We start from the raw sequence: 55510 nt of genomic DNA on the forward strand, positions 1-55510 counted from the left end.
CATCGGCATGTGTCGCACCTGTTCGCCCTCCACCCCGGACGGCAGCTCTCCCCGCGGCGGGACTCCGCCTTCGTCGACGCGGCCCGGGTCTCTCTGACGGCCCGTGGCGACGGCGGCACGGGCTGGAGCAAGGCATGGAAGATCAACTTCTGGGCGCGGCTGCTCGACGGCGACCACGCCTACGTCATGCTGTCCGAGCAACTGCGGTACAGCACCCTGGCGAACCTGTGGGACACCCACCCGCCGTTCCAGATCGACGGCAACTTCGGTGCCACCGCGGGAGTGGCGGAGATGCTGCTGCAGAGCCACCACGGGGTGATCGACCTCCTCCCGGCGGTACCGGCCTTCTGGGCGCGCGGCTCGGTCACCGGCCTGCGCGCCCGGGGCGATGTCACCGTGGACATCGAGTGGCTGGGCGGAACGCCGACCAGGGTCGCCCTGAAGGCCGGGCGCTCGGGCGAACTGACGGTGCGCGGCGGCATGTTCGCCGGCCTGTTCCGGGTGAGCGACGCGGAGACCGGCCGCCCGGTCGACGTCCGGCGGGACGGCGACGAGATCACCGTGAGCGCGCGCGAAGGCCGCACCTACGTGGCCACCTCGCAGGTGACGATGGCGCTGTCGGTGCCGGAACAGGGCACGGACGGCACGCCGTTCACCTGCGAGGTCGCTGTGACGGCGGCCGGCCGGACGGTTCCGGCCGGCACTCTGTCGCTCGACCTGCCCGGGGGCTGGACCGCCGCCCCCGCCGCCCGCGAGGTGCCGCCCCTCCACGACGGCGGATCCCGCTCGTTCTCCTTCGAGGTCACCCCGCGGGCGGGCGAGGGGCCGGAGCACCGCATCGGGGCGGTACTGGCCGGCGAGGACTGGCGCGGCAGCGCCATCGCCCTGGTGACGGTGGAGCCGGGGCCGCCCTGCCCGGTTCCGGAGGACGGCCTGACCCTGGTCGCGTGGGATCCGCGCTCCGGCGACGCCGTCGCGGACTCCGCGGGCCAGGGGCGGGACGCCACCGTGCAGGGCAATCCCGCGTACGAGGCGGCGGGCCCGACCGGCAGCGCGCTGCGCCTGGACGGGCAGACCTATCTGCGGACGGCGCCGACGACGCTGGGCTTCCTGCGGGTGGCGACGTTCGCGGCCGAGGTCAGGGTGGACAGCGCGAGCGGCCACCGGCGCCTGTTCGACTGGCAGCCGAGCGGCGACGACGGAAGCGACGGCGTCCTGATCGACCTGACGCCGGCGAACGCGGTGCGGTTCATCGGCTCCGGCACGAACGTCACCACCTCCGCCGTCGTGCCCACCGGCCGGTTCGTGGATCTCGTGGTCACGATGAGCGACGGAGGGCGGGTGACGGTCTACCTCGACGGGCAACAGGCCGCGACCGCCCAGGTGCCGAGCACCGGGATCAACGGCTGCGCGACCCGTGAACTGCGGTTCGGCGCGGACCAGAACGGTGGCCAGCGATTCGTCGGCGCCGTCGACCGGATGGCGGTCTTCGCCGGCCTGCTGAGCCCCGAGGAGATCGGCGACTGGCAGAACCGCGCCTTCGGCTGAGCCGCCCGGCGCCGCCGTGACCGTGCGCGGTCACGGCGGCGCCCCCGGCTACTTGTAGAGCGCCGCCTGGATCGTCGGGTCCTCGATGTTGTTCCGGTCGTACCAGTGGAACGCGGTGTCGATGCGTTCCGGCAACTCCTCACCGCTGAGCGCCTTCAGCGCCGCGTCGACGAGCTGCCGGCCCATGTCCACCGGGTCCTGGGTGACGGCTCCGGTCATCTCGCCGCTGGAAATGGCATCGATCTGGGCCTGACCCGAGTCGAATCCGACCACCGCGATATCGTCCCGGCCGCTTTCCCGGACACCGTTGATCACGCCGATCGCCGAGCCCTCGTTCGCGGCGTAGATTCCCGCCAGGTCCGGGTTGCTCTGGATGATGGACCGGGTGATGTTGGCGGACTCCATCTGGTCGCCGCCCCCGTACTGCGGCTCGAGAACGGTGATGCCCGGCGCGTTCTCCGCCATCCACTCCAGGAAGCCGTCCCTGCGGTCCTTGCCGGAGAGGCTGGTCTGGTCGTGCACCACCAGCGCGACCTTGCCCTCCCCGCCGACGGCTTCCGCCAGGTGCTCGGCCGCCTCCGCCGCGGCGGCCCGGTTGTCGGTGGCCACCGTGGTCACCGGGACATCGCTCTCCACGCCGGAGTCGAACGCCACCACCGGGATGTCCTGCGACTGGGCCTGCTCCAGCAACGGCGCGGCGGCCTGCGAGTCCAGCGCGGCGAACCCGATGGCGTCCGGGGACTTGGCGAGTTCATTGGTGAGGAGGTTCATCTGCTCCTCCACGTCGGCCTCGGTGGGCGGGCCCACGAACGTCACGCGGGCGCCCCGGGCTTCCGCCTCCTCCTCGGCGCCCTGCTTCACCGCCTGCCAGAACTGGTGCTGGAACCCCTTGGAAACGATCGAGATCAGCGGCTCGCCCCCTCCCCCGCCGCCGCCGGACGCGTCGTCGCCACAGGAGGTCGTCAGCATCGCCACGGCCGCGCAGACAGCCGCGACGACGGCCCTTCTCATCTTCATCGCCAGATCTCCTTCGTTCTGGTCGGGAACGTATCCATCACGTTTCCTGCTTGCGAGCCCGGTCGGCGTAGACGGCGACGAGGATGACGCAGCCGAGAATGACGTTCTGCCACTCCTGCGGAATCGACATGATCTGCAATCCGTTGTTCAGCACGGAAATGATCAACGCCCCGATGACGGTGCCGACGATGGAGCCCTTGCCCCCGGACAAGGACGTTCCGCCGATGACGACGGCGGCGATCGCCTGAAGCTCGTATCCCATTCCGGTGGCGGGCTGCGCCGAGCCGAGCCGTGCGGAGATCAGCACGCCGGCGAGGCCGATGAAGAGGCCGGCGAAGGTGTAGATCGTGATTTTCCAGCGACGGACGTCGATGCCGGACAGCGCGGTGGCTTCTTCGTTGCTGCCGATCGAGTAGGTGTAGCGCCCGAGCACGCTCTTGGTGAGCAGCACGCCGGCGATGGCGGCGATCGCGACAAGAATGAGCACGGCGTTCGGGATGTCGATCCCCGAAATGAGGCGGCCGGTCGAGATATCGGTGTAGCCGGACACGTCGGTGAAGTAGATGGGGGTGCTGTCCGACACCACCAGCGCGAGCCCTTCGGCCACCAGCATCATCGCGAGCGTCGCGATGAACGGCGGGATCCGGAGCACGGCCACGTTGATGCCGTTGACCAGTCCCATGAACCCGCCGAAGAGGATCGTCAGGGGCACACCGATCAGCACCGGCAGCCCGGCGTTGACCATGAAGACGCCCGACATCACCGCGCACAGCGCCATCCCGGTGCCGATCGACAGGTCGATCCCCGCGGAGATGATGACGAACGTCGTCCCGATCGCCAGGGTCCCGATGACGACCGTCGAGAACAGGATCGAGATGAAGTTGTCGTACGTGAAGAAGTGCGGGCTGGCGATCGCGAAAAAGGTGTAGATCACGATGAGGCTGGCGAAAGCCAGCAGTTGCTGAAGCCGGCTCTTGACCACCGCCAGCGTTCCGCTCTCCTGTCGCTGCCGACCGAGCACGGGAGACTTCACCGTTGTCATGAATGTCCTGCTCTCTCTTCCGGATTCTCGGCGATGAGGCCGAGTTCCGCGGCGTCGGCCGGATTCTCGTCGGGGCGCAGCGTCGCATAGTGCATGATGTTTTCCTGGGTCGCTTCGGCGGCTTCGAGTACGCGGGTGACCCGCCCCTCGCTCATCACGACGACACGGTGGGACAAGCGCAGGATCTCCGGCAGCTCGGACGAGATCATGATGATCGATTTTCCTTGTGCCGCCAGCTCGTTGAGCAGTTGGTAGATCTCCTCCTTGGCGCCCACGTCGATGCCGCGGGTGGGCTCGTCGAAGATGAGGATGTCGCAGTCCTTCACGAGCCATTTGGCGATGACGACCTTCTGCTGGTTGCCACCCGACAGGTGTTTGGCCGTCTGCTGGGCGGACGGGGTCTTGATGCGCAGCGTTCCGATGAGCCGGTCGGCCGCGGCCCGCACGGCCCCGTCGCGCACGAACCCGGCCTTGGTGAACTGACCGCGCAGGGCGCTGAGCACGATGTTCGCCTGAACGTTCTGTTCGAGCAGGAGCCCGAACCGCTTGCGGTCCTCGCTCAAGTAGCCGATGCCCAGCTTGGCGGCATCGGCGGGAGTGTGGATGCGGACGTCCGCGCCGCGCAGGGTGACGCGGCCCGCCCGGATCGGGTCGGCTCCCACCAGGGCCCGGGCGACTTCCGTCCGCCCGGCTCCCATGAGCCCCGCGAAGCCGAGGATCTCGCCGCGCCTGAGGTCGAAGGACACGTCGGTGAGCAGCGCCTTCGTGGTGAGTCCCCGGACATCCAGCACCACCTCGCGGTCGGCGCGGACCCCTTCGGGCCGGGCGTCGGAGGCGATGGCCCGGCCGACCATCAGCCCGATGACGTCCGGTGTCGCGGCCGACGCCACCTGGAGCGTGTCGATGTACTCGCCGTCGCGGATCACGGTGACGCGGTCGGCGATCCGCTTGATCTCCCCCATCCGGTGGGAGATGTAGATGACGCCGGTGCCGGGCCGCACGAAGCGGCGGATCAGCTCGTGCAGGGTGGTGACCTCGGCGTCGTTGAGCGCGGCCGTGGGCTCGTCCATGATCAGTACCCGCGGCTCGTACGACAGCGCCTTCGCGATCTCCACCATCTGCTGGTTGGCGACGGTGAGTTCACGGACGACCGCCTGTGGGTCGAGGGGCAGGCCCAGCCGCTCCAGCAGCCCGGCCGCGTCGGCGTTGAGCCTCCGGTCGTCGAGCAGCAGCCGGCCGCGCCGCGGCTCGCGGCCGATGAAGATGTTCTGCGCGACGGTCAGGTCCGGAACGAGGTTGAACTCCTGGTGGATGATGCTGATGCCCAGCTCCGTCGCGTGGCGCGGGCCGGTCGGCCGGTACGGCTCCCCGCCCAGCCGGAACACCCCGGCGTCGGCGGTGTGGATCCCGGACAACAGCTTCATCAGCGTGGACTTGCCGGCGCCGTTCTCGCCGACCAGCGCGAGCACCTCGCCGGAGCGCAGCTCCAGCCGCATGCCGTGCAGCGCCCGCACGCCGGGGAAGCTCTTGTCGACCCCCTCGACTTCCAGCAGGGCCTTCGTCATCGTCGTCACCTCGTTCACCGCGCTTGTTCCGGCAGACCATGGACGGCGCGGCGCGTTGACGATCGCCTGATGATCATGGGCATGACATCCTCATCGCGGGCTGGGACCCGGCCGGGCCGGCAGCCCGGGTCCGGGTTCATGGCGTCGGAGTCGTCCAGCGTCCGCGGGGTGGGAAGCGCACGTTGCGGGCAGGAATGTCGCTGAAGCGGGCCACGGATACACCCCCTTGCATGATCTGCGTCACATCGAACCTAGACATCGGACGTATCCGCGTCAAGACTCCCGTCAACCTGCCTTACCGCCCGAGCAGTACAGAGGGAGTCGACTCATACACCCGACCAATGGCCCATGATTTCGCGGGCCTTCCGCGCAGCCGGCGCGGGCAGTCTCAGGTCTCGTCGACCAGCGTCGCCCGAAGCCACTGCTCGACGCCGGCGATGTGCACGGTGGCAAGGGCGCCGGCGACACTCGGCTGCCGCCTGATCAACGCCTGAAGAATGGCGCGGTGTTCGCCGAGCGTCCGCTCCACCACCCCCTCCTGCGTCAGGCCGCGCCAGGTCCGCGCACGCTGGGTGCGGCCCGACAGGGTCTCCACGAGCGAGGCCAGCACCGCGTTGCCCGATCCGGCGGCGATGCGCCGGTGGAACTCCAGGTCGCTCGCCACCAGTTCGTCCACGGTGGGATTGTCGCCGAGCGAGTCGAGCAGCTCCCCGAGGTCCTCGATGTCCGCCATCGGCATCTTCACCGCCGCCATCTCCGTGGCGGCCGGCTCGACGATCCGCCGCGCCTCCAGGAACTGGAGCACCGTGTCGTCCCGGTGGAAGTCCACCACGAAGCTCATCGCGTCCATCAGCAGCGACGGCTCCAGGCTCGTGACGTAGGTGCCGTCGCCGCGCCGCACGTCCAGCACGTGGATGAGCGAGAGCGCCCGCACGGCCTCGCGCAGGGAGTTGCGCGACAGACCGAGCCGCTCGGCGAGGTCGGCCTCCCGGGGGAGGCGGTCACCGGGACCCAACTCACCATCCACGATCATCTGCTTGATCGCCTCAATGGCGTCGTCGGTCACCGACATCGCGAACCTCCCTCTGCCCCGGCCCCGGAATCCCACCGGCCCCCGACGACCCACTTCGGCCGTTGAACGCACGATACATCGGATCTTTATGCGGCTTCGCGCGTCCCCGCACCGACACCGGCGCGGGGACCGGTCGCGGCGGGCACACGCGGCGCGCCACCGTTACCGGAACCACCCGATGTCTGTGGGATCGGCTCCACGCAACGGTCCCGGGTGTTCGCGGGCGGGGGCGGGCGGCGGCACCGGGGATGGCGCCACCACCCGCCCGGGGAACGGCCCGGGGTTACAGGGATCCCCGCCGCCAGGGGCCGGTGATGGCGAACGTGATGCCGGGGTTCTGGGCATTGGCGAAGAGCCAGTTGCCGTTCCTCGGCTCGAAGGTCGAACCGCACCACTCGGAGCCCGAGTAGTCGCCGGGGGCGACCGACTTGCCCGGGACGCCGCCCTGCGGGATGACGACCTGGTTGAGCGCGAAGGGGAATATCTCCCCGTCCGTCGTCAGGCCGTGCAGGTACTCGCCCGCGTTGCCGTCCTCACACAGCACGATCCCGCCGCGCGGGCTGACGCAGATGTTGTCGGGGTTGTTGAGCACGGAGGCGTCGGGCGAGGCGAAGAGCACCTCCATGCGCTCCTCGCGCGGGTCGTACTCGAAGACCTGGCCCTGCCCGGTGGGACCTCCGCTGGTGGAGACGATGTAGACGCGCTCGTTGCCCCACCAGGCGCCTTCGAGCCGGGTGAACACCGCGCCGCCGAGCGCGGATCCCTGCAACGCCGGACGCGTCTCCCCCGGCGCGTAGTCGGGGTTGGGGATCGTGACCCACGAGGTCCGGTACTCGACGCCGGTGCCGTCGGTGTAGGTCGAGTACGACCCGCCCCCCGGCGTCTCGATGACCATCATCTGCAACTCGCCGCCGGCGGCGAGGCGTCCGGGCCGGCGCGGCAGGTAGCGGTAGAAACCGGACGGGGTGGCGTCCTCGGTCAGGTACACGATCCCGGTGCGGGGATCCACCGCGACGGCCTCGTGGCTGAAGCGCCCCATCTCCTTGAGCGGCGCCGGGTCGCCATCGCCGTCGAAGGGCACCTCGAAGACATAACCGTGCCGCGTCCCGTCCGGGCCGACCTCGGTCGTCTCCTCGCAGGTCAGCCAGGTGCCCCAAGGGGTCGGGCCGCCCGCGCAGTTGCGGATCGTGCCGGACAGGCTGCCGCGCGACTCCAGGAACGCGCCGCTGTCCGGGTCGAAAACCAGGTTCGTGGTGCCGCCGCCCGCCGCGGGGTTGTAGGCGGGCTCGGTGAACGCGCCGTCGTAGCCGCCGCGTTCATGGTTGCGGACGAGGGCGACCTTGCCGTCGCGGCGGCGGAACGCGGCCATGCCGTCGTGGGCGCTCGGGGTCCGCGTACCGTCGGACATGAGGTCGCCGGTCCAGCCGTAGCTGATGTACTCGAAGCCCCTGGGCAGACGGAGCAGTTCGAGGCCCGTGGCCTCGTCCTTGACCGGGTACAGCGGACCGTAGTCGGGGCTGGAGGAACGCTTCGTCATGGGAGCCGCGCCGGCCGTCCGGGCGCTCAGCGCCTGCAACGGCCCGACCGCGCCGAGCGCGGCCGCGGTGGTGATGCCGCGCTTGAGGAAGCCCCTGCGCGCGGACGCCTGGTGGGAGGTCTGGCCGGAGTCGAAGGTGTCGGTCACGAGTGGCCCTCTCCTGTTGCACTGGCCGAGAAACGTTCGGCCGGAGGAGGCTAGTTCGACGGCCGCCGACGTGTGAGGAACGTGTGCGGAACCCCTGATGAACAAACGAACGCCCCGCCGCGGGACGAATCGACGCCCGCCCCACCCGTGCCGGTCTGTCGCTGATGCGCCCGGTTCAAGAACTTTTCCCGGGCGAGGAGTGACCGTTTCCCGTCGGGGTCAGCCCGTCGAACACCATCCCCAGGAGGCGGTCGAGCTGGCCGGGGTGGTCGGTGGACGTCGCCTGTTCGTGCGCCCATGCGATGCCCGAGATGAGCGTGAGGAACTCCGTGGCCTCGATGTCCGGTCGGATGCCGCCTGCCCGCTGAGCGCGCGCGAGCAGACCCGCTCCCGCGTCCCGCATCGCCTCACAGGAGGCGTGCAGCTCGGACGTCCTGTCCCGGAGAGTCGCGGTGAGCGTGGCGGTCAGCCCCCGGTAGGTCGTGGTGGTGCTCACGAAGGCGCGGGTCCAGGTGATCAGCGCCTCGCGCGCGGACCGGTGGTGGAGCAGGTCGCGCCCGCTGACCGCCAGAGCGCTGAACTGCTCGAAGAGCACCGCCTCCAGCAGAGCCTGACGGGTGGGGAAGTGCCGGTACAGCGTGCCGATCCCCAGACCGCATCGGCCCGCGATGTCCTCCAACGACGCGCCGGTGCCGCGCGCGGCGAAGGCCACGCGCGCCTCGGCCAGCAACCGCTCCTTGTTGCGCCGCGCATCCGCTCGCATCGGCCGCGCTCCGGCGGTCTCACTCACCTGCTTCTGCCTCCTGGTTTGGCGAATCGGAGCCTGCCTCCGTATGGTACGCGGAGTTGAACCGGAGGGTGGCTCCGGATGATGCGAGGACGGTGCTTCGTTCATGACGGTGGAGGAAACGCGGCGGCGGCTCGGCCGGGTGGGCGTGTGGATCGCGCCGATGACCATGCTGAGCACGCCGCTGCGGGTGATGCGTGAGCAGCTCGCCCGGATAGAACGGCTCGGGTACGGCTCTCTGTGGACCGGAGAGCCACCGTCGGGAGCGCCTGTCGCCGGACGTGAGGCCTTCGCCCAGCTTGCCGTGGCGCTCGCGGCGACCGACCGGCTCGTCATCGGCACCGGCGTCGCCAACATCGGCATGCGCGACCCCATGGCCATGCACAGTGGCGCGGCCACCCTCGCGGAGGCGTATCCGGGACGGCTGATCCTCGGACTCGGCGGGCAGCGGGGCCGGCGCCCGCTCAGCGACCTGCGGGACTACCTGGACGGGATGGACAAGGCGGCGCTCCGCGTTCTGCCGGGCATCCGCTATCCGCGCGTGCTCGCGGCGCTGGGGCCCAAGGCCCACCAACTGGCCGGCGAACGCGCCGACGGCGTTCACCCGTTTCTCCAGCCGGTCGCCCACACCGAGGCGGCACGCGATGCCCTGGGACCCGGCCCGTTGCTGATCCCCCACCAGGCGCTCGTCCTCACCACCGACGCCACCGCGGCCCGCGGAACGCTCCGCGCCATTCTCGGCACCGGTCGGCGCACCACGGAGAACGCGTACACGCGCAACTACCGGCGCCTCGGATACGGCGACGAGGACCTGGCGGGCGAACGCAGTGACCGGCTCATCGACGCCGTCCTGGCCTGGGGAGACGAGGACGCCGTCGCCGGGCGCCTGCACGAACACCTGGCCGCGGGCGCCGATCACGTGCTGCTCCACCCGCTGACGGCGGACCTGCCAAGCGCGGTGGACCAACTGGAACGGCTGGCGGGCGTGGCGGACGGTGGAAGTGCCACCGCGCCCTGATCAACTTTGGATCTCGTTCCGGCAGCGGACGTTCATCCCCCCCGGGGGGGGGGATCACCGCAGGCCGTCGAATACCCGTCAATCGGACGTGGCCAAGCGCAGGCCAAGGCCGACGATGACGGTTCCGGTAATGCGATCGAGCAGGCGCCGCGCAGCGGGACGCCGGAGCCAGCCGCGCAATGCCCGCGCCAGTCCGATCAGTGCGGTCGACCAGATCAGCCCCAGCAGCATGTGCACACAGGCCAGCAGCACCCCCGTGGTGAAGTGCGGAGCCCCGGCCGGGATGAACTGCGGCAGGACCGCCACGTAGAAGACGCCGACCTTCGGATTGAGGAGATTGGTGACCAGCCCCTGCCGCCAGCCGGCGAACACGCCGTCCCCGACGGTCCGATCAGCCTCGGCGCCCTCGGTCCGACGGCCCGAGCGACGCAACGTGTCCCACACCATCCGTCCGCCGAGCCCCACGAGATAGGCGACGCCAGCCCAGCGCAGCACCTGTTTCCATGCGGCCGCACGCTACATGGCCGGGCCCTTTGCCCCGAGCTCGGGAGACTGCCCCACGTCGGTCACGGGTGCCGGTCTGCTCGGGGCGCCGTGCCGGATCGTAAGCCGCCCCGGCCCAACTACCTCGGGTCGGGGCGAGGTTGTCGGCTGTCAGCAGGGGTTGATGTCGGCGAAGTAGATGTCGATGTTGGCCTCGTAGATCCAGCCGCGATGGTAGACGTAGCCACTGCTCGTTTCGACTGCGGCTTCGCCGTAATACCAGAGGTTTCCGAGGTCGTTCTCGGTGCTGCAGTCGATGTCGAAGAGGGTGTTGGGCGGGATGGAAGTGGAGGGGCAGTCGGCGTAGGGGCCCGCTTTGCGCAGGGGGGTGTTCTTGCCGAAGACGGTATAGCCGGAGCCGTCGCTCACGTCGCGGTGGGTTTCGGAGTAGCAGGCCGCGGCGGAGGCCGTGGCGGGCGCGGTGGTGGTGACGGCGAGGCCACCGGCGAGTGCGGCGGTGGCGGCGGCTGCGGCGAGTGTGCGTCGGATTCGCATGGATTTCCCTCCCCTTGGGTGGGTGCGCTCTCGTTGTGGGCACGTTCGAGCATGGCTGGAGGGGGTGTCCGGCGCGAGGGTTTTGGGCTGTCCCGAACGTCCGGGACAGGTATGGCGGCGTTGGCCTGGGATGTCCGGACCGCTCGGGGCGCCGCCCATGAGCCGCCGGGCTCAGCCCGATGCCGGAGAACCAGTCAGCTCCGCGACACGGGTGGCGGTCTCCTCCGGCAGGACGGGCGGCTCGCCCATCGTCCACACCGCCCGCACGGACATGCGGCTGATGCGCCAGCCACTGTCGGTACGCCGGAGCTCTGCCTCGTAGACGCCGCCCACCGTGAACAGGGGGTTGGCGCCCTCACCTCGTGCGTGAAGGGTGGAGTCGAGGTGGACATGAGTCATATGGGCGTTCCAGGAGGCACTGGCCGTCCGCGCACCCGGTTCGGCCCTCACGAGGACGTCGGAGGACATGTGCAGGGTGGCGGCGAACCGGCCGATGGCCTCCTCCACGCCGCGTACCGCGTCGGCGCCCTCGGCCACGCCGAGCGGCGTCGTCGTCCGCAGGTCGTCGGTGAAGTGGGCCCCACCCCAGCCCTCGTCGAACCGCCGCTCGTCCATGGCGCGGAAGAAGCCGCTGATGAGGGTGGTGATCTCGACGTGGTCACGGAGATTCGTCGTGCTGCTCATCTCGTTCATGGGCCGATCATTCGACCTCAACCGCGCTTGAAGTCAAGCCGCTCCCGCCCTTTCCGCGGCTGACGCACGGTCGCGCGTGCAGTACTCGATGACCGCGCTCCGTTCCCGTGGTGGCCGAGACGCTGGTCCGGCTGGTGAGGCCCGGGGCGGCGGACGGCTGGGAGAACGCCGTACTCAGCGAGGACCGGTCGCCGGCCGTACCGCCCGCCTCCTGGAACGGCTGCCCGTCCACACGGTGACCCTTCCGGCCCACGCGAACAGGCCTCACCGATCCCGGCCCGCTACTGACCTGACGGCTCTTCGAATAGCGGTCCGTGACTCTTGATGTCTTCGGCGACCGCCAGTTCCGTTTCGAGGTCGACGACGCATACGTCGTGTAGCTGACGGACCATCTGCGAGGCGAGATACCAATGGGCGAAGGGATGACCGTACGGGAGGGGCTCACGAGTGGCCGGGAGCGGCGTCGCACGCCCGAGCGCGTCCGTCGTGTAGGCGGTGCCGAACACACCGTAGAGCCGCGGCCGCTTGGCCCTCAGCGCCACATACCCGGCGTCCGTGAGGTGAGCGCACTGCCGGGAGGCGACCACGGCGTGTTCCAGGCACAGCGGCGGGTGGGCCGTCAGCGACTTCTCCGGCCAGCCGCGCTCCACCGTGCCGGGGGCGGGTCGCGTGTGCAGGAAGAGATACCCCTGATCCGTGCGGCTGGCGGGTTGAGCACATACCTGGCACTTCAAGTACATCATCGTCTCGCGCTGGCGAGACGGATGCACCTGGCGCCATCGGGGCTTTCCCCACGGCATGCCGTCCCGGAGCGACTGGGTCAAACGTGCCCAGAGCACCCCTCGCTCGTCCCGGTCCACCGGCCGTTCGTCGACGTAACACAAGCCCTGGCTGTTCCACCGCACGCCGAGCTTCGACGCCCGCTCACCATTTTCGCCTTCGCGAGCGGTGATGTACGGAATCACCGTCGGACGCGACGGAGACTTGGTCATGCCTCCCCCTCCGGTCCGGGAGGGGATGGCTTGTACCGGCTCATTGACCTGTCCTCCTGTGAGAGGCACTCCCGTCGTCGGGTGAAAGGCTCAGGGCACCGAGGAACGGCCCGCGGGCGACGACGGAGCGCCATTGATTCGATGGGAAAGATGGTTGTGGCTTCTGGGAGGCGAGGTGTCGCTGACCGTCGGAGACCAGCGCGCTCTCGGCCAGGTGAGGGCACGGACCGCCACCGCAGGGTCGGCATCCTCCTCCGTCGAACTGTTCCGGTGCGCGTGTCCGACGGTGAGCTGTGCCGTTGGTGTCGGTGGTCGGGAGCCGGATCTCGGCCCACACGACCTTGCCCAGCCGTGAATGAGGTGGGTAGTGGCCCCAGCGCTCGCTCATCGCGGCAACGATGAAGAGGCCTCGGCCACCAATCGCGGCGGGTCCGACCTCTTTCAGCAGCGGCGGTTTGGGATCGCGGTCCCAGACCGACACCCGCACGGCAGCGCCGACGATCTCCAGGGCCAGCTCGATGATGTGCGCGGTGCCGGAATCGCAGCGGTGCGACGGCTCGTCGCCCTGCTCCGGATGACGGACCGCGTTGGTGATCAGCTCGGAGACCACGAGCCGCACCGTCTCGATCACGTCCGGGGACACGCACCAGTTGGTAAGGACATCGACGGTGTGCCGACGAGCCCAGTTGACGGAGTTGGGGGTATCGGCCAACGTGAGTCTGCTGCGCAGGGACGGTGGCTGGGACACGGTATGCCTCCCGGTGGGGAGAGGAGCGGGGGTGGTGGGCGCCGGCCTTCGGTTCGCATCGTGAGTCGATCCGCTTCGCCTCGGGCCACGTCGTTCGCCAGATACCGGCGTGCGGCCCAGACAGGCGCCGCCGGATGGTCCGGGAACCCGGGGATCTGGCCGGGATGTCAGCAGCGCCGTCCGTTCCGGACCGGGTTCGCCTTCACACAACCGGAACGCGCACGAAGTCAGAAGGGTGAGCTGGCGTTGTTCTCACCCACGCAGAAACGCACGGGTTGTACAGGAAGACGAGTCGATGGCTCACGTTTCACATAAACGAACGGAACGCGCGGCACCGGGGAGATTCGTCGGCCGCCGCATCATGGTCACCGGCGGCTCCCGCGGGCTCGGTGAGCACGTCGTACGCCTGCTCTTGACGGAGGGGGCGCGAGTAGCCACATGCGCGCGAACACCGGAGGGGCTGAGTGCCCTGCGCGACACAGTCCAGTCGTCCGGAGCACTCGTCACCCGCGCTCTGGACGTGGTGGAACCCGGTGCGCTGGAGCAGTTCGTCGAGGATGCCGCGACCGAGATGGGCGGTCTTGATGGCGTTGTGGCGTCCGCGGGCGGCGCACGTGGCCGAGGGCTCGCCGAGGCCACCCATCAGGACTGGTCGGAGACCTGGGAGATGAACGCGGGCCACGCGGCCCGGTTGACCACTGCGGCGGCTCCCCATCTGCGGGCAGCCGGCGGCGGATCCATCGTCGTCGTGGCCTCGATCTCCGGCTGGAAACCCGGCCCGCAGGCTCAGTACGGTGCGGCGAAGGCAGCCCAGATCTTCATGGTCGCCTCGCTGGCGCGCGAACTCGCCGACTCCGGCATCCGCGTCAACGCCGTCAGCCCCGGCTCGATGCTCATCCCCGGGAAGCGATGGGACCGCATGCGGCGAGAAGATCCATCAGCCTTCGCCCACTTCCTCCAGGAATTGCCCGGGAGGGAGCTGGTGACGCCCCAGGAGGTCGCCGACGTGATCGCCTTCCTGCTGTCCGGCCAGTCCAGGGGGGTGACAGGGGCGAACATCCCCGTGGACAAAGGGCAGAACGCACCCACGCCGAACGGCTACTGAAAGTCCCGCTCAGGCCGCCGTGCCGAGGAGCGGCCTGGCCTTGCGCTCGAAGTCACGCACCATGGGCTCCATCCTGAGCGGAGCCAGCCGCGTACGGAAGTCACGCAGCGCCTGGACGGAACGTTCACTGTGGACATCCCCCAGGAGGTCCAGCGCCTGGCTCGCGGTGCCTACCGCCTCGTCCAGCCGGTCCTGCTGGAGAAGCGCGGTGGCCAGCACCGAGCGGCTGATCGCCTGGCGTCGACGGCGATCGCCGTTCGCCTTCACCGATGCCGTGGCGAGCCGTTCGGCCTGCGTCGCCTCACCGAGGTCGCGATGGACCTGGGCCGCCTCCGCTTCCAGGTAGTGGTGGTCGAGGAACCGGACCCAGGGCGATTCCTCGTCCGGTCCATTGCTCGTGTCCAGCGCGGCGCTGGCCAGCCGCAGACTGGCCGTGGCCCGCCGGGAGTCGCCGAGAGCGGCATGCCCACGGGCCGCCATCGCATGCAGCCGCATCAATCCCAGCGGGCTGCCCGCAGTTTTGGCGGTGGCGACGCCCGCCCGGGCCAGCGAGACACCCTCGGAGGGGCTGCCGAGGCTGGTCGCCAGGTGTGACAGCCCTGCCAGGATCTGCCCACCGAGGACCCGGTCCCCGCCCTCCGCACACAGCCTCAGCCCTTGAATCATGTATCGCTGGGCAAGCCCGTAGTCGGCGGAGTCGTACGAGCACCAGCCAGCCATCGCGGCGAGCTTCGCGGCGGACGTGAACAGCAAACGGCGCTGGTGGGGCGATTGGCTGCGCTGTTGCAGCATGGGCGTGAGCTGAGTGCTCAGATAGTGGATGATGCTGGCGCGCACCCCACCGCCGCCGTATTTGTTGTCCATCTCGTCGAACATGTCGATCATCGCCCGCACCCGCGCGGCCAGACCGCCCCCGGCGACGGCGGCGAGACGGGGCGTCTGTTCCTCCTCCACCAGCCACAGCAGCCATTGCCGCTGAGGTTCCATGAGGGCCGTCGCGACGAACGGCACGGTGCCCAACAGGGTGCGCCGCGAGACATCGGTGGAGCCGAGCTCGGCGAGAGTGTGCAGCGTTTCGCCCACGTCTTCACGGTAGATCAGTGCGCGTGCAGCCACCGGGCGCTGGGGCTGCGCCGGGAACCCGAAATCCACCGGCGTGACGGGGCGTCCAAGCCACTCGCCCAGCGCCGCGGCGATGAACTCTGGCGCGCGGTTGCGAGGTGTCATGCCTTGGAGCCAACGCGTCACGGATGCCTTGTCATAGCGAGAAACGACGCCCTGGCACCGGCCGAGTTCGTTCACCCTGCGTGCCAGGGCCGCGTGCGAACAGCCGGCTTCGAGAATCACAGCCTCCAGTGCCGTGTTGTGCTCGCCCGACTCCCTGACTCCGCCCATGCCCTGATGATGCCCCGATGAACGCTCTGTGTCCCAGCGCTCGACAGAGTGCTGTCGCGGAACAACCGCCGTACAACCAAACAACCCCGCCACCCCCTGCTGCGGGTGCCTTCGGGCGCCGAAACTGAGAGCGCGACGGCCGACGACGATCCTCAGCGCGCGAGCTCGCGGAGCGGTGTCAAGGGCTGTCCGCCTTGGAGGGAGAAGAACGCATGCACCCGTTAGTGATCCTGGATTGCTTCACCGTCGAGCCAAGCGGGCTCGGCGTGCCGCCGTATCTGTCGACCTATGTGCGCAGTGCCTGGTCGGCTCTGACCCGAGCCCGGCCCGGGGTTGTCGTGCATTATCTGACAATCGACGACGTCCGGTGGTGTCTGGCGGGCGGCAGGGCCGCGGTCGAGCCGCCCTTGAGTGACCCGCTGACCTACTCGGCGACCATCAATCGAAGCAACGCCATCCAGTTGCTGCGAGACGCGGAGATCGTCGTCGTCGTGGCGGGGGACGCGGTGCCGTCCGTCCATCTGCACGCCGTCAACGGGTCGTTGGAGGAGATCGCCCGCGCGCTCGCCTGCGTCCGCGGCCGGCGCTACCTGCTGGGACCGCTGTCGACGTACGCACTCAACGCGCCCGCGCAATATGCCGGGCTGTTCGACGCCGTCCATACCCACACCGTTACGTCGGGGGACCTCGCGCTCGGCAGCAAGCAGCCGACGACCTACGGCCAAGCGCGAGCCGACCGGGGCAGTTTCTCCGGGCTGGTCGAGCAGATGAACTGGCGACCGATCGCCGAGCTGGAGCTGTACCGCGGCTGCACACGCCGGAAGTTCTGCGATTTCTGCAACGAGCCCGCCAAGTCCCCTCTCGTTGCCTTCCGCGACGTGGACGACATCGTCGAGGAGGCCACGCAGCTCTACGCGGCCGGCGTGCGCAACTTCCGCCTCGGCCAGCAGACCTGTTTCTTCTCCTACCGGCACCGCGACGAGGATGCGATCCGGGCGCTGCTCGGCGGCATCCGTGAGCGGTGCCCTGCACTTGAAGTCCTGCACATCGACAACGCGGACCCGCTGACCGTGGCCACGCCGGTGGGGCTGCGCATCGCCAAGCTGGTGGCCGACCACTGCACCGAGGGCAACTGCGCGCCCATGGGCATCGAGAGCTTCGACCCGGCGGTCATCGAGCGAAACACCCTCACCTGCACCCCGCAGATCTTGATGCGCGCCGTCGAGCACATCAACGAGGCGGGCGCGGACCGGGGTCCCGGCGGGCTCCCGAAGCTTCTTCCGGGCCTCAACCTGATCTACGGTCTGCCCGGTGAGACCCATGGCACGCACGTGGCGAATCTCCGGGGTCTGGCGGAGATCCTGGACGCGGGCCTCCTCTGCCATCGCACCAACGTCCGGCTCGCCCGCGCCTTTCCGGGCACCCCGCTGGCGGCGCTCGGGGAACGGCCTCCGCCGCCATCGGCAGAGCACTTCGCGACATGGAAGGCGGACATCGACTTCGCCTGGGACCAGCCGATGAAGGAGCGCGTCTACCCGGCCGGCCTGCGCGTGCCGGGGCTGCACTCCTATTTCGTGGGCCAGGGCGGGACCTGGTGGCGGCGCCTGGGCTCGTACTCGATTCAGGTCGTGGAGCGGAACGCCGCGGTTCCCCCGGGAAGCACGGCCGACCTCACTGTCATCGGCCACGCCCCGCGGATGATCTATGGAGAACGCCTTGCCGCCGCTGCCTGATGGCACTCTGAACCTGCTCGCTTCTCTTGACGCGGCTGCCGTTCGCACCGCCCGGGTCGGCATCCTGCTGCCGTGGGCCAACGTGGCGGTCGAGGCGGAGCTGCCGCGCCTGGGCCTGGTGAACACGGTGTTCCACCACGCCCGTCTGGTGCCCGCTGCCAGAGGAACAGCGATCGACGCCTCCTTCTGGGAGGGCCTGTGCGCCGCGTCCCTGGATGCTGTCGACTCCCTCTCGCACGTGCCATTGGACTCGGTGATCCTCGCGTGCACGTCCGCGGGCTTCGCTGAAGGGTGCCCGCTGCCGATCGGGGTGGTGACCGCCTTCGACGCGCTCGTCGACACGCTGGCCATCTCGAACCTGCACCGCGTCGTTCTCGTCACCCCTTATCCCGCTGCCGTGACCCGGGCGGAGAGTGCGGCGCTCGCCGAAGCGGGCATCTCCGTTCTGGCAGGGGTGGGTCTCGGACTCGTCGACGGATATCCCGACGTCACACGGGACCAGGTCCGAGCACTGGTCAACCAGCTTCCCGCAGCAGCCGTCCGTGAGGCCGACGCCGTGGTGCTGTCCTGCACCGGATGGCACACGCTGTCTCTGATCTCCGCCCTGCAACGCCGGCTCGGCAGGCCCGTACTGTCCTCCAACCTCGCCATCGGGCTGATGGCGGCTCGTATCTCCGCGGGAGTGACTGCATGACAGTGGAACGCATCTACGGGCTGGTCAAACGGGCTGCGGCACTGCCGGACGTACGCGCCGAGGTGGAGGTCAACCATGACGACAACCGCTGGTGGCCGTTGTCGATCACCGACACCAGGATGCGGATGCTGGCCGCCGGCTGGTCCACGCGGGTCTCCTACCGGATGGTGACGACCTACGCGCGGGTGATCGCCTCGGCCAACGTCCGCGGCTTCGACGACCTGCTCACCGCGACGGATGCCGAACTCACCGATCTGGTCGCGCCCATCGGTCTGACCCGGAGCCGCATCGACTACCTGCGCTCCCTCGCGGGACTTCTCCAGCACTGGGAGAAGCAGAGTGTCAGCCCGGCCTCCCCCTCGGCCGACTGTGACGCCCTCATCCTCGACTTCGCCCGTCGAGTGCACGGTGCGTCGTTCAAGGTGGCCCAATGCGCGCTGCTCAACGCCCGTGGATACCACTGCGGGATCATCCCGGTGGATTCCGGCATGGTCTCGAAACTGGCTCCCGCTCTCGGCATCGTCCTCCCGCCCGGTCCGGTGGCCCACGAACGGTTCCGCCACGTCCTGGAGGCGGCCGTGCGCGCCCGGTCGGCCGACTTCCGCGCATTGGCCGCCAGGCACGGGCAGCGCGTCACCATTCCCGAGGACGCGCCACCCACTTGGTGGGTGCACCTGGTCCTGATCTACTTCAAGCGCCTATACCTCAACGGCCCCTCCGCCCGCCTGTGCAGCCGCCGACCGCTGTGCACCAGGATCGTCGACTGCGCGCACCCCCATGTCTGACACTCTCGCCGTGATCGGCAACATCTCCGTCGACCGCATCCGCCACCTGGAAAGCGACGGCGAACGCGGCCTGGGCGGCGCGGCTCTTCTGCTGTCGCTGGCCGCCGCCGAAGCCGGCCTCGTCGCCGTGCCGGTCTCCGTGCTAGGCAGCGATCTCGCGCACGTTCCCGCGGCGCCCGCATTCGATGTCCTCGACTGGTCCGGGGTCCGACATGCCGAGGGCGCGACCGCGTCTTTCGGCCTGAACTACGACACGGATGGCGAACTGCTCTCCGTACACCCCGACTACGGCGTATCCGAGCACCTGACGGCTCACGCCCTCGCCTACCTGGCCCACCACGCGGACGGTCAGTACCACGTGTGCTGCCGCCGTCCGCTGGATCCGCGTCCTGTTCTCTCCGCGCTCGCCGCCCGCCGCTCCGGCTTCAGCGTTGACTTCTTCATCCCGAGCGCGAACGACATGATCCGCCTGGCCGCCCCGTGGTTGCCGATGGCCTCCACCATCTTCGTGAACAGGGCCGAGTTCCAACTACTGTGCGCCGTCCTCGACATAGCACTCCTGCCGGAGGTCGTGCTGACCGACGGCCCGCGGCCGGCCCTGCTGCTGCACCGAGGGCTGGAGACCGCGCGCGTGATGCCGCCCTCGCACTCGGCACGCCATGTGGCGGGCGCCGGTGACACGCTGGCCGGCACGTATCTCGCGCACCGCCGGTACGGCGCACCGCCCGGCAGGGCCCTGTCTGCGGCAGTGGTGGCTGCCACCGATTACGTCACGGCCCCGCTGCTTCCGATTCCCACTCCCCGTACCTGACGCAAGCCCTAGGGGTCTCCGGTGTACTACTACGTCGCCCACCGGCTCTTCGCGGCACACGACCGAGCCGTCGCCGCACACCTCGCTCAGTGTCTTGGGGCCGTGGTCGGCCCCGAGCGCGTGTTCCTCCCGTTCTGCGACACCGACGAGGAGGACTTGGTCGCCGATGTGAAAGGCCGCCGCCTCTTCGAGCTGGACCGCGAACGGCTTGCCCACCTCGACGCGTTGATCGCCGTCCTGCACGGCCCGAGCCTCGACGACGGGGTCTGCATGGAGATCGGATATGCCGCCGCCTCCGGCGTCCCGGTGACCATCGTCAGCACCGACTTCCAGACCTACTCACTCACCGAGGACGGCCCTCACCTCGACTTCCCCGACCCGCTCATCCAAGCCATCGCCACCCCAGTCATCCGCATCCCCGGCCTCAGCCCCGCGAACCCGGCTCACTCCGACGGCTGCCGGTTTTCGGCGTTCCTCCAGCGCAATCTCACGCAGCTCGACACCGCGCTCGAAGCCGTCACCGACGCCCTGACACGACCATCCCCACCGCCAACGCTCAATGTGCCCCACCCGTCGGGCAGGACGTCCGCCCTCTACGTCGAACCCTCACCGTACGGCGACACGACACCTCTGGCCGCCGACCACGAACCGTCGCTGCCCCAACGCTTCACAGCAGTGGATCCCCTGTCCGCGGCCCGCGACGACTTCGCCACGGCGTGCACGGCCTCCCGCCTCCTGGTGGACGTCTCCGGCCCCGAAACACCCCCCGGCGCGGCCGTGCTGATCGGCGCCGCGGCCGCCCGTGGCGTACGGATCGCCGCCTTCTGCCCCCGGTCGGCCTTCACCCACGCCCACGGCCGGGAACCCAACTGGCGCAACCTCATGATCCAGTACGCCGTGGAGACCCGGCTCGACAGCCACGAGGCCGTCCACGCCTGGCTGTCCACATGACACTCGAAGAGATCGCCGATACCCGCCGGACACTGGTACTCGAAGGCTGCGACGGAGTCGGCAAAAGTACCTTGGCCGCGCACCTGTCAACGCAGCACGGCTTCACCGTGGTCCACTCCCCCAGAACCCCCGACCACCTCGACCTCACCGGCCGCTACCGCACCCTCCTGGAGGAACCCGGCCGCATCCTCCTCGACCGCTGCTTCCTCAGCGAGCTCGTCTACGGGCCACTCCTCCGAGGACGTTCACGCATCTCCTGGAGCCAGGCCATCGATCTGGCCGAAAGCGTCACCGCACGGTCCGGCCTGCTCATCCACCTCACCGCACCACCCCACCTCGTCCGCCAACGCCTCCTCGCCCGGGACGGCGACGCCATCCCCCTGGAGGAGATCTCCGCCCTGATCTCCGCCTACCACCAGGTCTTCGACTCCCTCGCCGACTACACCCCCGTGCGCACGCTCGACACCACGACCCTCGACCTCACACCCCGGAATCCCCACTAGGCTCAGGCCGCAACCGTCGCACCAGCCGCCGAGGAGCTGTCAGCCGTGGAGATCCGGTCCGCCCAGAAGCTCGCCTGGGAGAACAAACACGCCAAAGGCTTCAACACCACCGATATTGCCCTGGAGTTCGGCCTGCTCACCGCCGAAGTCGGCGAAGCCTTCACCGCCTGGCGCAAAAACCTCCCCGACCTCGGCGAAGAACTGGCCGACGTCTTCCTCTACCTCACCGCCCTCGCCCAGATGAACGACATCGACCTCGACCACGAAGTAGCCCAGAAAATCGAGAAGAACACCCGACGCACCTACGCACCAGACGAACGTGGCGTACCCATCCGCACCAACGACGGCTGACCCAACCCCGGCTGACGCAGTGCACCACTCCCCCTGGCGGACGGCGAGGAGTGCGTGATCCACGGCGACCCGGGCCTGAACAGCACCGTCTTCCGGGACGGCATGCCGACCGCGTTGATCGACTGGGACGGCTGCCGACCCGGCCGACGCCTCGACGACCTCGCGTACATGGCCTGGTCCTGGTGCATCCTGGAACGGATGCCGATACCGATCACACGACAGGCCACCCTGCTGCGCGAACTCCACGACGGCTACGGCGACTTCGAACCGGAGCCACTGCTGGACGCCATGGTGGAACGGCAGACGGAGGTCGCGGACGCCGAGACCCGGATCCTCCACGACCCCGGGCACACCCCCGAACGCCGCGCCCACGCCCTGACAGCCGTCGAATGGGCCACCGCCTGCCGCGCACTCGTCCTCCAACACCGGCCCCTGCTGCTCTCCGCCCTGCGCTGACCGGACCGCGGCCGGACCTCAACCGGCCGCCGGCCCCAGCCGGGGCGATGCGCCCCAGGAGATGGCCTGCTCAGTGCGTCAGAACGCACTCAAGCAGCGGGCCCGCACAGCCTCACATCCGGGATCTCAGCACGTCGACCTCACAGCCCGCCGCGAACGGGTCGAACCCGTGCTCGCCCAGCCAGCGAACCACCAGCAGGCTGCGCAACGACCACCACGCGCGGATCACGTCGAGGTCGACGTCGGTGCCGTAGCCGGCAACAACGTCACCGAGGTGCTCCTCGTGTCCGAGCGTCAAGATGGCGAGGTCGAACAGGGCATCACCCGGGCCCGCCTCGGACCAGTCGATGATGCCCGTGACCTCGTCACCGTCGACGAACACGTGAGTGATCTGCAGGTCGCCGTGCGTGAACACCGGAGTCCACGGCCGGAGCGCGGCCTCGGCGACCTGGCGGTTGCGGGTGACCAGGTCGGCGGGCAGGACGCCGTTCGTCACGAGCCACTCGCACTCGCCGTCGAGATCCGCCGCCAACTCCTCAAGGCTCTTTCCCCGACTGGGCCAGGGCGGCAACGGCGCGTCGTGCAACTTCCGGATGGCGGCACCCGCCGCGGCCCACGCCGCCGGGGACGCGGCCGACGGCTCGCCGAGGCGGCCGAGTGCCGTCCCCCGGACCGCGGCGATCGCGAGCACGGACGGCTTGCGCCACAGGACCTCCGGGGTCGGGACCGGCACCAGGGCCATCGCCGCCACCTCGGCCTCGATGCGCGCCTGATCGGAGTCCACCTTCAGGAACACATCGCCGACGCGCAGGGTCGCGCGCTCGGAATGGGCGACGACGACCTTGACCTCATCCATGGGCGACCAGTATCCCGGGGAAGTTCGCCGATGTCGCCGGGTTTATCGCGTGCGATTACGCGGCCGACCGCGCCCCGCTGCCCAGCGGCCTCGTGCACGACACCGACTGCTGACCAGGCCAAGCCCACCACTCCAACACCGGCCCTGCGCTGACCGGACCGCAGCCGGACCTCAACCGGCCACCGGCCCCCGCCGCGTCAGCCAGCCGGGATAGCTCTCCACCAGGGCCAGCAGCCCGGCCGCCACCCGTGGATCCCAGAAAACGCCGCCGGCAGCCGCAGTTCGTAGAGCGCCGGGCCGTCCGTGTAGCGAAGCACGGTCTGCTCACCCACCCGCCACGCGATCCGGCGCGGCGTCGGGGAGGTGCCCAACGCCAGGATGACCACCACCACGATCGCCAGGCTCGCGGGGAGGAACACCCAGCACAGCCGCCACGGGATCCAGTGCCGCAGATCGCCCTTCGCGCCGACCGCCGCCCCCTCCGCTCCGGCCGGCTGGACCGTCCACCGGGCGCGCCGGAAGAAACCGGCCGGTCGCCGGGTGATCTCCGCGAGCCGGTTCCCCGCCGGGTCGAGCACCGCGTACGCCGCGCCTTGCCGCCGGGCGGCGGCCGTGGTGACCACATGGGCCAGCGCCTCGCCGCGGCCGGCGTCGCGCCAGAGCGTGAAGGCTCGCGCGCCCTGCCGCCACGCCGCCCGTTCCGCCGCGGCAGAACTCCCGGAGCGGGCCGGGTACTCGGGATACGCGAACGTGACGGCCGCGCGCCGCTGTTCCGGCCCGGGCCCGTCGGCCACGCGGATCCTGCGGAACGGCTCCAGGTCAACGGCCCCCGGACGGCCGGGTCTTCGGAGCGGCCCCATCGGGCGCGCTCGGATCGTGCAACCACATCACTCTGCTCACCGGCGCACCCCAACGGCACGCCACCCGGCACGGTTCGGCATATGCCTCCGGCAACACCCTTTCGTCTGCCCCGACTTGAGGTGATCCACCCTACAAAGTACCTGCACACTCCCTGCGCCGAGCCTTTACAGAAGCGTTGCCCGGCGCTACGGTCACGGCATCTGGGAGCGCTCCCATCGAATTGTCCTCACCTTGAGGACGACTCGCTCATCGAAAGGGACGCAACGCGATGAGAGACCGGCCAACCCCCCGCGCGCGCATGAAGAGATCAGCCCTGCTGACTCTCCTCGCCGCGCTGCCCGCGCTCTGCATGGTGATGTTCACCGGCGGCAGCGCGGCGGCGCACGGCGCGCCCATGGACCCGGGCAGCCGCACCTATCTGTGCTGGAAGTACAGCCTGGACGAGGGCGGGGCGATCGACCCGACCAACCCCGCCTGCCGGGCCGCGCTCAACGAGAGCGGTGCGAACGGCTTCTACAACTGGTTCGCCGTCCTCCAGTCCAACGGCGGCGGCCGCACCGAGGGCTTCATCCCCGACGGCCAGCTCTGCTCGGGCGCGGCCACCGTCTACGACTTCTCGGGCTTCGACCTGCCGCGCACCGACTGGCCGTACACCCATGTCACCGCGGGCGCGACCTACGAGTTCACCTACAACCCGTGGGCCCACCACCCCGGCACCTTCCACCAGTACGTCACCGTGGACGGCTGGGACCCGACGCAGCCCCTGACCTGGGACGACATCGAGGACGTGCCCTTCCACTCGGAGGCCGACCCGCCCTACCGCGGCCCGGTCGCCGACCCAGAGTCCGAGTACTACTGGGAGGCTCAGCTCCCCTCGAACAAGACCGGCCGGCACATCATCTACACGGTCTGGCAGCGCTCCGACAGCCAGGAGACCTTCTACAGTTGCTCCGACGTCGTCTTCGACGGCGGCAACGGCGAGGTCACCGTCCCCGGCGACAGCGGCACCCCCGACCCGGACCCGGACCCGCAGCCGGGTGACCCCTTCTGCGCGGCCACCCTGGGCACGGTCAACAGTTGGAACGGCGGCTTCCAGGCCGAGGTCCGCGTCACCAACAACAGTGACGCTCCGATCACCAACTGGACCGCTTCCTGGTCACAACCGGCCGGGAACGCCATCCAAAGCGTCTGGAACGGGTCGCTGACAGCCCATGACGATCACATCATGGTCTCCAACGCGGCCTGGAACGGATCACTGGGCCCCGGCTCGTCCACCACGTTCGGCTACACGTCCAACGGGACTCCGCCCGAGGCCGGTTCGGCCATCAGTTGCGGCGTTTCCTGACGTCCCGCCCGATACCGGATCCTCGCCCGCCGGCCCGACCAACCGGCGGGCGGGGATCCCGCGCGGCGCGCCGCCACCGCGCCGCCATGCCGTCAAAACCCTTTACAGGAAGAGTTGCCCGGCGCTACGGTCGCGAGCTGGGAGCGCTCCCACACACGGTTAACCCCCCACCTCATCACGGCGAAGGGACGCAACGCGATGAGTGACCGAGTCAAGGCCCGGGCGCGTCTGAGGAAGTTCGGCATGCTGACCGCCATGGCCAGCCTGCCGGCGATGGCCGCGGTGATGTTCACCGGCGGCAGCGCGGCGGCGCACGGCGCGCCGATGGATCCCGGCAGCCGCACGTACCTGTGCTGGAAGTACAGCATGGACAGCACCGGAGCCATGAACCCCACGAACCCGGCCTGCCGGGCGGCTCTGGAGACCAGCGGCGCGAACGGCTTCTACAACTGGTTCGCCGTCCTCCAGTCCAACGGCGGCGGCCGCACCGAGGGCTTCATTCCCGACGGCGAACTGTGCTCCGGCGCGGCCACCGTCTACGACTTCTCCGGCTTCGACCTGCCGCGCACCGACTGGCCCTACACCCACCTGACGGCCGGCGCGACCTACGAGTTCACCTACAACCCGTGGGCCCACCACCCCGGCACCTTCCACCAGTACGTCACGGTCGACGGCTGGGACCCGACGCAGCCCCTGACCTGGGACGACATCGAGGACGTGCCGTTCCACTCCGAGACCGACCCGCCCTACCGCGGCTCGGTCGGCAACGCGGACTCCGAGTACTACTGGAACGCCCAGCTCCCCGAGGGCAAGGAGGGCCGCCACATCATCTACACGGTGTGGGAGCGCTCCGACAGTGAGGAGACCTTCTACGGCTGCTCCGATGTCGTCTTCGACGGCGGCAACGGCGAGGTCACCGTCCCCGGGGTCAGCGACGCCGACGCGGCCGAATCGGCCGCCGCGGCCGAGCGGCTCGGCGAGGAGGCCGCCCCGCTGGTGAGCGAGGAGCACAGCTCCGGCGAGCACGCGGAGCACGCCGCCCACACCGCCGAGGGCACCGCGTCCCCGATGATCAGCGCGCTGGTGCGCGCCATGAACGGGGTGCTGCCCGGCTGGGCCGACTGACCCGGCACTCCTCCTACTCCGGCCTGCCGCCCCACCTCCCAGCCCCCGCTTGGGCGGCAGGCCGGCTCACACCTCCCGTGGGCTCACACCTCTCGCGGAGAGGTCCGTACCCCGACCGCGCGCGGACGTGCCCGTGCGCGGTCGGCCCTTCTCGGGCGGGGAGTTCACGACGGGCGGGAGTTCGCGTCAGGCGGGGAGTTCGCGGGCGGCCAGCCGGAACGCGACGGCGCCGAAGCGGACATGGTCGCCCGGGCGAACGGGAACGGCGTCGATGACGCGACGGCCGTTGACCCAGGTGCCGTTGGCCGAGCCGAGATCGCGCAGCAGCCACCCCAGGCCCGCGCTGCTGAGCTGCGCGTGATGGCGGGAGACGCTGGAGTCGTTGAGCCGGAGGCCGGAGCCGGTCGCGCGGCCGATGACCAGCGGCACCGGACCGGGGGCGGGCAGCACGAGCTGCGGCAGCCGCTGGGCCTCCCATGCCAGGCGCAGCCGGCCGGGCAGGGTGACGAGCCTGGTCACCGATTCGGCGAGCCAGCCCGCGCGCGGCGGGGGCGTGGCCTGCCGGTCGGGCAAGTCGCGCACGGCGGCGAAGAGTTGATCGGGAATCCGGGCCGCAAGAATGAGCTCCACGCGGCGCACGAAGGTGTCCTGGGAGACCCGACCCTCCACCATGCTCTCCCGGAGCACGTCGAGAGCGCGCTCGCGGTCCGCGTCGGATATGCGCGGAGAGGGAGCGCCGTACTCCACAGAGGTCATGGGGGAATTCTCCGCGAACCCCCGTGCCGCTGTCCAGGCTCCCGGGCTGGACGGCGGCGGCGGGGGTCGGCTACTGTGCCGCTGCGCCCTTGAGTTGAGGAAGGAGGCGTCGCCATGTTCGCCACTACGGCATCTCTCATCAGCAGTGCACGCCTCCGCCGCCCCTCCGTCGGGCGTTTCCCGGGCTGACCGGAGGCGTGTCACGCTTCCGGAAGGATCTTCATGACCGATCTGGTCATTCGTGCCCTCCAGCAGGACGAGGCACGTGAACTGTTCACCTCTCTGCCCGACCCCGGCCTCGTCGGACGCGTGCTGGTCGACCCGCCGGGCAATGTCTACGAAACGGTCGCCGACGGCGGCGAGTACCGGCCCGAGTGGACCTGGGTCGCGCTGCGCGACGGCAAGGTGGTCGCCCGGGCCGCGTTCTGGGGCGGGCCGGACGACACGGAGCCGGTGGCCCTGGACTGGTTCGACTTCACCGACCGCGACGCCGCCGTGGAGCTGCTGCGCCGGGTGCCGCTGACGGCGGATTACGAACTGATGCTGCCGCCCGACTACACCGAACGGCCCCCGGTGCGGGCGGCGGCCGAGGAGCGCATCGAGGCCGCCACCGAGGCGGGCTACCGGCCGCTGGTGGACCGCTACCGGTACACCTGGACGCCCGCGTGCGGGGTGCCGGAACGGCCGGGCCGACTGGAGTTCCGGCCGGAGCCGGACGACGACGTGGTCCTTGAGGTGCTGAAGCGGGTGCACAGCCAGACGCTGGACGCCCACGCGCTGCTGGCCGTCGAGAAGGGCGGCGTGGAGCTGGCCGCCCAGGAGGAGCTGGACTTCTTCCGCTGGTGCCCCTCGCCGCGCGAGTGGTGGCGGCTGGCCTACACCCCCGGCGGCGAACTGGTGGGCATCCAGGTGCCGGGCCGCAACTTCGGGGGGCCGATCGTCGGCTTCATCGGCGTCGTCCCCGAGCAGCGCGGCCACGGGTACGGCTACGACCTGCTGGTGGAGTGCACCCACACGCTCGCGGCCGAGGGCGCCGAGAAGATCGCGGCGGCCACGGACGTGGGCAACAAGGGAATGGCGAAGGCGTTCGCCCGGGCGGGCTACCCGGTGGCCCAGCGGCGGTTCTGCATGACCCGGTCGTGAGCCACACGCCGGGGCGGTGAGCTGGCCATCGGGCCCTGCCGGCACGGACCATGGTGCCCATGCTCTTCGAGGTATGGGCACCGCACGCCCGGCGCGTCACGCTCCAGTTGTCCGGCCGTCCCCTCCCGATGGCCCCCGCCCCGGAGCGGGACGGGTGGTGGCGGGCCGAGGCCGCGGCCTCGCCCGGCGCGCGGTACGGGTTCGCGCTCGACGACGGACCCGTACTGCCCGACCCGCGCGCCCGCCGGCTGCCGGACGGTCCGGAGGGAACGGCCGCGGTGCCGGACTTCGCCGGCTACCGGTGGCGGCATCCCTGGCCGGGGCGGGGGCTGGCCGGGGCGGTGCTGTACGAGCTGCACGTCGGCACGTTCACCCGTGCGGGGACGTTCGACGCGGCGGCCGAGCGGCTGCCGCACCTGGCCGCCCTCGGCGTCACCCATGTGCAGCTCATGCCGGTCTGCCCGTTCCCGGGGCGGCACGGCTGGGGCTACGACGGGGTGGCGCCGTGGGCGGTGCACGAGCCATACGGCGGCCCGGCGGGGCTTCAGCGATTTGTCGACTCCGCGCACGGTCATGGGCTGGGCGTGGTGCTGGACGTGGTGCACAACCACCTGGGCCCCTCCGGGAACCGGCTGCCGGAGTTCGGCCCGTACTTCACCGACCGGCACCACACGCCGTGGGGCCTGGCGGTCAATCTGGACGCCCCGGGCTCCGACGAGGTGCGGGCGTACTTCGTGGGCAGCGCGCTGGCGTTCCTGCGCGACTACCGACTGGACGGCCTCCGGCTCGACGCGGTGCACGCGCTGGTCGACAACCGGGCGGAGCACCTGCTGGCCGAGCTGTCGGCGGCGGTGGACGCGCTCGCGGCCGAGACGGGCCGCCCGCTGTTCCTGGTGGCCGAGTCCGACCGGAACGACCCGCGCACCACGGCCCCGCGCGAGGCGAACGGCCATGGGCTGCACGGCCAGTGGAACGACGACTTCCACCACGCCCTGCACGCGGCGGTGACGGGTGAGGGCCAGGGCTACTACGCCGACTTCGCGCGGGCCCCGCTGGCGGCGCTCGCGGCCACGGTGACCCGCGGCTTCTTCCACGACGGCGGCTACTCGGCGTTCCGCGGGCGCCGCCACGGACGCCCGCTGGACCGGGCCGCGACGCCGGCCCACCGGCTGGTGGGGTACGCGCAGACGCACGACCAGATCGGCAACCGCGCGCTCGGCGACCGCCTGATCGCGCTGGCCGGCCCTGACCGGGCGGCGCTGGCGGCGGCGCTGGTTTTGTGCGGGCCGTTCACGCCGATGCTGTTCATGGGCGAGGAGTGGGGGGCGGCCTCGCCCTGGCAGTACTTCACGGATCATCAGGACCCGGAGCTGGCCGAGGCGGTCCGGGCCGGGCGCCGCCGGGAGTTCGGGGCGCACGGCTGGTCGGAGGCGGAGATCCCCGATCCGCAGGACCCCGCGACCCGGGACCGGTCCTGCCTGGACTGGCCGCAGGACGTGGCACGGGCCTGGTACGGCGAACGGCCGAAGCGGGCGGAGCAGGCGGCAATGCTGGACTGGCACCGGCGGCTGATCGCGATCCGGCACCGCCATCTGCCCGCCAGGCTGCGGCTGTCGGACGTCCACGCGGAGTACGACGAGGCGGCCGGCTGGCTGGTGGTGCACAGCGGTCCGCTGACCGTGGCGGTGAACTTCTCGCGGGCCGCGACGGCCGTGGCGCATCTGGGCCCGGGCGCCTTCGAGCCGCTGGCCGCGAACCGGCGCTGCCCCCCGCCGGACCCGTCGGGCCGGCTGTCCCTGCCGCCGGAGACGGCGTCCGTGCTGCTGCGGGCCGCGTAGTCACCAGGTAGGAAGGGACCATGACCGACGCACTCCCCCAGCAGCCGGTGGGCGGCGCGCTCGAACGGTCCGCCGACGGCCGGCGCTGGTCGCTCACGCTGGAGCGTGAGCTGGCGCACCCCGTCGAGGACGTGTGGGCCGCACTCACCGAGGCCGAACGGGTCGCCCGCTGGGCGCCGTTCCTGCCCGGCCGCGATCTCGACGCGCCGGGCGAGGTGGCGCTGCCCGTGCCCGGCGAGAAGGGACCGGGCCCGCGCGGCGAGGTCACCACCCTCGATCCACCGCGCCTGCTCGCCCTCACCTGGGACCAGGACGGACTGCGCTTCGCGCTGACGCCCACGGACACCGGGACGCGGCTGGAGCTGACCCACACGTTCGCCGAGCAGGAGGAGCCGTCGTCGTTCGCGGCCGGCTGGCATCTGTGCCTGGCCGCCCTCGCCGGTACGCTCTACGGGCTCCAAGTGCCGCGGGTGGTGGGCGAGTCGGCCCGGGCGCACGGCTGGGAGCAGTTGCGCGACCAGTACGAGGACCTGTTCACGGCCGGCTGAGCACCGGTCCGGTCAGGTCCTGTCCGGTCGATCTTGTCGGATCAGCCCACGGCGTCTGGTGCGTGCGATCGTAAGGCGCCGGATCGCAGCTCGTACTTGGCCGTACTCGCGCGATTCGGCTGGGGGCACCTCCCAGACGGAGTCTGGGGGAGCAGCGAGCGTGCGTGCCTGGGGGTACCTCCCGCTTGCGGGGGAGCGTCGCGGGCCCGGCAGGATCGGCCGGGCAGGGCCTAGCTAGCCCTCGGTCGCCAGCCGGATGCCCAGGGCTATCAGCACGCCGCCGGAGATCCGCTCCAGCAGGCGGCGCGCGCCGGGGCGCGAGAGCAGGGCGCGCAGCCGGCCCACGCCCCAGACGTAGGTGGCGTAGTAGCCGACCTCGAAGACCGCCCACACGGCGGCGAGCAGGATCATCGACCGCAGGTGCGGTGCGCCCTGCGGGACGAACTGCGGGAGGAACGCCATGGCGAAGATGCCCGCCTTGGGGTTGGCCAGGTTCAGCAGGAGCCCGGCGCGGTAGCTGCGCCACCCGGTCGGCGGGGCCTCACCGGGGGCGGCCGCCTCGCCCAGCCCCCCGTCCCCCATCCGGCGGGCGGTGCGCAGCGCCTGGACGCCGAAGCCGATGAGCACCACCGCGCCGACGACCCGCATCACGTCGTAGGCCACCTCGGAGGCGTCCAGCACGGCGGTCAGGCCGAGGGCCGCGAAGACGCCCCACAGGAACACGCCGCTCTCGTTGCCCAGGACGGTCAGCAGGCCGGAGCGGCGGCCGCGCAGCGAGTTGCGGATGATCAGGACCGTGCTCGGCCCCGGCGAGGCGGCGACCAGCAGGCAGGCGCCGAGAAACGCCGGAAGAGTGCTCCACATGCCGTCATCCTGCGTCCGGCACCGGGACCGCACCACCGGTTTTCCGTACGATGTGCCGATGCGAGACGTACTGGTGATCGGCGGTTCGGGAATGGACACCATCGTCCGGGTCGAACGGCTCGAAGTGCCCGACCGGGACCTGCTGCACGTGGAGCCGATCCGCGACTACGTGGCCCATTCGGGCACGGGATACGCGCTCGGGTTCCACGCGCTGGGGCTGCGCACGACGTTCCTGGACTTCCTGGGCGAGGACGCGCAGGGCCAGGTGATCCGGGCCCGGTTCCGGGGCGCCGGGCTGGACTTCGACACGCTGCCCGCGCCGTCCGGGACGCCCCGCAGCGTCAACCTGGTGGACGCCGAGGGCCGCCGCTTCTCGTTCTACGACGGGCGGCACCCGGCGGACCTGCTGATGCCGCTGGCGTTCGTGCTGCCGCATGTCGAGCGCGTCCGTCATGTGCACGTCTCCCGCAGCCACTTCAACCGGGAGCTGATCCCCGAACTGGAGCGGCGCGGGGTGCGCACCTCCACCGATCTGCACGCATGGGACGGCGAGGACCCCGCGACGCACCCGTGGGCGTTCCACACGGACTATGTGTTCCTCAGCGCGGCCTCGTTCCGGGACCGGGTGCCGGAGGTGCTGCGGATGATCCTGTCCAAGGGCCGCGCCAGGCTGGTGGTGGCGACGGACGGCGACCGCGGCTGCCACGTGCTGTCCCGCGAGTCGGAGCAGGTGCGGCACTATCCGGCGGTGACGCCGCCCGATCCGGTGGTGGACAGCAACGGCGCGGGGGACGCGTTCGCCACGGCGTTCCTGCACACGCTGATGGGCGGCGGCGACCTGGACGCGAGCGCGCTGGCGGGCCTGGTCGCGGGGGCGTTCGCCTGCACCCGGCACGGCACCCACGAACGGCACATCACCGCCGCGGAGCTGGCCACGGCGGTGGCCGGGATCAGGAGTCCGAGTCGGCGGGGTCCAGGCGGATGGCGATGGAGTTGATGCAGTAGCGCAGGTCGGTGGGGGTGCCGTAGCCCTCACCGGCGAAGACGTGCCCGAGGTGGGAGCCGCAGGTGGCGCAGCGCACCTCGGTGCGCGGCCGGCCGGGGATGGAGTGGTCGGCGCGCGTCTCCACGGCGTCGGTGTCGGCCGGGTCGTAGAACGACGGCCAGCCGCAGTGCGACTCGAACTTCGTCTGGGAGCGGAACAGCTCCGCCCCGCAGGCGCGGCAGTTGTAGACGCCGACGGTCTTGGTGTCGGTGTACTCACCGGTGAAGGCGCGCTCGGTGCCCGCCTCGCGCAGCACGTGGTACTCCTCCTCGGAGAGCTCCTCGCGCCACTGCTCGTCGGACTTGTCGACCTTGTATCCCATGGTTCGCTGCTTCCTTGCGGTCACCCGGAGAGCCGGGCGAGGATCTTCGGGCCGAGCTCGGTGACGTCGCCCGCGCCCATGGTGAGAACGAGATCGCCCGGCCGTGCGATTCCCGCCATCACGTCGGGGACGGCGTCCTTGTCGTGCTCCGGGCGAACGTCGGCGCCGTGCGCGCGGGCCGCGTCGATGATGAGCTCGCTGGTCACGCCGGGGATGGGGTCCTCGCGGGCCGGATAGATGTCGAGCACGACGCAGGCGTCGGCCAGGGCGAGCGCCGCGCCCATCTCCGTGGCCAGCTCCCGGGTGCGGCTGAAGAGGTGCGGCTGGAAGACGACGAGCACCCGCCCGTCCGCCGCGCCGCCGCGGACGGCCTCCAGGTCGGCGGCCATCTCGGTGGGGTGGTGGGCGTAGGAGTCGATGATCTGGACGCCGCCCGCCTCGCCCTTGAGCTGGAGCCGGCGGCGCACGCCGGTGTAGGTGCCCAGCGCGGTGGCCAGCTCGGCGGCGGGGATCCCGGCGGCGACGCCCGCGGCGAGGGCGGCCACGGCGTTGTGCGCGTAGTGCCGGCCGGGCACGCCGACGCGGAACGTCAGCTCCTTGCCGTCCAGGACGACGGTGACGTCGCTGGCCAGCCGGTCGGGCACGACGCGCAGGACGCGGACGTCGGCCTCCGGCGACTCGCCGTAGGTGACGATCCGCAGGTCGGGGCGGCCGGCCAGCCGGGCGGTGAGCGTGACGGCGCCCTCCTGGTCGGCGTTGACGACGAGGGTGCCGCCGGGCACGATCCGGCCGGCGAAGATCTCGAAGGACTCGTAGATCTCGTCCATCGAGGCGTAGTTGGCGTGGTGGTCGAGCTCCACGTTGAGGACGATCGCGACCTCGGGCCGGTAGCGGTGGAAGCTGCGGTCGCTCTCGTCGGCCTCGGCGACGAACAGCTCGCCGGTGCCCGACTCCGCGTTGGACCCGGGGGCGTCGAGGTCGCCGCCGATGGCGTAGGAGGGGGAGAGATCGAGATCGGTGAGGCTGACCGCCAGCATCGAGGTGGTGGTCGTCTTGCCGTGCGTGCCGGCCACGGCGATGGCGCGCTGCCCGGTCATCAGGGCGGCCAGCGCCGCCGAGCGGTGCACGACGGGGATGCCCCGGCGGGCGGCCTCGGCCAGCTCGGGGTTGTCCTCGCGGATGGCGCTGGAGACGACGACGCAGCTCGCGTCGTCGGCGAGGTGGGCGGCGGCGTGGCCGATGTGCACCTGGGCGCCGAGGGCGCGCAGCGCGGCGGCGGTCTCGGAGTCCCGGGCGTCGCTGCCGGCCACCCGAGCGCCGCGCCGGGCTAGGATCTTGGCGATGCCCGACATGCCCGCGCCTCCGATGCCGATGAAGTGGGGCCGTTCCATCGTGGGCGGGGGCGCCGGTGTCATGCGTCTGGTCTCCCTGGTCGAGGCGTGCCCCACGATTGTCGCATCCGGTGGCCGCCGGCCCGGGGCTGCCGTTCCCTTCCGCGTGGGAACGGCTATTCCGCGTGGGCGAACAGCTTGAGCACCGGGACCCCGACCTTGTGGCGGGCCCGGGAGGCCCAGTCGCGGTGGAACAGCTCCTCGACGAAGTGCGGCGCGGTGAGCACGATGACCTCGTCCGCCTTCGTCTGGGAGACCACGGAGGACAGCACGTCCAGCGGGTGCTCCTCGATGATCTGGCCGACCGCCTCCGCGCCGGCGGCGCGCAGCGCCTTGAGCGAGTGGTCCAGGGCGCGCTGAGCCGGCAGCAGCGCCTCGTCGCCCTCCGGCTCGTCGGCCTCGCGCACGGCGTCGCCGATCTCGCCCAGGGCGATGTCGTCCAGCGCGCGCAGCAGCCGGTCCTGGTCGCCGCGTGGCTGCATCAGCACCACGAAGGACTGCGGCTCGCCGGGGTGCAGCGTGGTGACGAGTTCGACGTCGGTGGGCACCATGGGCTTTTCGATCATGAGGACTGTCGTGATCATCGGAAGCGCCCTTCGTCGGGGCCGGGTCCCGCGCCCGGCAGAAACCATCCTCCCCTGTGGCCGCCGGGAACGTTGCGCAAACGACTCCGCCTGCACCAAGTCGAGCGGAACGTATCATTCCGTATCTTGTCGGGCCCTGCGGTAGCGGCCGAACAGGAAGCCGCCGTCCTCCAGCAGATCGGTGAGCGCGAACTCCTGCGGCGCGTCGATCTCCGGGCCGCTCATCACCCGGGGCGCGGTGCCCACCGTGATCCTCGGGCTGGTGGTCAGGCACAGCTCATCCACCACCCCGGCCGTGGCGAACAGGCCGAGCAGCCGGGGCCCGCCCTCGGTCAGCAGCCGGGTGAAGCCGCGGCCGGCCAGCTCGCGCCGGACACGCGACGGATCGACCCCCGCCTCGTCGCCGGCCACCACGACCTCGGCGCCTGCCGCCCGGGCGGCGGCCAGCCCGGCGCGCGGGGCCTTCGCACCCGTCAACACCAGGGTGGGCACCTCGGGCTCGGTGAACAGCGGCAGCGAGAAGTCCAGGTGCAGGCTCGCGCTGACCACGGCGATCGCGGGCACCGTGGTCTGCCCGGCCGCCAGTCGGCGCTCGGTGAACTCCGCGCGCCGGCGCGCGGGCCGGTAACGCTCCTCCCGGACCGTTTCGGCACCGACGATCACCACGTCCGCGAGGGCGCGCAGCACCCCGAACACGCGCATGTCGGCCGGGCCGGACAGCGGCCGGGAGCGCCCGCCGTGGTGGGCCGCGCCGTCGGCCGAGGCCACCATGTTGGCCCGCAGCCAGCCGTCGGGCAGCAGCCCCTCCGTCGGGTAGGCGTACGCGTCGGCGAGCTCGGACAGTGCCCACTCCCGGTCGTCACCGGGCGCCGTTTGCTGGGGGAACAGGCGTCGCATGGGCCGCAGTGTGACACAGGCCCCGCCCCGGCCGGGCGGAGCGCGACACGCCGCGGCGTACAGTGGGAGATTGTGTCAACGAGCAACACCCCGGAATCCGGCGGCCCCACGGCGGCCCCACGGGCCCTCAGCGCCCGCGAACCGCACGTCCCCGCCGAGCGGCTGGTCGCCGAGATGGTGCCGCCGCCGCGTTTCGACACGGTGCGCTTCGACACCTACATCCCCGACCCGGGGCAGCCGAGCCAGCACGCGGCCGTCAAGGCGCTGGACGAGTTCGCCGCCGGCCTCGGCGGCGCCCATGTCAGCGGCGCGGGCCGCCGTGGGCTGTGGCCGCGCCGCCCCCGGCGGCAGGCGCCGCCCGAGCCGCGGGGAATGTATCTGGACGGCGGCTTCGGCGTCGGCAAGACGCACCTGCTGGCGTCGCTGTGGCACGCGACCCCGGCCGCCCCCGGGCTGAAGGCGTTCGGCACGTTCGTCGAGCTGACGAACCTGGTGGGCGCGCTCGGCTTCCAGCAGACCGTGCGGACGCTGTCCGGCCACCGGCTGCTGTGCATCGACGAGTTCGAGCTCGACGACCCGGGCGACACCGTGCTCGTGTCCTCGCTGCTCGGCCGGCTCGTCGCCGAGGGCGTGGCGCTGGCCGCCACCTCCAACACCCTGCCCGGCCGGCTGGGCGAGGGCCGCTTCGCGGCGGCCGACTTCCTGCGCGAGATCCAGGGCCTGGCCGGGCACTTCCGCACCCTGCGCATCGACGGCGAGGACTACCGGCACCGGGGCCTGCCGCAGGCGCCGGCGCCGCGCTCCGACGCGGAGGTCACCCGGGTCGCGCACGCCGTGCCCGGCGCCTCGCTGGACGACTTCGGCGAGCTGCTCGCCCATCTGGCCCGGGTCCACCCCAGCCGCTACGGGGCGCTGTGCGACGGTGTGCCGGCCGTCTGCCTCACCGGCGTGCGGCCGGTGCCCGACCAGTCGACCGCGCTGCGCCTGGTGGTCCTGGCCGACCGGCTCTACGACCGGGAGATCCCGGTGCTCGCCTCGGGCGTTCCGTTCGACCGGCTGTTCGGCGAGGAGATGCTGAACGGCGGCTACCGCAAGAAGTACTTCCGCGCGATATCCCGGCTGACCGCGCTGGCCCGGGACGCCGCGCCGCTGGCCGAGCGCGCCTGACCGCCGTTCTCCGCGGCCGCCCCGCGCCTTGCCGGGGCCGGCCGAGTGGCAGGCCGCGCCGGGCGGGACCATCATCGGGGGATGGGGAGCAAGCCGGGCGCCGACGACCTGTCCCTGCGCGCCCTGCTCCGCCTGGAGCCGGGCGCCCCCGTCGACCTCGCCGCCCATCCCCCGGACGCCATGCCCGGCTTCGAGGGCGGCAAACAGCGGGGGATCGACGAGACGGCCGCCCTGGGCAAGGAGCTGGCCACGCTCCAGGAGCGGCTGTACGCCGCGAGTTCGGCGGGCGACCGGCGCCGGGTGCTGCTGGTCCTCCAGGGCATGGACACCTCCGGCAAGGGCGGCACGGTCAAGCATGTGGTCGGTCACTTCAACCCGGCCGGCTGCCGCATCCGCGCGTTCAAGACCCCGACCCCCGAGGAGCGCGGCCACCACTTCCTGTGGCGCGTGGGCAACGTGCTGCCGGGGGCCGGCGAGATCGGCATCTTCGACCGGTCGCACTACGAGGACGTGCTCGTGGTGCGCGTGCACGGCCTGGTGCCCAGGTCGGTGTGGTCCCGGCGCTTCGACGAGATCAACGCCTGGGAGCGGGCGCTGGCCGACGACGGCGTCGCGTTCGTCAAGGTCTTCCTGCACATCGGCTTCGAGGAGCAGCGGAGGCGGCTGCTGGCCCGCCTCGACCGGCCGCACAAGCACTGGAAGTTCAGCCCGAGCGACATCGCGGAACGGGAGCTGTGGCCCGGCTACCAGCGGGCGTACGCCGAGGCGCTGACCCGTTGCTCCACCGAGGCCGCGCCCTGGTACCTGGTCCCGGCCAACCGCAAGTGGTACCGCAACTGGGCGGTGAGCCGGCTGCTGTTCGAGCAGTTGCGGGAGCTCGATCCCCAGTACCCCGCCGGGGACTTCGACGTCGCCCGGTCCCGGGCCCGGCTGCTGGCCGAGTAGGGCGCCTGCGAGGCGGTCGCGCGGTCAGCGCCGGCGGCCCGCCACCGCGCCAGCCGCCGCGATCACCGCCGCGGCGATCAGGGCCGCCGCGGCGCACGGCAGCAGCGGCCAGTGCGGCTCGGCGTCCCGCGAGCCGGTGACCAGGCTGCTCACCGCGGCGTTGGCCGGGGAGGCGCCCGCCACCAGGAAGGTGATGGCGGCGGCCGTGGTGACCGGGATCGACCGCCTTCGAGTCTCATCACGGCGACCGTAGCCAATTCCGCGCCGAAACCTCAGGGGGAGCTGTCAACTTCTCGGCCGTGAACGACCGAGCTCGTTGGCTCGGTCGACCACACCGATTCATGCTCCCCGCTCGACACTGGCTGCGTCGCCGGAGTCACATCCGCCGCAGTTCTGCGGCGCGGGACCGTTGACAGGGCCCCACGCTGGGACATGCCCAGCGACATCCACCCGGTCGGCGCCATCTGAGCCGTATCCCCGGCAAGCCGGTTCGTGCCTTACAGGCTCACGAGCGGATGCGAAGAGACTACCGGACCGCCGCGCGGTCCGGGGGCGAAGGATGCGATCCTCCCGAGCCCCTGAAGGGGCCGGGGTTCCTCGCAAGAACGTGCTGAATCGGGACCCGGAACGATTCCGCACGGACCGGGCGGGACACAACCCTCCACAGGGGAAGGACGCGGCGCGCATACTGTCGAACGGGGAGGCGAGCATGCGGCGTTTGGGGACGGGGATCGGGTGGCGACCCGAAATCACAGGGGACATCGAGGAGTTGCCGGGCATCGACTGGGTCGAGGTGGTCGCGGAGAACGTCCGGCCGGACCATCTCCCGGACGGGCTGGCCCGGTTGCGGGAGCGCGGCACCACCGTGGTGCCGCACGGCGTCGGACTGGGGCTCGGCGGCGCGGACCGGCCCGCGCCGGGGCGGCTGGCCGGGCTGGCGCGGCTGGCCGCGGCGCTGGACGCCCCGCTGGTCACCGAGCACATCGCGTTCGTCCGGGCCGGCGGGCCGCTGACCGGCACCCGGCGGCTGGAGGCCGGGCACCTGCTGCCCGTGCCGCGCACCCGGGACGCGCTCGACGTGCTGTGCGCCAACGTGCGCATCGCCCAGGACGCGCTGCCCGTTCCGCTGGCGCTGGAGAACATCGCGACGCTCTTCACCTGGCCCGGCGAGGAGCTGACGGAGGCGCAGTTCCTGACCGCCCTGGTGGAACGCACCGGCGTCGGGCTGCTGATCGACGTCGCCAACCTGCACACCAACCACGTCAACCGGGGCGAGGACCCGGCCGCCACGCTGGACGCGCTGCCGCTGGACGCCCTGGCCTATGTGCACGTCGCCGGCGGCGTCGAGCGCGACGGCGTCTGGCACGACAGCCACGCCCACCCGGTGCCGCCACAGGTGCTCGGCGTGCTGGCGGAGCTGTGCGACCGCACCACCCCGCCCGGGGTGCTGCTGGAGCGCGACGACGCGTTCCCGCCGGCGGCCGAACTGGCCGCCGAACTGGCCGCCATCCGATCCGTGGTGGAGGGGGTGCGCCATGGCTGACGGGATACCCGCGGAGCCGCCGGAGACGGCCGCCGCGCGCCGCCGGCTGGCCCTCGCCCAGGCCGCGCTGCTGTCCGCCCTCACCGACGGCGGGCCCGTGCCGGACGGCTTCGACCGCGCCCGGCTGCGGATCCAGCGCGAGGCGCTGGCCGCCAAGCGGGCCGGGGTCATCGCGCGGATCGCGCCCGACCTGCCGCGCATCCTGGGCGACGCCTACCGGCCCGCCGTCCTGGCGCACGCCCGGCGCCAACCGCTGACCGGCGGCTACCGCCAGGACGCGATCCTCTTCGTGCGCCGCCTGCTGGCCGACGGCCCGCTGCCCAACGGCCCGGCCCGCCGGGAGCTGACCGCGTGGCTGCGCGCCCGCACCGACGCCCCCGAGCCGGCCGGCCGCCGGCGCCGGCTGCTGCCCGGCGCCCCGATCCTCAGGAGAACGCGATGACCCCGGCGTTGATCCTCGCGGTCCTGGAGTGCGCGGCGCTGGCGGCGGCCCTGACGAATCTGCTGGTCCGGCGGGCCCGGGCGACAAGCGCCACCCCGTTCCCGCCCCGGGGGCCCAGCCGGGTGCCGGAGCTGTACGAGGCGGCGTTCCTGTCCGGCGGCGCGTACCGGGTGGCCGACACGGTGCTGTGCGCGATGCTCGCCAAGCAGCGGATCGCCATCTGGAACGGCACGGTCACCGTCGTCGCCCCGGTCGCCGACGACGAGCCGGAACGCGAACTGCTGGCCCTCTGCGAGGACTGGCAGGCGCCGCTCGGCCGGGTCCGCGCCGGCCTCGCCCGCTCGGGCCCGGTGCAGGAGATCGGCGACAAGCTCGCGGCGCGAGGGCTGCTGCTGCGGCCGGGGATCTACGAGCCGTGGCGGCGCGCGGTGCTGACCAGCCGGTTCACCGGCGTGACCGTCTTCGGGGCGGGCGTGCTGACGCTGATCGTCTCCCCCTCCCCGGCGGTGATGGTGCCGCTCGGCGGCGCGGTGGCCCTGATCGTGATCAGCGCCGCCCTGATGCCGCCGGCCGGCCGGCTCACGGTCACCGGCCGGCGGAAGCTGCTCCACCTGCGCGGCCACGACCCGCTGACGCCCGAGGGGGCCGCCATGCTCGTCGCCCTGGGCGGCTATGTCGCGCTGAACGACCTGGTGCTGCGGGAGCAGTTCGAGGAGGCCGCCGCCGCCCCCGGCACCGCCGCCGAGGCGAACAGCCCCGCGGTGCTGTGGGGGGCCGACTGCGGCGACAGCGGCTCCGTGACGAGCTGCGGCGGGGACAGCGGTGGTGGTGGCGGCGACGGTGGAGCCGGTGGCGGCGGGGACAGCGGTGGTGGTGGCGGCGACGGTGGCGGCGGGGGCGGCTGCGGCGGTTGCGGAGGGTGCGGCTGACGGGCGGCGGCGCGGCCGGTCAGGCGAGCTGCGCCACCAGCTCGGCCACCGGCTTGCGGCGGCCAGTGAAGAACGGCACCTCCTCGCGGACGTGGCGCCGTGCCTCCGAGCCGCGCAGATGCCGCATCAGGTCCACGATCCGGTGCAGCTCGTCGGCCTCGAAGGCGAGGATCCACTCGTAGTCGCCCAGGGAGAACGAGGCCACCGTGTTCGCCCGCACGTCGGGGTAGCCACGGGCCATCCGCCCGTGGTCGGCGAGCATCCGGCGGCGGTCCTCGTCGGGCAGCAGATACCACTCGTAGGAACGCACGAACGGGTAGACGCTCACATAGTCGCGCGGCGTCTCGTCGGCCAGGAACGCCGGGATGTGCGACTTGTTGAACTCGGCGGGCCGGTGCAGCGCCATGTTCGACCAGACGGGCTCCAGGGCACGGCCCAGCCGGGTGCGGCGGAACAGGTTGTACGCCTCCTGGAGCGCGTCCGCGGTCGCCGCGTGCCACCAGACCATGACGTCCGCGTCGGCCCGCAGCCCGGACACGTCGTAGGTGCCGCGCACGGTGACGTCCTTGGCGGCGAGCTGGCCGAAGAGCTCCTCGACCTCGTCCGCGTACCCGCTCCGGTCCTCGGGCAGCGGCCCGCGCAGCCGGAAGACGGACCAGAGGGTGTACCGGATCGTGTCGTTGAGCTCCTTGGCGCGCTTGCCCACGGCCTTGTCAGGTGCAGCAGTCATGCCGCTATTCTCCCGCCTCGTCCCCGGGCGCGGTCGGCAGGGTGCGCAGCAGCTCGGAGACGGCCTGCCGGGCGCCGGCGATGCACGCGGGGATGCCGACGCCGTCGTAGGCCGCGCCGCACAGCCGCAGCCCGGGCAGCCCGGCCAGATAGCTGCGGACGCGGGCGATCCGCGCGTCGTGGCCCACCGTGTACTGCGGGAGGGCGCCCTGCCAGCGCGTGACCAGGGAGTCCACCGGCTTGGCGGTCAGCCCGGCGGCCTCGCCCAGGTCGTCCAGCGCGGCGCGCACCAGGTCGGCGTCCTCCCAGCCCAGTGGCTCCTCCTCGCCGTGGCGGCCGATGGAGGTGCGCAGCACGAACATCTCCGGGTCCGCCGCCGCGGCCCAGTCCCACTTGCCGCTGGTGAACGTGGCCGCCTTGATCACGCGGCCGTCCACGGCGGGCACCAGGAAGCCGCTGCCGCGCGGCAGCCGGGACAGCTCGGCGCGGCGGAACGCCAGAGTGACGATCGTCATCGAGGCGTACTCGACGGCGGCCAGCTCCCCGGCGGCGGCCGGCGCCTCGGTGGCCAGCAGGCGGGCCGCCGCGCCGGCGGGCACGGCCAGCAGCAGCCCGTCGGCCACCAGGGAGCGGCCGTCGTCCAGCGCCGCGGCCCAGCCCCGTGCCGTGCGGCGCAGGCCGGTGACGGAGACGCCGGACTCCAGCACCGCGCCCCGTTCGCGGCAGTCCCGGGCCACGGCCTCGGCCAGCGCGCTGACCCCGCCCTCGATGCCGGTGAACACCGGCTCGCCCGGCACTCGTTCGGGCGACTGCCGCTGCACGGCGCGGACCGCGGCCAGCAGCGAGTCGTGCTCCCGCGCCGCCTCGAACAGCTTGGGCACCGCCGAGCGCATCGAGATCCGGTAGGCGTCGCCGGCGTAGACCCCGCCGAGCAGCGGCTCCACCAGCCGGTCGACGACCTCGCGGCCCATGCGCTCGGCCACCAGGGCGCCGACGGCGACGTCGTCGCCGACCCGCAGCGGGGGCAACTCGGTGTCGCGGGCGATCTGGGCCAGGCCCGTGTCGGACAGCACCCCGGCCAGCGCGGCGGCGGTGGCGGGCACGCCCATCACCTGCCCCTGGGGCATCGGGCGCAGGGTCCCCCTCGTCCAGATCGCGGCGCTGGTCAGGGTGGGCGGGCGGAGCGCGTCGCCGAGCCCGACGGCGCGGGCCAGCTCGACGCCCTCGGGACGGCGGGCCAGGATCGACTCGGCGCCCAGGTCCACCCGGAGGCCGGCGACGTGGCCGGCGCGGAGCTTGCCGCCGAACCTGTCCGAGCCCTCCAGCACGGTGACGCGGAGCCCGGCGGCCAGCAGCCCGTGAGCGGCGGCGAGTCCGGAAATCCCGCCGCCGACGACGATCACATGCATGGGTCCACTTTCGCAGACTCCCAACCGAGTCCCGCGCGTGACCTCTTCGGAACCCGCCCTCGGCAACCCGGCCGCCCGGCCCCACGTCCAACCGGCGTCGACACGGCTTGAGTTGAGGGGGTAGGGAAGCCATGCGCAGCTTTGTGGGACAACGCGGCAGACGAGTGGCCGCGCTGCTGGGCGTTCCGGTGGCCGGGCTGCTGGCGCTCACGGCGTGCAGCTCGTCCTCGGACTCGGAGGGCGGCGGCGACGCGGCGGCCTCGGTCGCCGACGTCGAGGAAGGGCCCGGGGAGAGCGGGGAGAACGCCGGGCCGCCGCAGGAGGAAGGCACCGGGAGCGGGACCGCCGACGAGGCCGGGCCGGCCGGGGAGCAGAACCGGCAGATGGCGGCCCCGGACCCGGCGTCGGCCCATCTGATCCGCACGGCCAGCGTGATCGTGCGCACCGACGACGTGGCGGGGCGACACGCGACGGCCGTCGGGCTGGCCGCGGATCTCGGCGGCTATGTCAGCGACGAGAACACGGAACGGGACGAGGAGGGCCACGAGGTGTCGGTGGTCACCCTGAAGGTGCCCGGCGACCGCTACGAGGAACTGCTCGGCGCGGTCTCGGAGCTGGGCGAGCTGGAGCACCGCGAGGTGACGACGGAGGACGTCACCGACCAAGTGGTGGACGTCGAGAGCCGGATCGCCACCCAGGAGGAGAGCGTCGCCCGGATCCGGGAACTGCTGGACCAGGCGCGGTCGATCGACGACATCGTGGACATCGAGGCCGAACTCAGCGCGCGCCAGGCCGATTTGGAGTCGTTGCAGTCTCAGTACGAGTCGCTGCGCGCCCGCACCGGGATGGCCACGATCGTCCTGGAGCTCCGCCAGGAGCGCGACCCGGCCCCGGAGCGGGAGAAGGAGGAGGACGACTCCGGGAACCCCTCGGTCGTCGGCGCCCTGGGCGGTGGCTGGGATGCCTTTGTGACGGCGCTGCTGTGGGCCGCGGCCGTCGTCAGCGCCTCGCTGCCGTTCCTCGTGCTGCTGGCCCTGCTGTTGCTGGGCTGGCGCCTGGTGCACGGCCGCCTGGCCCGGCGCGCGGCGCCGGCGGCGGACGGGCCGGACGGACCGGCGGCGACGCCCTAACGAGCGGTGCGCTCGTGAACGAAGGCCGTCAGCCGGGTGAGCGCGTCCGGGTCGGTGTCGGGGAGCACGCCGTGGCCGAGGTTGAAGATGTGGCCGGGCAGGTCCCGCGCGGCGTCCAGCACGCGCTGGGCCTGCTCCTCCACCGCGGCCCGGGGGGCGAACAGGACGGCCGGATCCAGGTTCCCCTGGAGGGCCTTGTCCGGGCCGACCCGGCGGGCGGCCTCGTCCAGCGGCACCCGCCAGTCCACGCCGACGACGTCCGCGCCCGCCTCCCCGAGCAGCCCCAGCAGCTCGCCGGTGCCGACGCCGAAGTGGATGCGGGGCACCCCGTAACCGGCGACGGCCTCGAACACCTTGGCCGAGGCGGGCAGCACCGAGCGCCGGTAGTCGGCCGGGGCCAGGGCCCCGACCCAGGAGTCGAAGATCTGCACGGCCGAGGCGCCGGCCTCGATCTGCACGGCGAGGAACGCGGCGGTGATCCCGGCCAGCCGGTCCAGCAGCTCGGCCCACAGCTCCGGGTCCCCGTACATCAGGGCCTTGGTGTGCTCGTGGTTGCGCGAGGGACCGCCCTCGACCAGGTAGCTGGCGAGGGTGAAGGGGGCGCCGGCGAAGCCGATCAGCGGGGTGGAGCCGAGCGAGGCGGTGACCATGCCGACGGCCTCGGTGACGTAGGAGACGTCGTCCGGCTCCAGCGGGCGCAGTTGCGCGAGATCGGCGCGGGTGCGGATGGGCCGGGCGATGACCGGGCCGACGCCGGGCCGGATGTCGAGGTCCACGCCGATGGCCTTGAGCGGCACCACGATGTCGCTGAAGTAGACGGCGGCGTCCACGGAATGACGGCGCACGGGCTGGAGGGTGATCTCGGTGACCAGCTCCGGCCGCATGCACGAGTCGAGCATGGCGATTCCCTCGCGGGCCTTGCGGTACTCGGGAAGGGAACGGCCGGCCTGACGCATGAACCACACGGGCGTGTGCGGCACCGGCTCGCGCCGGCAGGCCCGCAGGAAGGGGGAGTCGGTCACAGTCACAGGGAGAAGTCTCGCATGCCCCGCCTCTTGACCGGCGCCAACGGGTGTGGCTAGCACCGACGGGGGAGCGGGCGCCCAGCGCCTGGCGTTTCGATCGATGGGGCACCTCCCTGGGGGCACCTCCCAGCGTTAGCTGGGGGAGGAGTCCGGGGGGAGGGATGCCAGGCGGCGCGGCCCCGCGAAGATCCGAGCGGCAGGCCCTAGGGTTACCGGCCATGGCAGCGTCTCGTACCGACCAGGCGGAGGAGTCCGGAGATATGACCGACCCCGGTGCGGGTGATCCGCCCGCGTTCCGGCAGGCGGTCGCGGCGCTGGCCGCGGCCCGGCCGCGGCCGGAGGTCGTGCTGTCGCCGCTGCCCCCGCCGCGCCGGCTGGCGCCGTTCACGCACGCGCTGGGGGCGTCGGTGAGCGCGGACGGGGAGGAACTGGCCGACGGGCGCTTCATCCTGCTGCACGACCCCGCCGGCGACGAGTCGTGGCGGGGCGACTTCCGGGTGGTGACGCTCGCCCGCGCCGACCTGGAACCGGAGTTGGCGACCGACCCGCTGCTGCCCGAGGTGGCCTGGTCCTGGCTGTGGGAGTCCCTGGAGGGACGCGGACTTGACGCCGGAGAACCGAACGGCACGGTAACAAGAGCGGGTTCTACTTTTTTCGGCGGTCTGGCCGGCCGTCCCGCACGGGCGGAGCTTGAGCTACGCGCGTCGTGGACGCCCGCCGATCCGGCCTCGGCCGGCAGCCACTTGCTGGCCTGGTGCGGACTGCTCGCGCAGTGCGCGGGGCTGCCGCCGGAGACCAGCGGGCCGGCGGTCACCGCGCTGCCCCGCCGCCGGGGTCCCCGCCCGGTCTGACACAACTCCTTCCTCAGGGTGCCTTTTTCAGATCGGCTTCATGACGCTGAAGCGGGTTCACCTCTCACTCACCTACGGGTAGCAACAAGGGAGTTGAGTGATGGTGGAGCAGAGCGGACGCCCGGTGCTGCGCACCGCGACCGGGGGTCGCCACGGCGGCCGGAGCGCGAGCCGCCTCGACGTCCTCCACCGAGGGCTACGGGACGCCCTGGCCGCCGCCGATGGGCGCCCGGGTCGGCCCGGACGACCAGCGGTACGAGGAGCTCGTGCGCCGGGGCATCAACCAGCGTTACCGGGCCAGGCCGGACGAGGTGCGGGTGGTCGGGACCACCGACCAGGTCGTCGCGGCGGTGCGGGACGCGGTGCGCGGCGGCGGGCACTGTTTCGAGAACTTCGTGGATCACCCGGACGTGCGGATGATCAGCGACATGTCCGGGATGAGGTCTACTTCGACGCCGCCCGGAACGCGTTCGCGGTGGAGACCGGCGCCACCCTCTTCGAGGTCCACCGCCGGCTGTATCTGGGCTGGGGCGTGACGATTTCCCGGCGGCCGGTGCCCGACGGTGGGCGGCGGCTTCGGCACACTGAGCAGGATGCACGGCCTGACCGTCGACCACCTGTACGCCGTCGAGGTCGTGGTGGTGGACTCCGCCGGCCGGGTGCGCTGCGTGGTGGCGACCCGTGAGCAGGACGCCCCGAACCGGGACCTGTGGTGGGCGCACACCGGCGGCGGTGGCGGCAACTTCGGCGTGGTGACCCGGTACTGGTTCCGCAGCCCGGACGCCCGGGGCACGGACCCGAGCCGCCTGCTGCCGAGGCCGCCGCGCACGGTGCCGACGTTCCGGGCCCCCGGGACGGACTACGCGGCGCTGCACACGAACCTGATCCTGCTGGCCCGCCTGATGGGCAAGCCGTTCCTGATCGGCCAGGTCTCCTCGACCTCCGCGCCCGAGCGCATCATGGACGAGCACCTGGACGCGATCAGCGCGGGCACCGTGGCGCACACGAAGACCCAGGTCAAAAAGGAGGTGCCCGGGCTCTACGCGGCGCAGGTCGGCAGCGGCGACTGCGCCGGCCGGGTGTTCGGGAAGATGAAGTCGGCGTATGCCAAGAAGCGCGTCACCGACCAGCAGATCGCCACGGCCCACCAGTACCTGTCGAACCAGAACCCGGCCGACATCTGCGGCGCGTTCTCGCTGGCGACCTACGGCGGCAAGGTGGGCGACGTGGCGCCGGACACCACCGCCTACGCGCATCGCGAATCGCTGTTCAAGATCGAGTACGTGGCCAGGTGGCCCGACCCCGCCCAGGAGGCGGTGTTCGAGGCGGGGCTGCGGAAGTTCTACCGGGCGATGTACGCGGACACCGGCGGCGTTTCCGTGCCCGGTGAGGTCAACGACGGCACGTACATCAACTACCCGGACGTCGGCATGCGCGACCCCGCGTGGAACACCTCAAACACCCCCTGGCACCACCTCCACTACAAGGACAACTACGCGCGGCTCCAGCGGGTGAAGGCGCGCTTCGACGCGACGTACTTCTTCCGGCACGGGCTGTCCATCGAGCCGGCGTAGGCGCGCCCCGGGATGGGGCGGGGCGGCGACCGGGATGACGAATCACCGGTTCGTGATCATTTCCTAAAGGCGGCGAAGCTTCCTGCCGAAGGAGTCAGTGACCCCTTCCATCCGGATCGCCCCGACTCCTCCCCCGGAGTCGGATCCGTCCCCATCCCACCCCCGGGAGGCCCGGTGTCTGTTCTTCTTGAGCACCCCACAAGCCTCGTCGCCTACCGCCCCAACAAGCCCACCGCCATGGTCGTCGTGGCGGATCCCCGGGTCCGCTCCACGGTGACCCGACACCTGTGGGCCCTCGGCGTGCGGGATGTGATCGAGGCGTCGTCCGTCGCGGAGGCCAGGCCCCGCGTCGCCAATCCGCGTGACATCTGCGTCGCCGACGTCCATCTCCCCGACGGTTCGGGGCTGACCCTGCTGTCCGAGACCCGGGCGGCGGGCTGGCCCAACGGACTGGCCCTGTCCGCCGCCGACGACATCGGCGCGGTGCGCAGCGCGCTGGCCGGCGGCGTCAAGGGCTACGTCGTCACCGGCACCCGCAACAACCTCGGCCCGCCCACCCGGCACGGCGCCGCCCACATCGGTGCCGCTGGCCGGATGCACCGCCGCCAGCCGGGGGCCCCGGCGCACCAGGGCGGCTACCGCGAGCTGTCCGGGCGCGAGGTGGAGGTCCTGCGGCTGGTGGCGGAGGGCCAGTCGAACAAGGCCATCGGCGTCTCCATGGGGCTGTCGGCCCTGACCGTGAAGAGCCACCTGGCCCGGATCGCCCGCAAGCTCGGCACGGGCGACCGTGCGGGCATGGTGGCCGTCGCCCTGCGGACCGGCATCATTCACTGACCCGCCTCTCCCCCGACCCCCGGCACCCGCCCAGGCGTAAGGTGCCGGGGGTTTCGCGTGGTGCGCGGGCGCCGGGGATCGGCTCACGGTGAGCCCGGCATCACCCCAGGTCACAGGAGTGAGCCGAACAGCTACCCTTGACAGGTGACCGACGCCCAGCAGACCGCCGAAGCCGCCCCCGGAATCAACGCCCCCGCTCCGTCAGGTCCGGCACCGGTTCCCCTGCTGGCGCCGCGGGAGGGAATCCCGCCGGTCATCACGGACGACGGGGCGCTGGCCGAGGCGGTCGCGGCATTCGCGGCGGGCACCGGGCCGGTCGCGGTCGACGCGGAACGGGCCTCCGGCCACCGGTACGGACAGCGGGCCTATCTGGTGCAACTGCGCCGGCAGGGGGCCGGCACCGCCCTCATCGACCCGGTCGCCTGCCCGGATCTCACCTCGCTGGGCCGGGCGCTGGGCCGCAGCGAGTGGGTGCTGCACGCGGCCACCCAGGATCTGCCGTGTCTGCGGGACATAGGCATGGTGCCCTTCCGGCTGTTCGACACCGAGCTGGCCGGGCGGCTGGCCGGGTTCGCCCGGGTCGGGCTGGGCGTGATGGTGGAGACCGTGCTCGGCTTCAGCCTGGAGAAGGGGCACTCCGCGGTGGACTGGTCGAGCCGTCCGCTGCCGGAGCCCTGGCTGCGGTACGCCGCGCTGGACGTGGAGCTGCTGGTCGATCTGCGGGACGCCCTGGAGGAGGAGCTTCGGCGGCAGGGCAAGCTCGACTGGGCGCTGGAGGAGTTCGCGGCGATCGCCGCCGCTCCCCCGCCGCCGCCCCGCAAGGACCCCTGGCGCCGCACCTCGGGGGTGCACAAGGTGCGCCGCCGCCGGCAGTTGGCCGTGGTCAAGGAGCTGTGGACGGCCCGCGACCAAATCGCGCAGCGGCGTGACGTTTCGCCGGGCAAGGTGCTGTCCGACGCGGCGATCATCGCCGCCGCCCAGTCGCTGCCCCCGGACGTGCGCGCGCTCGCCGGGCTCCAGGGCTTCGGCCACCGGATGGGCCGCCGTCAGCTCCAGCACTGGCAGTCGGCCATCGACCGGGCCCGGGCGCTGCCGGAGGAGGAGCTGCCCCAGCCGGGCCAGCCGGCCGGCGGGCCGCCGCCGCCCCGCGCCTGGGCGGAGAAGGACCCGGCCGCGGCGGCGCGGCTGTCGGCCGCCCGGGCCGCCGTGACCGCGCACGCCGAGGAGCTGAACCTCCCCCAGGAGAACCTGCTGGCCCCCGACGTGGTCCGCCGGCTGTGCTGGGAGCCCCCGGCGGAGCCGGGCGCCGAGGCGGTCACGGAGGCGCTGCGGACTCTGGGCGCCCGCGAGTGGCAGATCGCCCAGACCGTCGGGCCGCTGACGCGGGCGCTGGCCGCGGGGGACTGAATACGACTGTGCCGCAGCCCTCGCCGGGCGGGCCTTGCCCTTGAGTTACCGATGGGTAGCATGGGCGGTGGACCACTCATTCTCGGCGTGGAGGAGAAGCCATCGTGCCGCGTACCGTCAGGGACGTCGTCTTCGTGGACGGCGTCCGTACCCCGTTCGGCAAGGCGGGTCCTAAGGGGATCTACCACGAGACCCGCGCCGATGACCTGGTCATCAAGTGCGTTCGCGAGCTGCTGCGCCGCAATCCCCAACTGCCGCCGGAGCGCGTGGACGACGTGGCCATCGCGGCCACCACCCAGATCGGCGACCAGGGGCTGACCCTGGGCCGGACCGCCGCGATCCTCGCCGGGCTGCCGAAGAGCGTGCCGGGCTACTCGATCGACCGCATGTGCGCCGGGGCGCTGACGGCCGTGACGACCACGGCCGGCGCCATCGCGTTCGGCGCGGCCGACATCGCCGTGGCGGGCGGCGTGGAGCACATGGGCCGCCACCCGATGGGTGAGGCCGTGGACCCCAACCCCCGTTTCGTCTCCGAGAAGCTGGTCGACGAGTCCGCGCTGTTCATGGGCATGACGGCGGAGAACCTGCACGACCGCTTCCCCCACCTGACCAGGGCGCGGGCCGACGAGTACGCCCTGCGCAGCCAGGAGAAGGCGGCCAAGGCGTACGCCGACGGCCGGATCCAGCCCGACCTGGTGCCGGTGGCGGTGCGCCGCACCTCCGCGGAGGCCGGCGAGACCGGCTGGGGCCTGGCCACGGCGGACGAGCCGATGCGGCCGGGCACGACGCTGGAGGGGCTGGCCGGCCTCAAGACGCCGTTCCGGCCGCACGGCCGGGTCACCGCGGGCAACGCGGCGGGCCTCAACGACGGCGCCACCGCGTCGCTCATCGCGGGCGAGGACGTCGCCCGGGAGCTGGGCCTGCCGGTGAAGATGCGGCTGGTCTCGTTCGCCTTCGCGGGCGTGGAGCCCGAGGTGATGGGCTTCGGCCCGGTGCCCGCCACGCGCAAGGCGCTGGCCAAGGCGGGCCTGACGATCGAGGACATCGGCCTGCTGGAGATCAACGAGGCGTTCGCCGTGCAGGTCCTGGCGTTCCTGGACCACTACGGCATCGCCGACGACGACCCCCGGGTCAACCAGTACGGCGGCGCGATCGCCTTCGGGCACCCGTTGGCCTCCTCCGGGGTGCGCCTGATGACGCAGTTGGCCCGGCAGTTCGAGGACCACCCGCACGTCCGCTACGGCCTGACGACGATGTGCGTCGGCTTCGGCATGGGCGCCACGGTCATCTGGGAGAACCCGCACTGGGAGGGCAAGTGAGTTCCACCGCTGAGCTTTTGAGGGAAGCCGCCGGGGTGTTCCCGGACGAGGTCGTCACCGAGGCGCGGGTGCGTCATCTCGATCTGCCGCACGGGGCGGGCCGGTTCGCGCTGATCACTCTCGACAACGGGTTCGACCACACGAAGCCGACCACGTTCGGGCCGCAGTCGCTGGCCAATCTGGACGCGGCGATCGACCAGGTGGCGGCCGAGGCCGACGCCGGGGAGATCGTCGGCGTCGGGGTGACCGGGAAGCCGTTCATCTTCGCCGTGGGCGCCGACCTCAAGGGCGTGGAGCGGCTGCGGCGGCGCGCGGACGCGCTGGCCATCGGCGTCGGCGGCCACGACGTGTTCCGGCGGCTGGCCGGGCTGTCGGTGCCGACGTTCGCCTTCTACAACGGCGCCGCGATGGGTGGCGGCGTCGAGGCAGGGCTGCACTGCACCTACCGCACGGTGTCGCAGTCGGTGACGGCGTTCGCGCTGCCGGAGGTCTTCCTCGGCCTGGTGCCCGGCTGGGGCGGCTGCACCCTGCTGCCGAACCTGATCGGCGCGGACCGGGCCGTCACCGTCATCATCGAGAACGCGCTCAACCAGAACCGGATGCTGAGCGGCCCGAAGGTCTACGAACTGGGCATCGCGGACGCCCTCTTCGAGGCGGCGGACTTCCTGGAGCAGTCGCTGACCTGGGCCTCGGCCGTGCTGCGCGGCGAGATCGAGGTGAGCCGGCCGGACCCGGACCGCGGCGAAGCGTGGGACCGGGCGGTGGCCCGGGGCCGGGGCATCGCCGACGAGAAGGTGCACGGCGCCGCGCCGGCCGCCTACCGGGCGCTGGACATCATCGCCCAGGTGCGCAACGGCGATCTGCGGGAGGGCTTCGCCGCCGAGGACGAGGCGCTGGCCGACCTCATCATGGGCGACGAGCTGCGGAGCGGCCTGTACGCGTTCAATCTGGTGCAGCGCCGCGCCAAGCGTCCGGCGGGCGCGCCGGACAAGTCGCTGGCCCGGCCGGTGGCCAAGGTCGGGATCGTGGGCGCGGGGCTGATGGCCTCGCAGCTCGCGCTGCTGTTCGCGCGGCGTCTCGAGGTGCCGGTGGTGCTCACCGACATCGACCAGGCGCGGGTGGACAAGGGCGTGGGCTGGGTCCACGAGCAGATCGACTTCCTGCTGCTGAAGGGCCGGATCAACCAGGACAAGGCCAACCGGCTCAAGGCCGCGGTGACCGGGTCGCTGGACAAGGCGGAGGCGTTCGCCGACGCGGACTTCGTGATCGAGGCCGTCTTCGAGGAGCTGGGCGTCAAGCGGCAGGTTTTCGGCGAGCTGGAGGCGGTGGTGCCGGAGCACGCGATCCTGGCTACCAACACCTCCTCCCTGTCGGTGACCGAGATGGCCGCCGGGCTCAAGCACCCGGAACGGGTCGTCGGCTTCCACTTCTTCAACCCGGTGGCGGTGCTGCCGCTGCTGGAGATCGTGCGGGCGGAGCGCACCGACGACGCCTCGCTGGCCACGGCGTTCGCGGTGGCCAAGAAGCTGAAGAAGTCGGCGGTGCTGGTGAAGGACGCCCCGGCGTTCGTCGTCAACCGCATCCTGACCCGCTTCATGGGCGAGGTGCTGGGCGCCATCGACGAGGGCACGCCGGTGGAGGTCGCCGACCGGGCGCTGGCGCCGCTGGGGCTGCCGATGTCGCCGATCGTGCTGCTGGACCTCGTCGGGCCGGCCGTGGCGCACCACGTGGCGGGCACGCTGAGCGAGGCGTTCCCCGACCGGTTCCGCGTCTCGGCCAATCTGGGCCGGGTCGTGGCGGCCGGCAAGCGCACGCTGTACGTGCACGACTCGGGCAAGCCGGAGCTCGATCCGGAGGTGGCGGCGCTGTTCGAGGTGGGCACCCGGGTGCTGACCGAGGAGCAGGTGCGCGCCCGGGCCCTGGACGCGATCGCCGAGGAGATCGGCCTGATGCTGGACGAGGGCGTGGTGGCCGAGGCGCAGGACATCGACCTGTGCCTGATCACCGGCGCGGGCTGGCCGTTCCACCTGGGCGGCATCACGCCCTACCTGGACCGCGAGGGCATCACCCAGCGGGTCCTGGGGCGGCGTTTCCTGGCGGCCGGCGTGGCGAGCGTTCCCGAGTGACACGGGAGCCAGACCGGCGTGCGGCGCCCGGCCCGTTCCCCCCGGGCCGGGCGCCGCTCGTCATCGTGGACGCCGCCAACGTCGTCGGGTCGGTGCCCGACGGCTGGTGGCGGGACCGGCGCGGCGCCGCCGAGCGGCTGCGCGACCGGCTGACGGCCTACCGGGGGCCGGGCGAGCTGGTGCTCGTCGTGGAGGGCGCGGCGCGCGGCGTGGCCCCGGTGCCGGGCGTGCGGCTGGAGTCCGCGCCGGGCAGCGGCGACGACCGCATCGTGGAGCTGGTGCGCGCGGAGAGCGGCGGGGGCCGGCCGTGCGTGGTGGTCACGGCCGACCGGGAACTGCGGGCCCGGGTGATGGAGCTGGGCGCCGAAGTGGCGGGGCCGCGCGGGGGACTGGAGAAAATTCTCGCCGAGGAGCGATGAGTTTTCGGCGGGTGGCTGGTCTGTATGTGTGACGGCCAACGGATGGCCGGACGCATACGAGAGATGAGGCCACCATGTCCACGAAGATCTTCGTCAATCTGCCGGTGAAGGACCTCGCCCGTTCCCGTGACTTCTTCACGAAGCTCGGGTATTCGTTCAACCCGGAGTTCACGGACGAGAACGCGGCCTGTCTCGTCATCAGTGACGACATCTTCGCCATGCTGCTGGTCGAGCCGTTCTTCAAGACCTTCACCAAGAAGGAGATCGCCGACACCGCCACCAGCGCGGAGACCATCATCGCCCTGAGCGCCGACAGCCGGGAGCAGGTGGACGAGCTGGTGGACCGGGCGCTGGCGTCCGGCGGGCGGCCGAGCATGGAGCCCCAGGATCACGGCTTCATGTACGGGCGCAGCTTTCAGGACCCGGACGGTCACGAGTGGGAGGTCATGTGGATGGACATGTCCGCCATGCGCGAGGCCGCCCAGGCGCAGCAGGGCTGACCACGGCCTGCCGCGTGGCACCACGGGGGGCGGGAGGCTCGTCGGACGAACGAGCCTCCCGGTCCGTTGCCGCGGGGGCGGGTCAGTCGGTGCTGCTGCTGAAGCGGGACGCCGTCGCGGCGTCGTAGCGGCCGTCGAGGCGGGCGACCAGGCCGGTGACCTGGCGGGCGATGTCCGGGCCGGTGAGGCCGACTTCGGCGAGCACCTGTTCGCGGGTGCCGTGGTCGAGGAAGCGCGGAGGAATGCCGAAGTCCCGCAGCGGCACGTCCACGTCGGCGTCGCGCAGCGCCTGGGCGATGGCCGAACCGACGCCGCCCGCCCGGCTGTTGTCCTCGACGGTGACGACCACCCGGTGGTCGGCGGCCAGCCCCGGCAGCTCGGGGTCGACGGGCTTGACCCAGCGGGGGTCGACGACGGTGGCGGTGATGCCCTGCCGGCCCAGCAGCTCCGCCGCCTCCAGACAGACTGGCGCCAGCGCGCCGATGGAGACGATCAGCACGTCGGGGCGGTCGGTGCCGGCCCGGCGCAGGACGTCCATGCCGCCGACGGTGCCCACCGAGGGGACGGGCTCGCCGACCTTGCCCCGGGAGTAGCGCACGACGGTGGGGGCGTCCTCGACCTGGACGGCCTCGCGCAACTGGAGGCGAAGCTGCTCGGCGTCGCGGGGCGCGGCCAGCCGCAGCCCGGGGACGCACTGGAGGATGGACATGTCCCACATGCCGTGGTGGGAGGCGCCGTCGGGGCCGGTGATGCCCGCCCGGTCCAGGACGAACGTCACGCCGCACCTGTGCAGGGCGACGTCCATCAGCAACTGGTCGAAGGCGCGGTTGAGGAAGGTGGCGTAGACGGCGAAGACGGGGTGCAGCCCGCCGGTGGCCAGTCCGGCGGCGGAGACGGCGCCGTGCTGCTCGGCGATGCCGACGTCGAAGACGCGGTCGGGGAACTCCTGGGCGAACGTGTGCAGGCCGACGGGGCGGAGCATGGCGGCGGTGATGGCCACGATGTCCTCGCGCTCGCGGCCGAGCCGCACGATCTCCTCGCCGAAGACGGAGGTCCAGTCGGCGCCGGAGGCGGACACGGGCAGACCGGTGTCGGGGTGGATGACGCCCACCGAGTGGAACTGGTCGGCCTCGTCCTCGCGGGCGGGCGCGTAGCCGCGGCCCTTCTCGGTGAGGCAGTGCACGATGACCGGCCCGCCGAAGCGCTTGGCGCGCTGGAGGGCGGACTCCAGGGCCTGGATGTCGTGGCCGTCGATCGGCCCAACGTACTTCAGGCCCAGGTCCTCGAACATGCCCTGGGGGGCGATGACATCCTTCAGGCCCTTCTTGGCGCCGTGCAGGGTGCCGTAGAGGGGGCGGCCGACGACGGGGGTGCGGTTGAGCATCTGCTTGCCGCGGGCGAGGAAGCGCTCGTAGCCGTCGGTGGTGCGCAGGGTCGCCAGGTGGTTGGCGAGGCCGCCGATGGTGGGCGAGTAGGACCGTTCGTTGTCGTTGACGACGATGACGAGCGGGCGGTCCTTGGCGGCGGCGATGTTGTTGAGCGCCTCCCAGGCCATGCCGCCGGTCAGCGCGCCGTCGCCGGTGACGGCGACCACGTGG

General features: G+C 71.8%; 56 protein-coding genes and 2 pseudogenes (2 of these 58 cut by a window edge). 33 read left to right on the forward strand and 25 right to left on the reverse strand.

What is annotated here, in order from left to right:
• Positions 1-603 (forward strand): annotated as a pseudogene (locus RM590_RS16000) (glycoside hydrolase family 95 protein); its annotated part reaches 1803 nt to the left of the window's first position; the annotation flags it as partial.
• 6 nt (positions 604-609) lie between these two features.
• Complete coding sequence (locus tag RM590_RS16005) at positions 610-1548, forward strand: LamG-like jellyroll fold domain-containing protein (protein WP_311705349.1); 939 nt, start codon at positions 610-612, stop codon at positions 1546-1548.
• 48 nt (positions 1549-1596) lie between these two features.
• Here the strand turns inward: RM590_RS16005 and RM590_RS16010 are convergent, their stop codons facing one another.
• From RM590_RS16010 to RM590_RS16035, 6 genes are all read right to left on the reverse strand, one after another.
• Positions 1597-2565: an ABC transporter substrate-binding protein gene (locus tag RM590_RS16010; protein WP_311705239.1), complete on the reverse strand. Its 969-nt coding sequence runs from the start codon at positions 2563-2565 to the stop codon at positions 1597-1599.
• A gap of 37 nt (positions 2566-2602) precedes the next feature.
• Positions 2603-3607 carry an ABC transporter permease gene (locus RM590_RS16015; RefSeq protein WP_311705240.1) on the reverse strand — a complete coding sequence of 335 codons (1005 nt, stop codon included), beginning with the start codon at positions 3605-3607 and terminating at the stop codon, positions 2603-2605.
• On the reverse strand, positions 3604-5172 hold the full coding sequence (locus RM590_RS16020; RefSeq protein WP_311705241.1) for a sugar ABC transporter ATP-binding protein: 1569 nt from the start codon (positions 5170-5172) through the stop codon (positions 3604-3606). The genes RM590_RS16015 and RM590_RS16020 overlap by 4 nt, the downstream gene beginning before the upstream one ends.
• A 388-nt stretch (positions 5173-5560) precedes the next feature.
• Entirely contained in the window at positions 5561-6244 is a 684-nt protein-coding gene (locus tag RM590_RS16025) for a FadR/GntR family transcriptional regulator (protein ID WP_311705242.1), read from the reverse strand.
• 283 nt (positions 6245-6527) lie between these two features.
• Complete coding sequence (locus RM590_RS16030) at positions 6528-7928, reverse strand: PhoX family protein (protein ID WP_311705243.1); 1401 nt, start codon at positions 7926-7928, stop codon at positions 6528-6530.
• A gap of 175 nt (positions 7929-8103) precedes the next feature.
• Positions 8104-8718: a TetR/AcrR family transcriptional regulator gene (locus RM590_RS16035; protein ID WP_311705244.1), complete on the reverse strand. Its 615-nt coding sequence runs from the start codon at positions 8716-8718 to the stop codon at positions 8104-8106.
• 103 nt (positions 8719-8821) lie between these two features.
• Between RM590_RS16035 and RM590_RS16040 the strand changes: the two genes are divergently transcribed.
• On the forward strand, positions 8822-9733 hold the full coding sequence (locus RM590_RS16040) for a TIGR03620 family F420-dependent LLM class oxidoreductase (protein ID WP_311705245.1): 912 nt from the start codon (positions 8822-8824) through the stop codon (positions 9731-9733).
• 78 nt (positions 9734-9811) lie between these two features.
• On the opposite strand, the gene RM590_RS16045 is transcribed toward RM590_RS16040, so the two are convergent.
• The 3 genes from RM590_RS16045 to RM590_RS16055 form a co-directional block, all read right to left on the reverse strand.
• Positions 9812-10228: a LysE family translocator gene (locus tag RM590_RS16045; RefSeq protein WP_311705246.1), complete on the reverse strand. Its 417-nt coding sequence runs from the start codon at positions 10226-10228 to the stop codon at positions 9812-9814.
• A gap of 159 nt (positions 10229-10387) precedes the next feature.
• Positions 10388-10771 (reverse strand): hypothetical protein, encoded by a 384-nt coding sequence (locus RM590_RS16050; protein WP_311705247.1) that lies wholly within the window; start codon positions 10769-10771, stop codon positions 10388-10390.
• Between the two features lie 171 nt (positions 10772-10942).
• Positions 10943-11464: a nuclear transport factor 2 family protein gene (locus RM590_RS16055; RefSeq protein WP_311705248.1), complete on the reverse strand. Its 522-nt coding sequence runs from the start codon at positions 11462-11464 to the stop codon at positions 10943-10945.
• Between the two features lie 110 nt (positions 11465-11574).
• On the opposite strand from RM590_RS16055, the gene RM590_RS16060 reads away from it, so the two are divergent.
• Positions 11575-11703, forward strand: coding sequence for a hypothetical protein (locus RM590_RS16060; protein WP_311705249.1), 129 nt, complete (start codon positions 11575-11577; stop codon positions 11701-11703).
• 42 nt (positions 11704-11745) lie between these two features.
• Here RM590_RS16060 and RM590_RS16065 read toward each other — a convergent pair whose 3' ends face one another.
• Together RM590_RS16065 and RM590_RS16070 are read right to left on the reverse strand one after the other, a co-directional pair.
• Positions 11746-12456 carry a hypothetical protein gene (locus tag RM590_RS16065; protein ID WP_311705250.1) on the reverse strand — a complete coding sequence of 237 codons (711 nt, stop codon included), beginning with the start codon at positions 12454-12456 and terminating at the stop codon, positions 11746-11748.
• Positions 12457-12496: 40 nt separating this feature from the next.
• Positions 12497-13204: an ATP-binding protein gene (locus RM590_RS16070; RefSeq protein WP_311705251.1), complete on the reverse strand. Its 708-nt coding sequence runs from the start codon at positions 13202-13204 to the stop codon at positions 12497-12499.
• A 361-nt stretch (positions 13205-13565) separates the two neighbouring features.
• Between RM590_RS16070 and RM590_RS16075 the strand changes: the two genes are divergently transcribed.
• Positions 13566-14309 carry an SDR family NAD(P)-dependent oxidoreductase gene (locus RM590_RS16075; RefSeq protein WP_311705252.1) on the forward strand — a complete coding sequence of 248 codons (744 nt, stop codon included), beginning with the start codon at positions 13566-13568 and terminating at the stop codon, positions 14307-14309.
• 9 nt (positions 14310-14318) lie between these two features.
• Here RM590_RS16075 and RM590_RS16080 read toward each other — a convergent pair whose 3' ends face one another.
• Positions 14319-15704 carry a hypothetical protein gene (locus tag RM590_RS16080; RefSeq protein WP_311705253.1) on the reverse strand — a complete coding sequence of 462 codons (1386 nt, stop codon included), beginning with the start codon at positions 15702-15704 and terminating at the stop codon, positions 14319-14321.
• A 194-nt stretch (positions 15705-15898) separates the two neighbouring features.
• On the opposite strand from RM590_RS16080, the gene RM590_RS16085 reads away from it, so the two are divergent.
• Genes RM590_RS16085 through RM590_RS16120 form a run of 8 tightly spaced genes read left to right on the forward strand, consistent with a single transcriptional unit; the run spans position 15899 to position 21988 of the window.
• Positions 15899-17437 (forward strand): radical SAM protein, encoded by a 1539-nt coding sequence (locus RM590_RS16085; RefSeq protein ID WP_311705254.1) that lies wholly within the window; start codon positions 15899-15901, stop codon positions 17435-17437.
• Positions 17409-18131 (forward strand): aspartate racemase/maleate isomerase family protein, encoded by a 723-nt coding sequence (locus RM590_RS16090; protein WP_311705255.1) that lies wholly within the window; start codon positions 17409-17411, stop codon positions 18129-18131. Before RM590_RS16085 ends, RM590_RS16090 begins: the two co-directional genes overlap by 29 nt.
• Positions 18128-18916: a DNA ligase-like domain-containing protein gene (locus RM590_RS16095; protein ID WP_311705256.1), complete on the forward strand. Its 789-nt coding sequence runs from the start codon at positions 18128-18130 to the stop codon at positions 18914-18916. Before RM590_RS16090 ends, RM590_RS16095 begins: the two co-directional genes overlap by 4 nt.
• A 10-nt stretch (positions 18917-18926) precedes the next feature.
• Positions 18927-19727 carry a PfkB family carbohydrate kinase gene (locus tag RM590_RS16100; RefSeq protein ID WP_311705257.1) on the forward strand — a complete coding sequence of 267 codons (801 nt, stop codon included), beginning with the start codon at positions 18927-18929 and terminating at the stop codon, positions 19725-19727.
• A 21-nt stretch (positions 19728-19748) separates the two neighbouring features.
• The gene (locus RM590_RS16105; RefSeq protein ID WP_311705258.1) at positions 19749-20678 is read left to right on the forward strand and encodes a nucleoside 2-deoxyribosyltransferase; all 930 of its coding nucleotides are present in this window, start codon (positions 19749-19751) and stop codon (positions 20676-20678) included.
• The gene (locus tag RM590_RS16110; RefSeq protein ID WP_311705259.1) at positions 20675-21181 is read left to right on the forward strand and encodes a nucleoside/nucleotide kinase family protein; all 507 of its coding nucleotides are present in this window, start codon (positions 20675-20677) and stop codon (positions 21179-21181) included. Before RM590_RS16105 ends, RM590_RS16110 begins: the two co-directional genes overlap by 4 nt.
• Before the next feature lie 45 nt (positions 21182-21226).
• Positions 21227-21532, forward strand: coding sequence for a MazG nucleotide pyrophosphohydrolase domain-containing protein (locus RM590_RS16115; protein ID WP_311705260.1), 306 nt, complete (start codon positions 21227-21229; stop codon positions 21530-21532).
• 33 nt (positions 21533-21565) lie between these two features.
• Positions 21566-21988: a phosphotransferase gene (locus RM590_RS16120; protein WP_311705350.1), complete on the forward strand. Its 423-nt coding sequence runs from the start codon at positions 21566-21568 to the stop codon at positions 21986-21988.
• Positions 21989-22100: 112 nt separating this feature from the next.
• Here RM590_RS16120 and RM590_RS16125 read toward each other — a convergent pair whose 3' ends face one another.
• Positions 22101-22844 carry a phosphotransferase family protein gene (locus RM590_RS16125; protein WP_311705261.1) on the reverse strand — a complete coding sequence of 248 codons (744 nt, stop codon included), beginning with the start codon at positions 22842-22844 and terminating at the stop codon, positions 22101-22103.
• Positions 22845-23041: 197 nt separating this feature from the next.
• Positions 23042-23638 carry a hypothetical protein gene (locus RM590_RS16130; RefSeq protein WP_311705262.1) on the reverse strand — a complete coding sequence of 199 codons (597 nt, stop codon included), beginning with the start codon at positions 23636-23638 and terminating at the stop codon, positions 23042-23044.
• Between the two features lie 365 nt (positions 23639-24003).
• On the opposite strand from RM590_RS16130, the gene RM590_RS16135 reads away from it, so the two are divergent.
• Together RM590_RS16135 and RM590_RS16140 are read left to right on the forward strand one after the other, a co-directional pair.
• Positions 24004-25050: a lytic polysaccharide monooxygenase auxiliary activity family 9 protein gene (locus RM590_RS16135; protein ID WP_311705263.1), complete on the forward strand. Its 1047-nt coding sequence runs from the start codon at positions 24004-24006 to the stop codon at positions 25048-25050.
• A 198-nt stretch (positions 25051-25248) separates the two neighbouring features.
• Complete coding sequence (locus RM590_RS16140; protein ID WP_311705264.1) at positions 25249-26175, forward strand: lytic polysaccharide monooxygenase auxiliary activity family 9 protein; 927 nt, start codon at positions 25249-25251, stop codon at positions 26173-26175.
• Positions 26176-26361: 186 nt separating this feature from the next.
• On the opposite strand, the gene RM590_RS16145 is transcribed toward RM590_RS16140, so the two are convergent.
• A complete protein-coding gene (locus RM590_RS16145; RefSeq protein ID WP_311705265.1) occupies positions 26362-26931 on the reverse strand; it encodes a DUF1707 and FHA domain-containing protein in 570 nt (189 codons plus the stop codon).
• A gap of 222 nt (positions 26932-27153) precedes the next feature.
• On the opposite strand from RM590_RS16145, the gene RM590_RS16150 reads away from it, so the two are divergent.
• From RM590_RS16150 to RM590_RS16160, 3 genes are read left to right on the forward strand one after another with little or no spacing between them, the layout of a single operon-like run.
• Positions 27154-28074 (forward strand): GNAT family N-acetyltransferase, encoded by a 921-nt coding sequence (locus RM590_RS16150; protein WP_311705266.1) that lies wholly within the window; start codon positions 27154-27156, stop codon positions 28072-28074.
• Between the two features lie 59 nt (positions 28075-28133).
• Positions 28134-29912 carry a malto-oligosyltrehalose trehalohydrolase gene (gene treZ / locus RM590_RS16155; RefSeq protein WP_311705267.1) on the forward strand — a complete coding sequence of 593 codons (1779 nt, stop codon included), beginning with the start codon at positions 28134-28136 and terminating at the stop codon, positions 29910-29912.
• 20 nt (positions 29913-29932) lie between these two features.
• On the forward strand, positions 29933-30460 hold the full coding sequence (locus RM590_RS16160) for an SRPBCC family protein (protein ID WP_311705268.1): 528 nt from the start codon (positions 29933-29935) through the stop codon (positions 30458-30460).
• 234 nt (positions 30461-30694) lie between these two features.
• On the opposite strand, the gene RM590_RS16165 is transcribed toward RM590_RS16160, so the two are convergent.
• Entirely contained in the window at positions 30695-31324 is a 630-nt protein-coding gene (locus RM590_RS16165) for a LysE family translocator (RefSeq protein WP_311705269.1), read from the reverse strand.
• A gap of 58 nt (positions 31325-31382) precedes the next feature.
• Here RM590_RS16165 and RM590_RS16170 point away from each other — a divergent pair, with 58 nt between their 5' ends.
• A complete protein-coding gene (locus tag RM590_RS16170) occupies positions 31383-32321 on the forward strand; it encodes a carbohydrate kinase family protein (protein ID WP_311705270.1) in 939 nt (312 codons plus the stop codon).
• Here the strand turns inward: RM590_RS16170 and msrB are convergent.
• From msrB to RM590_RS16190, 4 genes are all read right to left on the reverse strand, one after another.
• Positions 32275-32691: a peptide-methionine (R)-S-oxide reductase MsrB gene (msrB, locus tag RM590_RS16175; RefSeq protein ID WP_311705271.1), complete on the reverse strand. Its 417-nt coding sequence runs from the start codon at positions 32689-32691 to the stop codon at positions 32275-32277. The two genes, RM590_RS16170 and msrB, sit on opposite strands and share 47 nt — an antisense overlap.
• A gap of 20 nt (positions 32692-32711) precedes the next feature.
• On the reverse strand, positions 32712-34106 hold the full coding sequence (gene murC, locus RM590_RS16180; RefSeq protein ID WP_311705272.1) for a UDP-N-acetylmuramate--L-alanine ligase: 1395 nt from the start codon (positions 34104-34106) through the stop codon (positions 32712-32714).
• 92 nt (positions 34107-34198) lie between these two features.
• On the reverse strand, positions 34199-34666 hold the full coding sequence (locus tag RM590_RS16185) for an indole-3-glycerol phosphate synthase (protein ID WP_311705273.1): 468 nt from the start codon (positions 34664-34666) through the stop codon (positions 34199-34201).
• Between the two features lie 114 nt (positions 34667-34780).
• On the reverse strand, positions 34781-35563 hold the full coding sequence (locus RM590_RS16190; protein ID WP_311705274.1) for a pyrimidine reductase family protein: 783 nt from the start codon (positions 35561-35563) through the stop codon (positions 34781-34783).
• Between the two features lie 72 nt (positions 35564-35635).
• Here RM590_RS16190 and zapE point away from each other — a divergent pair, with 72 nt between their 5' ends.
• On the forward strand, positions 35636-36730 hold the full coding sequence (zapE, locus tag RM590_RS16195) for a cell division protein ZapE (RefSeq protein ID WP_311705275.1): 1095 nt from the start codon (positions 35636-35638) through the stop codon (positions 36728-36730).
• A gap of 81 nt (positions 36731-36811) precedes the next feature.
• Positions 36812-37675 (forward strand): PPK2 family polyphosphate kinase, encoded by an 864-nt coding sequence (locus RM590_RS16200; protein WP_311705276.1) that lies wholly within the window; start codon positions 36812-36814, stop codon positions 37673-37675.
• A gap of 24 nt (positions 37676-37699) precedes the next feature.
• Here the strand turns inward: RM590_RS16200 and RM590_RS16205 are convergent, their stop codons facing one another.
• The gene (locus RM590_RS16205; protein WP_311705277.1) at positions 37700-37858 is read right to left on the reverse strand and encodes a hypothetical protein; all 159 of its coding nucleotides are present in this window, start codon (positions 37856-37858) and stop codon (positions 37700-37702) included.
• Between the two features lie 526 nt (positions 37859-38384).
• Between RM590_RS16205 and RM590_RS16210 the strand changes: the two are divergent.
• Both RM590_RS16210 and RM590_RS16215 read left to right on the forward strand, forming a co-directional pair.
• Positions 38385-39660, forward strand: a pseudogene (locus RM590_RS16210) (DUF692 domain-containing protein).
• Complete coding sequence (locus tag RM590_RS16215) at positions 39657-40589, forward strand: TIGR04222 domain-containing membrane protein (RefSeq protein ID WP_311705278.1); 933 nt, start codon at positions 39657-39659, stop codon at positions 40587-40589. The pseudogene RM590_RS16210 and the gene RM590_RS16215 overlap by 4 nt, the downstream one beginning before the upstream one ends.
• Before the next feature lie 19 nt (positions 40590-40608).
• On the opposite strand, the gene hemQ is transcribed toward RM590_RS16215, so the two are convergent.
• Together hemQ and hemG are read right to left on the reverse strand one after the other, a co-directional pair.
• Positions 40609-41319: a hydrogen peroxide-dependent heme synthase gene (gene hemQ, locus RM590_RS16220; protein WP_311705279.1), complete on the reverse strand. Its 711-nt coding sequence runs from the start codon at positions 41317-41319 to the stop codon at positions 40609-40611.
• A gap of 4 nt (positions 41320-41323) precedes the next feature.
• On the reverse strand, positions 41324-42727 hold the full coding sequence (hemG, locus tag RM590_RS16225; protein ID WP_311705280.1) for a protoporphyrinogen oxidase: 1404 nt from the start codon (positions 42725-42727) through the stop codon (positions 41324-41326).
• Between the two features lie 131 nt (positions 42728-42858).
• Here hemG and RM590_RS16230 point away from each other — a divergent pair, with 131 nt between their 5' ends.
• Complete coding sequence (locus RM590_RS16230) at positions 42859-43857, forward strand: DUF4349 domain-containing protein (protein ID WP_311705281.1); 999 nt, start codon at positions 42859-42861, stop codon at positions 43855-43857.
• Here RM590_RS16230 and hemE read toward each other — a convergent pair.
• Positions 43854-44885 (reverse strand): uroporphyrinogen decarboxylase, encoded by a 1032-nt coding sequence (hemE, locus tag RM590_RS16235; protein ID WP_311705282.1) that lies wholly within the window; start codon positions 44883-44885, stop codon positions 43854-43856. The two genes, RM590_RS16230 and hemE, sit on opposite strands and share 4 nt — an antisense overlap.
• Before the next feature lie 215 nt (positions 44886-45100).
• Between hemE and RM590_RS16240 the strand changes: the two genes are divergently transcribed.
• From RM590_RS16240 to RM590_RS16280, 9 genes are all read left to right on the forward strand, one after another.
• The gene (locus RM590_RS16240) at positions 45101-45733 is read left to right on the forward strand and encodes a DUF3000 domain-containing protein (RefSeq protein ID WP_311705283.1); all 633 of its coding nucleotides are present in this window, start codon (positions 45101-45103) and stop codon (positions 45731-45733) included.
• Positions 45734-45954: 221 nt separating this feature from the next.
• Positions 45955-46269, forward strand: a complete 315-nt coding sequence (locus RM590_RS16245) for a hypothetical protein (RefSeq protein WP_311705284.1) — start codon at positions 45955-45957, stop codon at positions 46267-46269.
• A gap of 57 nt (positions 46270-46326) precedes the next feature.
• Positions 46327-47307: a BBE domain-containing protein gene (locus tag RM590_RS16250; protein WP_311705285.1), complete on the forward strand. Its 981-nt coding sequence runs from the start codon at positions 46327-46329 to the stop codon at positions 47305-47307.
• Between the two features lie 174 nt (positions 47308-47481).
• Positions 47482-48141, forward strand: a complete 660-nt coding sequence (locus RM590_RS16255) for a response regulator transcription factor (RefSeq protein WP_311705286.1) — start codon at positions 47482-47484, stop codon at positions 48139-48141.
• A gap of 144 nt (positions 48142-48285) precedes the next feature.
• A complete protein-coding gene (locus RM590_RS16260) occupies positions 48286-49548 on the forward strand; it encodes an HRDC domain-containing protein (RefSeq protein WP_394813872.1) in 1263 nt (420 codons plus the stop codon).
• Positions 49549-49652: 104 nt separating this feature from the next.
• On the forward strand, positions 49653-50867 hold the full coding sequence (locus tag RM590_RS16265) for a thiolase family protein (RefSeq protein WP_311705287.1): 1215 nt from the start codon (positions 49653-49655) through the stop codon (positions 50865-50867).
• Positions 50864-52993 carry a 3-hydroxyacyl-CoA dehydrogenase NAD-binding domain-containing protein gene (locus RM590_RS16270; RefSeq protein WP_311705288.1) on the forward strand — a complete coding sequence of 710 codons (2130 nt, stop codon included), beginning with the start codon at positions 50864-50866 and terminating at the stop codon, positions 52991-52993. Before RM590_RS16265 ends, RM590_RS16270 begins: the two co-directional genes overlap by 4 nt.
• Positions 52990-53412, forward strand: coding sequence for an NTP pyrophosphohydrolase (locus RM590_RS16275; RefSeq protein ID WP_311705289.1), 423 nt, complete (start codon positions 52990-52992; stop codon positions 53410-53412). The genes RM590_RS16270 and RM590_RS16275 overlap by 4 nt, the downstream gene beginning before the upstream one ends.
• Positions 53413-53486: 74 nt before the next feature.
• A complete protein-coding gene (locus tag RM590_RS16280) occupies positions 53487-53912 on the forward strand; it encodes a VOC family protein (protein WP_311705290.1) in 426 nt (141 codons plus the stop codon).
• 82 nt (positions 53913-53994) lie between these two features.
• Here the strand turns inward: RM590_RS16280 and dxs are convergent, their stop codons facing one another.
• On the reverse strand, positions 53995-55510 hold the 3' portion of the coding sequence (gene dxs, locus RM590_RS16285; protein ID WP_311705291.1) for a 1-deoxy-D-xylulose-5-phosphate synthase. The gene runs 407 nt beyond the window's last position; the window shows 1516 of its 1923 coding nt (coding positions 408-1923); the start codon falls outside the window, past its right edge — the gene reads right to left on this strand; its stop codon occupies positions 53995-53997.

The sequence above is a fragment of the Streptomyces litchfieldiae genome (assembly GCF_031845365.1).
GTDB lineage: Bacteria > Actinomycetota > Actinomycetes > Streptomycetales > Streptomycetaceae > Streptomyces > Streptomyces litchfieldiae.

What these genes read in the sequence shown, in the direction of transcription:
- RM590_RS16215 (WP_311705278.1), top strand. Translation starts at nt 39,657, where the DNA reads ATGACCCCGGCGTTGATCCTCGCGGTCCTGGAGTGCGCGGCGCTGGCG.
- RM590_RS16200 (WP_311705276.1), top strand. Translation starts at nt 36,812, where the DNA reads ATGGGGAGCAAGCCGGGCGCCGACGACCTGTCCCTGCGCGCCCTGCTC.
- RM590_RS16015 (WP_311705240.1), bottom strand. Translation starts at nt 3,607, where the DNA reads ATGACAACGGTGAAGTCTCCCGTGCTCGGTCGGCAGCGACAGGAGAGC.
- murC (WP_311705272.1), bottom strand. Translation starts at nt 34,106, where the DNA reads ATGACACCGGCGCCCCCGCCCACGATGGAACGGCCCCACTTCATCGGC.
- RM590_RS16240 (WP_311705283.1), top strand. Translation starts at nt 45,101, where the DNA reads ATGGCAGCGTCTCGTACCGACCAGGCGGAGGAGTCCGGAGATATGACC.
- RM590_RS16050 (WP_311705247.1), bottom strand. Translation starts at nt 10,771, where the DNA reads ATGCGAATCCGACGCACACTCGCCGCAGCCGCCGCCACCGCCGCACTC.
- RM590_RS16110 (WP_311705259.1), top strand. Translation starts at nt 20,675, where the DNA reads ATGACACTCGAAGAGATCGCCGATACCCGCCGGACACTGGTACTCGAA.
- hemQ (WP_311705279.1), bottom strand. Translation starts at nt 41,319, where the DNA reads ATGACTGCTGCACCTGACAAGGCCGTGGGCAAGCGCGCCAAGGAGCTC.
- RM590_RS16040 (WP_311705245.1), top strand. Translation starts at nt 8,822, where the DNA reads ATGACGGTGGAGGAAACGCGGCGGCGGCTCGGCCGGGTGGGCGTGTGG.
- treZ (WP_311705267.1), top strand. Translation starts at nt 28,134, where the DNA reads ATGCTCTTCGAGGTATGGGCACCGCACGCCCGGCGCGTCACGCTCCAG.
- RM590_RS16245 (WP_311705284.1), top strand. Translation starts at nt 45,955, where the DNA reads ATGGGCGCCCGGGTCGGCCCGGACGACCAGCGGTACGAGGAGCTCGTG.
- RM590_RS16135 (WP_311705263.1), top strand. Translation starts at nt 24,004, where the DNA reads ATGAAGAGATCAGCCCTGCTGACTCTCCTCGCCGCGCTGCCCGCGCTC.
- RM590_RS16280 (WP_311705290.1), top strand. Translation starts at nt 53,487, where the DNA reads ATGTCCACGAAGATCTTCGTCAATCTGCCGGTGAAGGACCTCGCCCGT.
- RM590_RS16080 (WP_311705253.1), bottom strand. Translation starts at nt 15,704, where the DNA reads ATGGGCGGAGTCAGGGAGTCGGGCGAGCACAACACGGCACTGGAGGCT.
- RM590_RS16055 (WP_311705248.1), bottom strand. Translation starts at nt 11,464, where the DNA reads ATGAACGAGATGAGCAGCACGACGAATCTCCGTGACCACGTCGAGATC.
- RM590_RS16160 (WP_311705268.1), top strand. Translation starts at nt 29,933, where the DNA reads ATGACCGACGCACTCCCCCAGCAGCCGGTGGGCGGCGCGCTCGAACGG.
- RM590_RS16125 (WP_311705261.1), bottom strand. Translation starts at nt 22,844, where the DNA reads ATGGATGAGGTCAAGGTCGTCGTCGCCCATTCCGAGCGCGCGACCCTG.
- RM590_RS16075 (WP_311705252.1), top strand. Translation starts at nt 13,566, where the DNA reads ATGGTCACCGGCGGCTCCCGCGGGCTCGGTGAGCACGTCGTACGCCTG.
- RM590_RS16165 (WP_311705269.1), bottom strand. Translation starts at nt 31,324, where the DNA reads ATGTGGAGCACTCTTCCGGCGTTTCTCGGCGCCTGCCTGCTGGTCGCC.
- RM590_RS16170 (WP_311705270.1), top strand. Translation starts at nt 31,383, where the DNA reads ATGCGAGACGTACTGGTGATCGGCGGTTCGGGAATGGACACCATCGTC.
- RM590_RS16190 (WP_311705274.1), bottom strand. Translation starts at nt 35,563, where the DNA reads ATGCGACGCCTGTTCCCCCAGCAAACGGCGCCCGGTGACGACCGGGAG.
- RM590_RS16150 (WP_311705266.1), top strand. Translation starts at nt 27,154, where the DNA reads ATGACCGATCTGGTCATTCGTGCCCTCCAGCAGGACGAGGCACGTGAA.
- RM590_RS16090 (WP_311705255.1), top strand. Translation starts at nt 17,409, where the DNA reads ATGGAGAACGCCTTGCCGCCGCTGCCTGATGGCACTCTGAACCTGCTC.
- RM590_RS16005 (WP_311705349.1), top strand. Translation starts at nt 610, where the DNA reads ATGGCGCTGTCGGTGCCGGAACAGGGCACGGACGGCACGCCGTTCACC.
- RM590_RS16065 (WP_311705250.1), bottom strand. Translation starts at nt 12,456, where the DNA reads ATGACCAAGTCTCCGTCGCGTCCGACGGTGATTCCGTACATCACCGCT.
- RM590_RS16145 (WP_311705265.1), bottom strand. Translation starts at nt 26,931, where the DNA reads ATGACCTCTGTGGAGTACGGCGCTCCCTCTCCGCGCATATCCGACGCG.
- msrB (WP_311705271.1), bottom strand. Translation starts at nt 32,691, where the DNA reads ATGGGATACAAGGTCGACAAGTCCGACGAGCAGTGGCGCGAGGAGCTC.
- RM590_RS16185 (WP_311705273.1), bottom strand. Translation starts at nt 34,666, where the DNA reads ATGATCACGACAGTCCTCATGATCGAAAAGCCCATGGTGCCCACCGAC.
- RM590_RS16250 (WP_311705285.1), top strand. Translation starts at nt 46,327, where the DNA reads ATGCACGGCCTGACCGTCGACCACCTGTACGCCGTCGAGGTCGTGGTG.
- RM590_RS16140 (WP_311705264.1), top strand. Translation starts at nt 25,249, where the DNA reads ATGAGTGACCGAGTCAAGGCCCGGGCGCGTCTGAGGAAGTTCGGCATG.
- RM590_RS16230 (WP_311705281.1), top strand. Translation starts at nt 42,859, where the DNA reads ATGCGCAGCTTTGTGGGACAACGCGGCAGACGAGTGGCCGCGCTGCTG.
- RM590_RS16025 (WP_311705242.1), bottom strand. Translation starts at nt 6,244, where the DNA reads ATGTCGGTGACCGACGACGCCATTGAGGCGATCAAGCAGATGATCGTG.
- RM590_RS16020 (WP_311705241.1), bottom strand. Translation starts at nt 5,172, where the DNA reads ATGACGAAGGCCCTGCTGGAAGTCGAGGGGGTCGACAAGAGCTTCCCC.
- hemG (WP_311705280.1), bottom strand. Translation starts at nt 42,727, where the DNA reads ATGCATGTGATCGTCGTCGGCGGCGGGATTTCCGGACTCGCCGCCGCT.
- RM590_RS16095 (WP_311705256.1), top strand. Translation starts at nt 18,128, where the DNA reads ATGACAGTGGAACGCATCTACGGGCTGGTCAAACGGGCTGCGGCACTG.
- RM590_RS16010 (WP_311705239.1), bottom strand. Translation starts at nt 2,565, where the DNA reads ATGAAGATGAGAAGGGCCGTCGTCGCGGCTGTCTGCGCGGCCGTGGCG.